Source organism: Streptomyces sp. NPDC020747, assembly GCF_044334695.1.
Lineage (GTDB): Bacteria > Actinomycetota > Actinomycetes > Streptomycetales > Streptomycetaceae > Streptomyces.
The window spans coordinates 1-56,745 of sequence record NZ_JBIRTJ010000011.1 but is presented as its reverse complement, the minus strand read 5'-3'; the positions used below and the strand labels follow the sequence as shown (position 1 = coordinate 56,745).

Below are 56,745 nucleotides of genomic sequence, written 5' to 3'. Positions count from 1 at the left end.
GGGCTCGGCCGGAACAAGTACATCTGGCTGGGCACCACGAAGGTCTTCGACGCGTTCACCTTCGCCTTCGTGGAGACACCGCACGGCTGGATCTGGTGCTACGCCTACGGGTTCAGCGCGGACCACAGCACCTGTGTCGTCGAGTGCTCCCCGGAAACCTGGACGGGCCTCGGCCTCGACCGGGCCGACGAGACGGAGGGCCTCGTCCGCCTGGCAGAGCTGTTCGTCAAGCTGCTGGACGGCCACCGGCTGATCGGCCGGGCGAACACCGGCGGCAGCGCGCAGTGGCTGAACTTCCGCACCCTCACCAACCGCGCCTGGTCCCACGGCAACGTCGTCCTGCTGGGCGACGCGGCCCACACCACGCACTACTCCATCGGCGCGGGCACCACCCTCGCCCTGGAGGACGCCATCGCACTCGCGCACTCCCTGAGCAGCGAGCCCGAACTCGCCCCCGCCCTCGTCGCGTACGAGAAGAAGCGCAAGGCGGAGCTGCTGTCCGTGCAGAGCGCGGCCCGGCACAGCGCCCAGTGGTACGAGAGCCTGCCGCGCTACATCGACCTGCCTCCGGCGCAGATGTTCGCGCTGCTGGGGCAGCGGCACTCTCCGCTGCTGCCGTACATTCCCCCGCAGCTCTACTACCGGATCGACCGGGCGGCGGGACAGCTCGAAGCGCTGCGCAGGCTCAAGCGGTGGCTGGGCCCGAAGGTCGCGCGGACCCTGCACGCCAAGCGAGGCTGACGCCTCGTCAACATCCCACCCCTTTGGCGAGAATGGCGGTGTTGCTCACGTGCCAGGAGATGCGCGAGCGTGCTGAGTCATGGACCGTGACCGGAGCAATGCCGCCTTCACCCCTGCCTTCGCTCTCTCCCTCTCCCGCCGTCAACTCCTCGCGGCCGCGGGCGCCGCCGGTGCCGTGACCGCCATAGGTGTCGCGCCGGCCGCCGCGCAGCCGTCCGGCGAGGTCTCGCTGTCCTTCACGGCGGCCACCAACGGCTCGGCGACCCTGGCGCCCGGCGGGGACCGGCTGATCGCCGAGGTCCAGAACATGCTGTGGTCCCTCCCGCGCACCGGTGGCAAGGCCGTCCCGCTCACCTCCGCGGACCTCGAACCGAACCGGCCCGTGCACGCCCCCGACGGCAAGCTCGTCGCGTTCTGCGCCTACCGGGGCGGCGGCTTCCACATCTGGACGATGCGGCCCGACGGCTCGGACGTGCAGCAACGCACCGACGGGCCCTGGGACGACCGGGGCCCGGCCTGGTCGCCCGACGGCACCCGGATCGCCTTCGCCTCCGAGCGCGGCGGCGACCAGGTGACCGGCAGCCCGTACCGCATCCACGTACTGGACCTGCGCACCGGTGACATCGCCCGCGTGACCGGTCTGCCGGGCCAGGAGGGGCCGTCGCAGGACGGGGCGTGGGAGGACTTCGACCCCACCTGGTCGCCGGACGGGAAGCGGATCCTCTTCGTCCGGGCGAAGGGCGTCACCACCGCCAACGGCCTCGGACTCGACGCCCGGACCGTCGCCGCCGTCCCCACCTCGGGCGTGGGCCCGGTCGTCGTGGAGCACACCGAGACCGCCGCCGCCCAGATCATGACCCCCGCCCTCGCGGCCGACGGACGCCGCCTGGCGTACCTGCGGACCACCGCGGCACCCAACGGCTCGTGCACGCTCGTCGTCGACGGCGAACCGGTCGCGGTCGCCGGGGACGTCGCTGCGGTGCCGCCCCGCTGGACACCGGAGGGCGAGTTGCTGCTCACCGTGGACGGCCGCTTCACCGTCGTGCGACCGGATAAGCCGGCGGAGGCGGACGCGATTCCCTTCGAGGGCGTACTGCCCGTGGACCGGCCGCGCTACAAGGTCAAGGAGTACGACCTGGGGCAGGTGGGACGGACGCGACCGGTGCGGGGGATTCACCTGCCCGCGCTCTCGCCCGACGGGCGACAGATCGCCTTCGCCGCGCTCAACTCGCTCTGGCTGGCGGACAGTTCGGACGGCCGACCGCCGAAGCGGCTGCGTCGTGCGGAGCCCACCACCTATCTGCTGAGTCCGTCGTGGGCGCGCGACGGACGTTCGCTGCTGTACGCGGACGACCGCGACGGGCTGCTCGGCGTGTACCGGCGAGATCTGGCCACCGGCGAGGAGACCGCGCTCGCCACCGGCGGCCGGGTGCATCCGGCGCTCTCGCCCGACGGGAAACGGCTCGCCTGCCTCGACATGAGCGGGCGGCTCGTCGTCCGGGACCTCGCGGCCGGCACGGAACAGGTGCTGGCGACGCCGCTCGGCGCGGGAGGTCTGCCCGGCCGGCCCAACTGGTCGCCCGACGGCCGCCACCTCGCCCTCTGCGACCGCAACCGCCTCAACCTCCGCTTCCGGGAGGGCTACAACCTCGTACGCGTCGTCGACACCACTACCGGCACGGACCGTCTGCACGTGGTCGCACCGCATGTCTCGATCTCCGACCGGTACGACTCGGGGCCCGTCTGGTCGCCCGACGGGCGCTGGATGGCGGTGATCGTCGAGTCCGCGCTGTGCCTGCTGCCCGTCGGACCCGACGGCACCCCGCGCGGCGCCCTGCGCACCCTCACGACCGAACCGGCCGACCACCCGTCCTGGTCCGGTGACTCGAAGACCCTGCTGTACCTGTCCGGTACCCGGCTGCGGCTCATCGGAGTGGACGGCGGCCCGGCCCGTACCGTCCGCGTGCCGCTCGACCAGCGCAGACCCGCACCCGCCGACACGGTGGTGCACGCCGGTCAACTGTGGGACGGCACCGGCGAGTCCGTACGGGACGACATCGACATCGTCGTACGCGGCGGACGCGTCACCGCCGTCGAACCGCACCGCCGACGCGCGGCACTCCGACTGATCGACGCCTCCGAGCGGACCGTCGTGCCCGGGCTGTGGGACACGCACACCCACCCCTGGCAGGTCACCTACGGCGGTCGGCAGACGGTCGGCCAGCTCACCTACGGCATCACGACCGCCGTGTCCCTCGGCGGATTCGCCTACGAACAGGCCCGTATCCGCGAGGCGGTGACGTCGGGTCAGCTCGCCGGACCCCGCCTCCTGACCACCGGCGAACTGCTCGACGGCTCCCGGGTCGCCTACAGCATGGGGCGTGCCCATCGCACGAGGGACGGGCTGCGGCGCTCACTGGAACGGGGCGCCGCGCTGGACTGGGACTTCGTCAAGACCTATGTACGGGCGCCGAGTTGGGTGATGGAGGAGGCGGCCCGGTTCGGACACGAGCGGCTCGGCGTGCGCTCGGGCAGTCATCTGCTCTCGCCCGGCGTGCAGTTGGGCCAGGATCTGACGACCCATCTGCAGGCCACCCAGCGCTACGAGTCCGGGCACGCGATCACCGCGTCCGGGCGTGCCTACCAGGACCTCCTGGAGATCTACACGGCACGCGGCGTCGACTTCGGCCTGATCGCCACGCCGTTCACCTCCGCACCGCTGCTCGGCGCGGACCCCGGGCTCGCCGACGACCCCCGGGTCACCGCCGTGATGCCGCCCTGGGACGCCGCTCTGGTCCGGCAGGGAGCGGGCGTGCCGCCGACCCCGGCCCAACTCGCCACGCTGCGTACGGAGACCGACATCTACCGGCGGATCCTGGCCGCCGGAGGCATCGTCGCCCTCGGCACCGACCAGCCGCTCGTCGCCGTCGGCCTCTCCCTCCACATCGGCCTGCGCGCGCTGCACCGGGGCGGCCTGTCCCCGGCGGCGGCCCTGCGTACCGTGACCGTGCTGCCCGCCCGGCTCTTCGGGGTGGACGACGACCTCGGCACGGTCGAGCCGGGCAAACTCGCCGACCTGACCGTCGTGGACGGCGACCCGTTCGAGGACTTCGACACGCTCGTACGAACCGTCTCCGTACTCCGGGGCGGGGTGCCGTACACGACCGACGACCTCGTCGCCGCGTACGAGCCGGTCCCCGAACGCGCGGCACGCCACGCGGCGGGCGAGGACGACTGGCTGGACGTCGGCCGCCTGATGCGCCGGGACGGGTGCTGCGACCCGGGCCTCTGAGCGACGCGGTGGGCCCGCCCATGCCGTGAGGCCTGGGGCGGGCCCGCGCTGGCGTCACGCTGCGGCGGTCAGGCCGTGTCGAAGGTGTAGTGCCTCGTGTGCTCCAGCAGATCGGCGGGCGTGGAGTCGTTCCACGGCTTCATGGTCTCGCCGCGGTCGACGACGTCCGGTGTGCCCGCGAGGGGCAGATAGCCGGAGTCCGGGTGTCTGCGCCGCCACTCGGCCCACAGCTTGTCCACGTACGCGTGGTGCAGCCAGAAGACCGGGTCGTTCGGGGAGACGCCGGTGGCCATCTGCCCGCCCACCCACACATGGACGCGGTTGTGGAGGTTGACGCCCCGCCACCCCTCCAGGTGGTTGCGGAAGCCGTCGGACGCGCTGTTCCACGGCGCCATGTCGTAGGTGGACATGGCGAGTACGGACTCGACCTCGGCGGGGGTGGGCAGTTGCCGGCCGCTGCCGCCGAGCGAGCGGCGCAGATACGTGCGCGTGTCGACGCGTACGGATATGGGCCAGTCGCCGGTGGACGCGGCGAACGGACCGTCCGTCACGCGCCCGTCGGCCGAGCGGCCCGTGCCGCCGAGGAAGTCCGGCCCCCACAGGGCGGCCCGGGCCGTGCGGTCGGCGCTCCAGTCCCAGTACGGCAGCGCCACCGAGGCGTCCACCGACTGCAGCGCCCGCTCGAACTCCAGGAGGAATCTGCGGTGCCAGGGCAGGAAGGACGGCGAACGGTGGCCGACCCGTTCGCCGTTGTCCGTGTCGCCGAGGATGAACGCGTTGTGGGTCGTGACGAAGCCGTCGTACCGGCCGGTGCGCTTCAGCTCGATCAGCGCGGCGACCAGCCTGCGCTTCTCGTCGGCCGTCAGGTTCGCCTGGTTCTTGCGTACGGTCATCGCGGGTGAACTCCGTGGCTGCGTAGGTCAGTTGAACGGGACGAGAGGAGCGCCCTGGAGCTCCTGCACGGCGGCGCGGGCCGCCGCGCGCGGGCTCGGCACCGGGTCGTAGTGGCTCACGACGCTGATCCAGGTCCCGTCGGCGTTGCGCATCACGTGCAGCTCGACGCCGTCCACGAACACCGCGTAACCGGCGCCGTGATGATGGCCTCCGCCGGACGGCCGGCCCTGTATTCGACGGCCCCGGTAGACCTCGTCGAAGTCGAAGGGCGCGGGGGCGGGCCCGCCGTGGTGGTCCGCGGCGGAGGCCGGAGAAGGGGAGACCGCGGTGAACGTGCCGACGGTGACGGCCAGTCCGGCCGCACCCCGCAGAGCGCGGCGGCGAGTGGGATCGGGCATGCGGGTACGTCCTTGTGCTCGGTCCGGCGGCATGCGATTTCGCATATGCCCCTGGAATTCGATGAGTTGACGATTCGTATGCCTATCGGGCCCTTGAGGGATCGGGGAAACCACGGAGACCTGGCTGGTCGCGATCCGGACAATTGGCCACATGTCGTACAAGGTTGAACAAGGGTGATCTTGCTGTGGAGAGGGCTCGTGAAGGCCCTCGCCGGGAACTTCGCGCCTCGGCGCGGCCCGTGATGGCGATCTTCCAGGTTCCCGCACATCCCGTGGTGTCGATCACGCCCGGAAACTGACGTGAATGCCCACCGTCGGTCCGCCTACGATCCGTGCCGTGACCGACCGCCGGCCCCAGCTCGACCGGATCCTCCACGTGGTGCTCGACGTGCTCGGTGCGGAGGTCGTCGGCGCCTGTCTGCACGGCTCGGCCGTCCTCGGCGGCCTGCGGCCCGACAGCGACCTCGACGTGTTCGTCGTCGCCCGGCGACGCATGACGGACCACGAGCGACGGAACCTGCTCCATGGGCTGCTCGGGATCTCCGGCCGCGGCGCCCCGGAGGGGGAGCCGAGGACGGCCGGTCGAGCTGATCGTCGTCGCCCAGGGTGACGTCCGGCCCTGGCGGTACCCGCCGCGCTGCGAGTTCCTCTACGGCGAGTGGCTGCGCGAGGAGTTCGAGCGGGGAGAGGTGCCCGCCCCGGCGGTCATGCCCGATCTGGCGCCGCTGATCACGATGGTGCTCCTCGGGGACACCCCGCTCTTCGGACCGCCGCCGGCGAGGCTCCTCGACCCCGTGCCGCACGAGGACCTCCGGCGCGCGATCGTCGCCGGGGTGCCGGAACTGCTGGCCGACCTCGCGTCGGACACCCGCAACGTCCTGCTGACGCTCGCCCGCGTCTGGGCGACCCTCGCGACCGGCACCGTCACGTCGAAGGACGCGGCGGCCTCCTGGGTGCTCGACCGCCTCCCGGACCGGCACCGGCCCGTACTGGCCCGTGCGCGGTCCCTCTACCTCGGGGGCCGGGACAGCCTCGCGGATCCGGCGGATCGCGTGGAAGCCGGAGGCGAGTCGTGGGACGGTGAGATGCTGGAGGTCCGTGCGCACATCGATCTTGTTGTCCGCGCGATCGAGCAACTAGTCGCGCGGGACGGGCACTAGGAACCGGATCGTCCGCATAAGGCCAGAAGTGGCGATCGCCCAGGCCAGGCCGATCGTGCGCCGTCGCAACTAATGTGAAGAAAGAGTGCCACAGGGGGCGTGCGCCGGGATACGCTCCCAGCGCACCCACGTTCGAGTCCGCGCCCGTGGGGGCCGGTCATCTCCGGCCTGTTCGTGTGCGGGTTCAACGGAGCCCAAACGCGAGAGACATACCGACCGGTCTGACGCTCCACCCCTCACCGTGACCCGGTGGGACCAGCCGATTCCGGAAGGCTTCACGCGCCCGGGCACCGGCCACCCCTGGCGTCCGCCACCGGTACGTACGCGCAGTACGAGCCTTTCCGGTGTGGCGCCCCGAACCCCTGTCAAGGCAGCCTCGGCGCGACCTCGGCACCGAAGAACGCACAGCGGCCTCCGCCCTGGAACCGTGCGCTGCGGACGTCTCCCTCACGATCTGCCGTTCCGGCCGGCGTGGGCGACGGTCGACGGCCGCCCGGCGTACACGCGGCCGCCGAGTCCCACCTACTGCCTGTCACCCAGTGAGGAACAATGAGCATGCGCGCCCGCACCACCGTAGCTGCGGCCATATCCACGGCCCTGACCCTCTCTCTCGCCTCATGCGGTGAGGGCTCCGACGCCGGCAGCGGTGGTGAGTCGGCGTCCGTCGGCATCGCCATGCCCACCAAGACGTCGCAGCGGTGGATCGACGACGGCCGGAACATGGTCACCGAGCTCAAGGGGTTCGGCTACAGCACCACCCTGAAGTACGCCGACAACGACCCGAAGAACCAGGTCGCGCAGGTGGCGGCGATGATCGACGACGGTGTGGACGCCCTGGTCATCGCCTCGGTCAACGGACGCGCCTTCACCAAGGTCCTGAGCAGGGCGAAGGACGCCGGCATCCCCGTGATCTCCTACGACCGGCTGATCCTCGGCAGTGACGCCGTCGACTACTACGCGTCCTTCGACAACGTGAAGGTCGGCTCGCAGCAGGCCGACTTCATCGTGGAGAAGCTGGGGCTCGTCAACGGCAGCGGCAAGGGCCCGTTCACCATCGAGTTGTTCGCCGGCTCGGCCGACGACAACAACACGCGTTACTTCTACGAGGCCTCGATGGAAGTTCTGGAGCCATACATCCAGAACGGCGACCTGATCGTCAGATCCGGCGAGACCAAGCTCGACCAGATAACCACCCTGCGCTGGGACGGCCCCACGGCCGAGAAGCGCATGAACAAGGTGCTCGACTCGAAGTACAACGGCGAGACCATCGACGCGGTCCTCTCGCCGTACGACGGAATGTCCCTCGGCATCCTCAACGCGCTGAAGGAGCACGGGTACGGAGGCGCGGGCAAGCCGCTGCCCATCGTCACCGGACAGGACGCCGAGGCACCCTCCATCAAGTCGATCGTGGAGGGCGAGCAGACCCAGACCGTCTACAAGGACACCCGCGAGCTGGCACTGGTCACCTCCTACATGGTCAACTCCGTCGTCCACGACAAGAAGCCGGCGGTCAACGACACCAGGACGTACGACAACGGCAAGAAGGTCGTGCCCGCGTACCTCCTGGAGCCCGTGAGCGTCGACAAGGGCAACTACGAGCAGGTGCTCATCGACTCGGGCTACATGAAGAAGAGCGACCTGAAGTGAACCGTGCATGCCTGTGGGGCGGGGAGATCGTTCCCCGCCCCACAGGCGTTCGTACGGAGGCTGCCGGCCGGCGTCAGTTGACGAAGACCACCGGGTTGTCGGCCTGCGTCGTGTCGGTGACCGGGGCGTACTTTGCGGTGAAGTAGCCGTTGCTGAAGCACAGCGACGAGCCGGAGAACTTCGTGAACTGCTGCTTGCTGAACGCGATGCTGTTGTCGGCGTTGTCGGCCGTGCCGGACAGGCTGGGCGCCCGGTAGACACAGGTGATGCTGCCGAGGAGCGTGCGCAGTACGACGGTTGTCTGGATGGTCGAGCCGGCGGGCGGGGTGATGGTGACCGAGCCGTCGGAGCCCACGGCCGAGGCGTAGGGCAGGTTGTCGACCTTGATGCTGGTGACGCCGAGCACGCCGATCACGTTGCTGGTGCAACTGGCGCTGTCGAAGGTGTGCTCGGTGACCGACTCGGTCGCCGTGCCGGGCGCCGTCGGGTTGTCGACGACCGAGGCGACGAACTTCGACGACGTGCAGGAGAGACCGCTCGTGCCGGTGCTGCTGGAGTAGAGCGTGGCGCTGGTGCCGGCGGCCAGCGAGGAGTTGAGTACGGCTCCGGCCGCGACGGCCGTGCCGCCGGCGCCGCCGGTGGTCAGGACCGAGCCGTCGGCCGCGGAGGCCGGGCCGGCCGCCGAGAGGGCGAGCGCCGTGACGGCCGCGGCCAGTGCGAGGGAAGTCCGAGTACGCATGCGGGTGCCTCATTCCGAGAGTGGGGTGGGGAGTTGGGCCGCCGCCGGCCCGTCGCGCCTTCTCCGTACGCGACGGGCCGGCGGTGGCTGCCGGGAGATTGGCCGGAGGCGTCGAAGGACGGCCTCCGGCGCGGGACCGGCGGTAGGGCGACCGGACGCGGCCCAGGAGGGGGGATGCGACCGCGCCGGTGCCGTGGAGGAGTGGATGCGGACCGCACGTGCGGTCGGCCGGCCGTGTGTCGGGTCTGCCGACCATGTGACCGGCCTGTCGACCGTGTGACGGGATGGAGCCCGGGAGTCGACGTGCGCCGCAGGACGGATCCGGCGCCACGGATCCGTGCTAACCAGGGAGAGTTGTAGACCTGAGTGATGTTCAACGTCAAGGTCCAGTAAGGAAGTTGACTAAGATTCAACGTCTGCGCGCAGTAGGGCAGTTGACGTCGAGTCGGGCGGCGAAGGGCGGCTCTCCACGCCTCCACCACATCTCCGACTTCCTTTTTCCACAAGGTGCTTGACCCTCGTCGCTTACCGGGGGTAACTTCCGTCGCGGTTACTGCTGCGTAACGAGAAAGCCCTTGCGCCCGCCGGGATGTGCGAGGAGGCGTACGCCGTAGGCGCTGTCCGCGCCAGGACAACGTGCCGCTGAAGCCCTACCCGCACTGAATACATGCCCCTGGGAGCAGAAAATGGCCTCGTCCTCGGACGCCACCTCGTCAGCCGGTTCCACCCCCGAGCCCTCCGAAGTGTCGGAAAGCGGTTTCAACCCGGAGAGCCCCGAAGGCTCCGAGAGACGCGGGCGGGTCCGTCTGCGCCGCGCCGCGGTGATGGCGGTGCCTGCCACCGCGGTCGCGGCCGGCCTGATGATCCTGACCGCCCAGGGGGCCCTGGGCGTGCAGTTCGCGATCTCCGGCATGCCGTTCACCGTCACCGCGACCAACCTCGACGGCGAGGGCTTCGCGCAGTTCGGCGGACTCGACCAGATGGCCCCGGGCAGCCCCAACGAGGGCGACACCGGTGGCCAGGTCCTGGTGGTGGTCTCCGCGATCAAGAAGGCGACCCTCACCAAGCTCTGCCAGAGCGTCGACCTCGGCGGCACGAACCTGCTCATCAGGGCCGGGGAGGGGAAGACACCGGTGTCCGCGGTCAACCTCACCACGGACTCCACCGAACTGTCGGGTGACGCGGCCTTCGAGAACATCGAGATCGGCAACGACGCCAGCACGCTCGACAAGTCCCATACCCGGGGCCCGAAGGGCGTCTTCAGCCAGCAGGCCGACACCGTCCACATCGGCAACCTGCGGCAGACCAACTATGCCACCACGGCGGCGGTGTTCAAGCTTCCCGGTCTGAAGCTGAGCTTCAGCGACAAGGGCTGCTGATGGTCGCCTTCCGGCGCTGGCGTGCGGCCCGCCCGTTCTGGGGCGGGCTGCTGCTCGCCCTGGGCGGGGCGGAGATCCTCCTCACGGAGAAGGCGTCGCTGAAGGTCGTCATGCACATCGGCATGCAGGGCCTGGCCGGCTACCTCCTGCCGACCCTGATGCTGATTCTCGGCCTGCTGGTCCTCTTCAACCCCACGCAACGCCTCTTCTACTCGATCCTGGGTGCTCTGCTCTCCCTGGGGACGTGGGTCACCTCGAACCTGGGCGGCTTCTTCATCGGGCTCGTCCTCGGCGTCGTCGGCAGTTGCCTGGCCTTCGGCTGGCTGCCGGACCAGGAACCGCGGCGTGCCCGCTCCTGGCGGCGTCGCCGTCAGGAGCCGGTCCCTCATCCGTAGTGCGTAGGGGCGCCGTGGCAGGCGGCGCCCCTACGGAGGGTCACTGCACGCCGTGCGGGCGGAACTGGACGCTGATCCGGGGGCCCGCCGCCCGCGTGCTCTTGGGGATCGCGTGTTCCCAGGTGCGCTGGCAGGAGCCGCCCATCACGATCAGGTCGCCGTGCCCGAGCGGGCGTCGCACCGGGGTGCCGCCCCGCCTGGGCCGTAGCAGCAGGTCGCGCGGAGCACCCACGGAGAGGATGGCGACCAACGTGTCCTCGCGGGCGCCCCGGCCGATCCGGTCCCCGTGCCAGGCCACGCTGTCCCGGCCGTCCCGGTAGAAGCAGAGCCCTGCGGTGGTGAACGGTTCCCCCAGCTCGTCCGCGTAGTGCGCGGACAGGGCGTCACGGGCCTCGTCCAGGACGGGCTCCGGCAGCGCGTCGCCGGCACGGTAGAACGCGAGCAGCCGCGGTACGTCCACCATGTGCTCGTACATCTGCCGCCGCTCGGCCCGCCAGGGAACCTCGTCGGCCAGCCGTGCGAACAGCGCGTCCGCCCCGCGCAGCCAGCCCGGCAGCAGATCGATCCACGCCCCGTCGCCGAGCACGGTCCGGCGCAGCCCGTCGAGCGGGCCGAGGCGGACCTCGTCGGTCTGGTCGAAGAGTGAACCCTGGAGGTGCGTGGACATGCTTCCAGCGTACCCACATATTCGAATGTGTGTGCCATTCAGGACGGTGGCCGGGACAAAGCTCGGAAGCCTGTCGAATGCGCCGGTCCCCGATCGACGCAAGGGTGGAAGCAGCACCTCCAGGACTCAGGAGCACCCATCGTGACCGTGACCGCGGATATGGCCATCTCCCTCGACGGCTGCATCGCCGGCGCCAACGTCGCCATCGACAACCCGGGAGGCGACGGCGCCGAGCCGCTCTTCGAGTGGATCCACAACCTGGCGAGCTGGCGACAGCGCCAGGGCATGACCGGCGGCGAGGAGAACCGCGACTCCGAGCTGATGCGCGAGTGGTTCGACGCCACCGGAGCGGTGGTCATGGGCCGGATGATGTACGACACCGGCGAGGAGTTCTGGGGCGACAACCCACCGTTCCGGGCCCCGGTCTTCGTACTCACCCACCGACCCCGGCCGACTCTCGTCAAAGAGGGCGGCACCACGTTCACCTTCGTCACCGACGGTGTCCACAGCGCGCTCGACCGGGCGAAGGCCGCCGCGGGCGACAGGAACGTCGACATCTCGGGCGGGGCGAGCACGGTGCAGCAGTACCTCAGGGAGGGGCTCATCGACGAGCTGCAGCTGCACGTGGTGCCCGCGCTCCTCGGCGACGGGCTGCGGCTCTTCGAGGGACTGGGAGCCGGGCGGCGCATCGAGCCGGTCAGCGTGATCGCCACGCCCCTGGCCACCCACCTGAAGTACCGCTTCGTGAAGTGACCGGGCTTCGTGGCGCCGCACAACGACCGAACCCAACACCCCTCCGGGGTGGGCCGGTTCGGTCCGGGCGGCGTCGGCCGTCGGGGCCCGAGGCCGGGTCACTTCACCATGGAAGGGGACGTGAGCGGCACCGGCATACTCTGCGAATGACATCGATGGATCCGTTCCGCGACGAAGCCCGCAGCCGAGGTCTACCCGAGGACGAGGTCGAGCGGTGGCTCGACACCGACCGTCGCTGCGCGATGCTGAACCTCGCCGGTGAGACGCCGCCCGACGGCCCGCCGGCCGGACGGCTCGGCGGGTTGCCGCCGATGCCCGACGACGAGCCCGTTCCGGACCTGCCGTTCCTCGCCTCGGTCGACCTCGCGGCCGTCCCGCCGGGTGCGACGGACCTCCCGCTGCCCGAGGACGGCACGTTGCTCTTCTTCGCGGACACGGAGGACCCGTGGAGCGACGACGACTGGCACCGGCTCGTCTACGTCCCGGTCGGCACGCCCGTCTCCGAACGCGCTTCGAGCAACGAGTGGCTGCCGGAGATCAGCCCGGCCCGAGATCTGCAGCTGACGATCACGCCCTCGCTGCCCAACCGTGGTTCGGACACCGAGGAGTTCCCGCACGGCAGCGAACTGGGCTCCGTGTGGTGGAAGACCTGCGGTGAGATGACGACGGACGGGCCGGTGCAGATAGGCGGCTGCCCCTGGGTCTGGAACGCGGACCCCCTCACGGATCACGACCACGGCCCGGGTGACTGGGTGCTGCTCGCGGAGGTCGGGGGCGATGGTGTGACCGAGGGCGAACTGGGCGTCGTCCACTGGGTGATTCGCCGGGACGACCTGGCCGGCCGCCACTTCGACCGGGCCCGGGCCCAGTTCGACATGGTCGGCTGACGCAGCCTCGGACGCGGCGCGTTCCCCCCGGCTTGCAGGGCTCCAAGCTGCTTTCCGAGTATTGGAATTAAAGGCCTCAGAGGCGCCGGGAACGGGGTCGTACGCGGCTTCAGTGGGCCCTCGGGCGCGCTCCGGACGTGGTGCGCGACCCCTGAGTCGACCGCTTCCGGACGTGCCCTCACCTGCCCGTCCGCGGCCTTGGTGAAAATGCTCTGACCTGGTGTTTTCGTGGATTTGTCCTAGGCTGAGGCTGTCTACCGGACGCCATGGGAGGGGTCTTTGTGAGTGGAGAGAACATGGGGTACGACGCTGCCCGGATCGAGGTGCTGGAGGGGCGGGAAGCCGTTCGGAAGCGGCCGGGGATGTACGTCGGGTCGACTGGCGAACGCGGTCTGTATCAGCTGGTGTTCGAGGTCGTCGGCCGGGCGGTGAACCAGGTTCCGGTCGGCGGCGGCTCCGTCGACGTCACGCTCACGTCCGACGGTGGCGTGCGGGTCGCTGACGACGGGCCGGGGGGTTCCTGCGAGGCCGCCGGGGACACCGGCGGCCCGGACCTCGAAGCGCTGCTAACCAGGTATTGGGCCGGGCGCGAACCCAGTGGCAGGCACATCACGGACGTGGGCCAATTCAGAGCGGGGCTCTTCGTCGCCAACGCCCTGTCGAGCCGGCTGACGGCCGAGGTGTGGTCCGAGGGAGTCCGTCGGGTCCATGAGTACGCTCGGGGTGTCGCCGTCGTCCCACCCGCCGCTGTGGAGCCCGCGACCGGAAGCGGGACGACCATCGCCTTCTGGCCCGACGCCGAGATCTTCGAGACGACGCGGTGCTCGTTCGCCGTGCTGGCGGAGCGTTTCCGGCAGTTGGCCTTCCTCAACCGGGGCCTGGGAGTCTCGCTGACCGACGAACGCCCGGCGGGTGGGGCCCGGGTGGTGTCGTTCCGGTTCCCGGACGGGGTGCGGGACTTCGTGGCCGCCCTCGACGCGGAGGCGGGGGCGGCTCTCCACCCGGACGTCATCGGTTTCGAGCAGGAGGACCCGCGGATAGCGGGGACGCTGCAGGTGGCCCTCCTGTGGAGCGGCTCGCGCGAGGAGCGGATACGCGGCTTCGCCAACAGCTTGGCCACTCCCGAGGGTGGCACACACATGGACGGCTTCCGCGACGGAGTGGCCGCCGCGGTCACCGCGTACGCGCGGGAGCGTGGGGTGCTGGCGGCGGTGGATCCCGATCCCTGCGCCGACCGGATCGGTGTGGGCCTCACGGCAGTCGTGTCGGTCAAGCTCGACCGTCCCGAATACCCCAGCGCCACGCGCGGGCTGCTGGGCAACCCCGACGTGCGGGACTGTGTCGGGGAGGCAGTCCGGGAGCACCTCGGCAACTGGTTCGAGGAACATCCGGAGCGGGCCGCGGAGATCGTCGACCGAATCGTCCGGGGCATCCCCAGGACGGAGCAGGTTGACGACCCTGACATCTGCTGACGCTCGTTGAGCAGCGCAGGCCGCAGCACTGTCGTATCGGCGGGTGCGGGTGCGGGTGGGGCCAGGACGACGGCGGCTCCGCGTCCCGCTGTACCACCGCCCATACCCCGCCTCGGGGCCGTCCGAGCCGCTCGCGCTCGCGCCTCGGACGGCTCTCGCTCTGTGGCGGGAGCGGTCGCGGATGTCAGCCCCGGCTGGTGTCGATGACGCAGAAGCGGTTTCCGTCGGGGTCGGCCAGCACTACGAAGTCCGGGTCCTCGGGATACAGGTCCCAGTCGACCCGCTGGGCGCCGAGGGACACCAACCGGTCGACCTCGGCGGCCTGATCCGCCGCGTCCCCGGCGTAGAGGTCCAGATGGACGCGTGGATGTTCCTGCACCGGTGTCTCGCTCTGGCCGAGCGCCAGTTGGGGGCCCGTGGCCCCTTCCACGGGCACCAACACCACCCAGTCGTCCTCCGGCTCGTCGCGCGGGACGTACCCGAGAGCCTCAGTCCAGAATGCGGTCGCACGCCGCACATCCCCTACACCCAACACCACGGATCCGATCTTCAACATGCGCCGAGTGAAGCAGATGCCCGCTGGTGAGAGGGCTCCCTTTTTGGCGTCCCGGTGCGGGGGCGGATGAGGATGAGCGTGGCGGTGGTGGTGGCGGTGCGAGTGTGCGTCTCGCCTCGTCCGCGTCAGATTCGGCCAGGGCCTCCGCTGTCGAAGCCTCCGCCGCCCTTCTCGTTCCAGGTCGGGGGCTTCTGGTTCGGCGCGCGGCGGGTCGCGCTGTTTCCGTGGCCGCGCAGCCGGTGCGGGGTCAGCCGATGGCTGCTGCGGGGCATCTCGGCGGGCTCGCGCCGTTCACGAATCTCGCCCACAGGGCCCGAGTCGGGCAGCCGGGGCTGTTCCTCGGGGCGGGGCGGGCCGGGCTCCTGGGAACGGATCCGACGGCCCCACCACACGGCCCAGATCAGGGCGCCGACGATGACGACGCCCACCAGGAACGGCACCACTCCGCCCACTACCGCGCCGGAGAGGGCCAGCTGTGTCGTGTCGTTGTCCATCCCCGACGAGTACCCGGCGCCGCCGACCGAAACAGAGCCCCGCGCTCCGTCGGACGTCTGGTCGCGGTCGTCACCGAGGGCCCGCTCCGATGTAGGCGCGGTCGGCGAGCATGTCGGTGACAGCTGCCGTGGGGCACGTCGAGTGTGGCACGGGTAGAGAACCAACGGTGTTGCTGCACCCGCGAGTTGAGACTTCGTCGGCATCTCTCGGCGGCGCCCGGTTCGTCGGCGGCCTCAACAGCCGTACACGCGAAGCGCTCGGCTGGACACCTCAGCCGAGCGCATGCGTTGAGTCCTCGCCGTCTGACGGAACCGACCGCGGGTAGCGGACGATCATCGTCACCCGGCTGTCAGGGACCAGGCTCCTCCGGGTCGGCTGTCAGCTTTCCACGGGGCGTTCGAGCGCGATCCTGGGCAGTCGTCGGGCGAGCGGGGCGGGCAGCCACCAGGCCCACTTGCCCATCATCTGCATGAGGGCCGGGACCATCAGGCAGCGGATGACCAGCGCGTCCATCAGGATCGCCACCGCGAGACCCAGGCCGAACTGCTGGAGCAGCCGATCGGCGCTCAGCATGAAGGCGCCGAACACCACGATCATGATGGCGCCTGCCGCCGTGATCACCTTGCCGGTGGAGGCCAGGCCTTCCCGTACTGCGAGGGAATGGTCCTTCGTGCGTTCCCACTCCTCGTGCATTCGTCCGACGAGGAACACCTCGTAGTCCATGGAGAGCCCGAACACGATCGCGAAGATCAGTACGGGGAGGAAGGCTTCGATCGGCCCCGGCTGCACCCCGAACAAACCGTGCTGGAACACCATGGTCATGGCGCCGAGCGCGGCGGCGATCGAGATCAGGTTCAGCAGCGCTGCCTTGAGGGGGATCAGGATCGACCGGAAGACCATCATCAGGAGCAGGGACGACAGCCCGACCACGACGGCGATGAAGATCGGCATCCGCTTGGCGACGGTCTCCGAGAAGTCCTGGGAGCCCGCGAGCGCGCCGCCCACGAGGACATCGGCACCGGTGTTCTGCTCGAGTTTCGGGGCCACGTCCTCGCGCAGGTGGTGCACCAGGTCGGCAGTGGCCTTGTCCTGCGGTGACGTCGTCGGGTACACGAACACGGTGGACAGGGCGCCGTCCTCGGAGGGCATCGCGGGGCTGGCCGCCGCCACACCCTTGGTCTTGGCCAGTGCGGCCGACACGGCCTGGCCGGCTGCCGCGTCTCCTTGCGCGAGGACGATCAGCGGACCGTTGAAACCGGGGCGGAAGCCCTCGGAGAGCAGGTCGTACGCCTGCCGGGACGTCGTGGATTTCGGGTCGTTGCCCGCGTCGGCGAAGCCGAGCCGCATGCCCAGAGCCGGTGCGGACAGCGCCAGCAGGGCGATGGTGGCGGCCACCAGAGCCGGCAACGGCCGCCGCTGTACCGCCGAGGCCAGGGCCCTCCAACGGACGCCTTCGGCCTTGCCCTTGGCCTCGGTCCTGGCCGCGTGCTTGAGCACATGGCGCTGGATGCGCTTGCCGAAGATCGCCAGCAGCGCGGGCAACAGGATCAGCGAGGCGGCCATGGTGGTCATGACGGTCAGCGCCAGGGAAAGGGCCACCCCCTGCAGCGAGCCGAGACCGAGCGCGACCAGCCCCACCAGGGCGATGATCACCGTGCAGCCGGCGAAGAAGACCGTACGTCCTGCGGCGTCCAGGGCCTTACGGCCGGCTTCGGCCGGCTCGGCGCCGTCGATGAGTTCCTGCCGGTAGCGGTAGAAGATCAGCAGGGCGTAGTCGATGCCGACGCCGAGCCCGACGAGCATCGTGATGGGCGGCGTGAAGTCGGCGATGGTGAAGATGTGCGAGGCGAAAATGATCAGGCCGAGGGCCGAGCCGACCGCGAAGAGAGCGGTGATCAGGGGCACGGCCGCCGCCACCAGGGAGCCGAAGAGCAGCCCGAGGATGATCACGGCGGCCACGATTCCGGCCATTTCCGCGATCGGGGCTTCCTTCTGCTCGGCGCCGCGCACGGCCTCGCCACCGAGCTCGACCTGGAGACTGCCCGACTCGGCGTCCTGGGCGGTTTCGATGATCTTGGCGACGTCCGCCTTCGGCACGGCCTCGGCCTTGCCGTCGAGCGTGACGGTGGCGTAGCCGATCGTGCCGTCCTTGGACACGGCGGAGGCGTCGGCATAGGGACCGCGCACCTCGGCGACGCCCGGCAGCCCCTTCACCTCGGCCAGCATCTTCTCCACGGCGGCCTTGGGCTCGTCGATCCCCCGGGTGTCCTTGAGGACGATCTCGACACTGTCCCCGGCCTGGTCCGAACCGTGCTTCGTGAACAGGTCGGTGGCGGTCTGCGAGTCGGTGCCCGGCAGCGCGAAGTTGTTCTTGTACGCGGCGCCGGCGGCCGTCGAGCCCAAGGTGACGGCGGCCAGGACGGCGACCCAGATCAGCAGGGCGGCCCAGCGGTGACGCTGCGTCCAGCCGGCCAGGGATCCGAAGAGGCCGTCGCGCGGCTTGTCCGGTCGGCCCGGTGCGGGCGGGGCGATGGGCGCGGCTGCGCCGCGGGTTGGAGACATGGGTGACTACCTCGGATTCGAGCGTGAGTGGCCTGGCGAGAGAAACGCGCCCACCACGGCGCCGCACAACGTCGGTACGCCGATCCCCAGGGCGATCAGCAAGCCGCCGATCTCCGGGGCCAGCGCCCCGGCGGCCGTGACCAGCAGCATTCCTGCGGCGGCCCCGACGAGCGCGCCGACGAACACGGTCGTGGCCCGTCCGGGGAAGGGAGGTGCGTTCATGCCTCTGATCGTGCATGCGCGAGGGGTGCCGAATCGTCAGCCTGCGGCTGACACCGGCAGTACCCCAGCGGGTGCAGGCCGCCGCCGCGTCGTACCCCGGCAGTGCCGGGTGGACCGTCCGGCCCGTCGCCCTATTCCGCCATCCAGCCGGGGCTGACCATCCCGGACTCGTATGCCAGCACCACGACCTGCGACCTGTCGCGCGCACCCAGCTTCGACATGATCCGGCTGACATGTGTCTTCGCGGTCGACGGTGACAGCACCAGCCGCGCCGCGATCTCGTCGTTCGTGAGCCCTGTGGCCACCAGCTGCATGACCTCGCGCTCGCGGGCGGTGAGAGCGTCGAGCCGGGGATCCGCCCGAGGGCTCTTCACCCGGCTCGCGAACTCGGCGATGAGCCGCCGGGTGACGGACGGGCTGATCAGGGCGTCGCCCCGGGCGGCGACCCGTACCGCCTGCAGCAGTTCCTCCGGCTCCGTGTCCTTCACCAGAAAGCCCGTCGCCCCGGCGCGCAGGGCCCCGTACACGTAGTCGTCCAGATCGAAGGTCGTCAGGATGACCACCTTGACCGCCGCCAACCGCTCGTCCCGGGCGATCTGCCGGGAGGCTTCCAGACCGTCCGTCCCCGGCATCCGGATGTCCATCAGGACCACGTCCGGCCGGAGCGCGCGGCAGGCGGAGACCGCGGCCTGCCCGTCCCCGACCTCTCCCACCACCTCGATGTCGTCCTGGTCCTCCAGGATCGACCGGAACCCGGCGCGGACGAGCCGCTGGTCATCCGCCAGCAGGACCCTGATCATCGGTCACTCCGCTCCATCGGCTTTCCTGTGGCCCCGTACGGTAGCCGGGCCCGCACCGCGAATCCGCCCTCGGGGCGCGGGCCCGCCGTCAGCTCGCCGCCCAGGGACCGCGCCCGCTCCGTCATGCCGGTGATCCCGCTGCCGCCACCGGACCCGGCCGGGCGGGCCGCCGAGCCCCGGCCGTCGTCCTCGATGTCCAGGGCCAACTCTCTGTCCCCGTAGGCGAGTCGGACGGTGACCTGTCCGGCGCCGCTGTGCTTGGCGGCGTTGGTGAGCGACTCCTGCACGATCCGGTACGCGGCCAGGTCGACCGGGGCGGACAGTGAGCGTTCGGCCCCGGTCCGCTGGATACGCGCCCTGAGCCCCGCCAGCCGCGCCGAGGCCACCAGCTCGGCCGCCCGGGCCAGCCCCGGCGCGGGTGCCGTGGGGGCATGCTCGTCGACGCGGCGGAGCACGCCGAGGGTGGCCCTGAGCTCCCGCAGGGTCTCCCTGCTGCTCGCCTTGATCGCGCCGAGTGCCTCCTCGGCCTGGGCCGGGTCCTTCTTCAGCCGGTACAGCGCCGCGCCGGCCTGCACGTTGATCATCGAAATGTTGTGTCCGATCACATCGTGCAGCTCGCGGGCGATGCGCAGCCGCTCCTCGGTGGCCCGCAGCCGCGCCTCCTCCTCGGCGTAGGCCAACCTGTTGTGCCGCGCGCTGCCGAGGGCCACGACGGCGACCAGCCAGCCGGTGAGCATGAACACCGCCGTGCCGGTGACGTCGCTGCTGGCCGCGAGAGTGCCCGCGGCCATACCGATCACCATGGCCGCGGCCATGGCGATGGCCGCCTGCATCCTGCCCTGGGCCGCGAGGGCGTACAACGCCACGATGGGAACAACGATCAGCGGGCCGTCGACGTCGCTCAGCAGGTAGTAGGCGCCCGTGCCCAGCACCGTGAACCAGCCCGCCGTCACCGGATACCGGCGCCGGAACAGCAGCGTCCCGCACACCGCCGCGATCAACAGCCAAGACGCGATCTGCGAGGGCACCGAGTCCTCGCCATGACTCAGCCGCTGCCCCTCGGCACCGAGCGCCACCACCACGAACACCCCGCCGGCCAGCATGGCGTCGGCGCGGGCGCCACGGGGCAGCCGGAAACGGGTCTGGTCGAATGGGGGCACGCGCCCATTCTGCCCGCGACGGCGATCGAAGGAGGACGGAGGCGTCGGCGGAGGACGGAGGCGTCGGCGATATCCGGCCCTCTGAAAGTCCTGCGGGAGACCGAGCCCGATCACATCCCGTCCGGGCACACGCGTCGCGAAAATGTGTCGGTATTTGACATATTCGTTTTGAAATGTCCGAGTGTGGGAAGGTGGTCCACTAGTGCTTCGGACAGGAGGCACGTCCGTGGGAGCTGGCTCCGCCAGATCGCGGGTGTGTCCAGAACGGTCCGTGTGCGCGCCAACTCCCAGGGTGACTGTCCCGTCGGCACCCTCTGAGGGAGATGCGACGCACCATGCGAATCACCGTCAGAACGAAGCAGCACCCGCACGACGACGCCCCCGACTCGGCCGCGGACTTCCAACGACTCGCCGCGCTGCCCGACGGGCCCGAGCGGCAAGCCCTGCGTGACGAGCTGGTCCAGGCCTGGCTGCCCATGGCGAACCGCATCGCCCTGCGATACCGAGGGCGTGGCGAGGCCGTCGAGGATCTCGGTCAGGTGGCGGCTCTCGGCCTGGTCAAGGCCGTCGACCGCTTCGACCCCGAGCGCGGCAACGCCTTCGAGAGCTATGCGATCCCCACCATCACCGGCGAGATCAAGCGCCACTTCCGCGACCACATGTGGGTCCTCCATGTGCCACGACGGGTCCAGGACCTGCGCAACCGGGTCCGCGCCGCGATGAAGGAGCTGTCACAGACGGCACCGGGCCGCAACCCCACCATCGCCGAGATCGCCGCGTACACGCACATGAGCGAGGACGACGTACGCGCCGGATTCGAGGCCCTCGACAGCTTCACCGCGCTCTCCCTGGACGCCGAACTGCCCGGCAGTGACGACGGCTACGCGCTCGGGGACGCCCTGGGGGAGCCCGACTCCGGGTTCGATCTGGTCATCGACCGCGAGGCCGTGAAGCCGTGTCTGGCGGCACTCCCCGAACGCGAGCGAACCATCCTTTATCTGCGCTTCTTTCGCGGCATGACCCAGAGTCGCATCGCGGAGCAACTCGGCATCTCGCAGATGCACGTGTCCCGGCTGCTCAACGGTTGCTGCGCCCGGGTGCGGGAGGAAGCCCTCTCGGGAGCCGAGCCGGCAGCCGAAGGCGTCGTGGCGGCGGAGGAGGACGGAGTGGATGACTCAACCGCCCGTCCCGGGACTTCCCGGGCCGGGCGGCTGAGTGGCGAGCTCACTGCCGAACCCTCCCGGGAGCGGTTTGCCAGCGAACTGCCACTGTTCGAACTAACCAGTGCGCGCTGAACAAAACACACTCATCGCGGCGGAGAATCCTCCGGAAGCGATGTGGGCCCATGGCGGTCGAGAGTCTCCTCCAGCGTGGCTCGGACATCCGGCGGGAGATCGCCCCTCTGTCCCCAGGCGAGGATCATCTCCGCGACGTTCCGCAGTTTGATGTTGGTGTGCTGGGACACCTCCCGAAGCACCGTCCAGCCGTCGTCGGGTGTCACTCGCCCGAGTGCCACCATCATGCCGATGGCCTGGTCCACGACGGCATGAGAGGTCACGGCCTCCTTCAACTGGCCGATCTCCTCCTGCAGTTCGGCGATCCGGGGTGCGTCTTCAGCGGGCGCGGCCTGGTCCGGAAAGCCGCTATCCGGCTCCTCCGCCGTCGAACCGGCGTCCGAGGTCATTCGTTCCCCTCCGAGGTCGGAATACGTACACGGGCTCTGGGTCGCCGCTCGGCTGTGTGGCTGTGCGGCTCCAGTCCATCGTCACCACTCGATCGGGCGCATGCCAGCGCGACGCCTACCCCACATCCACTCGAATACACATGGTGACGAACCGCTCACGGATTGCGAAGCGCGAGTACTGGGCGCAGGGTGGTTACGCCAGTCCAACCCTCATCGAAGGACGGAAAACCATGGCTAAGTCAAAGGGCAAGGCGAAGCAGATGAAGGGCAAGATGAAGGAGGCCGCCGGCAAGACCATGGGCGACATGTCCATGGAGAACGAGGGCCGGGGTGAGCAGATGACCGGCAAGGCCCAGGAACTCGCCGCGAAGGCCTCCGAGCGCGTCAAGAAGTCCGAGCGCTAGTCCGGCTCCCACGCGTTGGTACGCCCCCGGACGGCCGCACAGGGCTCCGGCTCTGCGCGCCCGGCGGGGGCGTCCCGCGTTCCGTCCGGCCGCTCAGGCGGAGGGCCGTTCGCGCACGATGTCCAGTGCCCTCTTGTCGTCGCGCAGCCCCAGGAACCGTGGATGCCGCAGCATGCCGTCCCGGGTCCACTCCGTGAACGCGATCTGCGCGACCAGCCTCGGCTCCACCCAGTGGGCGCCCGCCTCACGCACCCGGTCGCCGAACGGCGATGCGGGGACGCGGAGTTCGTCGAGGACCTGGCGCAGCCCGAGGAGCATACGGCGGTCGAAGCCCGTGCCCACCTTGCCCGCGTACCGCAGCCCGTCCGCGTCGTAGTGGCCGAGCAGCAGTGCGCCGAACCCGGCCCGGCCGCCGCCCCCTTCGGTGAAGCCGCCGACCACGAACTCCTGCGCCCGGGAACACTTCAGCTTGAGCCAGTCCGGCGAACGGCGGGGCTGGTAAAGGCTCTTCGCCCGTTTCGCGAGCAGCCCCTCCCAGCCCCGGGCACACGCGTCGGCCAGCAACTCGGCCCCACCCTCGTTGCGATGAGGCGTCATGCGCAGCGGCGCACGGTACGTCAGGGCCCGTCGGAGCAGGGACTTGCGCGTACGCAACGGCAGCCGTGTCAGGTCCGCGCCCTCCAGACGGAGCACATCGAACACGTAGTACGTCACGGCGACGCCGCTCGCCTCGATGTCCCGGCGCCGGGTGAGCCCCATACGCTGCTGGAGACGGGCGAAGTCGGTACGGCCGCGCGAGAACGCGACGATCTCGCCGTCGACGGTGAAGTCCGTGCACGACTGCGCGGCGAGCGCCTCGACGATCTCCGGGTAGGTGTCGTTCAGGCGATTGCCGCTGCGGGAGAGGAGCAGCGTCCGCCCGTTCTCCCGGACCGCCAGGACCCGGACCCCGTCCAGCTTCCGCTCGAAGAGCCACTCGCCGGGGAAGTCGCGCTGGTCGCTCAGCGTGGCGAGCATCGGCCGGGAAGCCAGTTCCACACCGGGAGGCGCGTCACGGAGCAGCCGTCTGTGGTGGTCGGGCAACGAGCCCAGGAGGTCGGTCATCGCCGCTCACCTCTCTCCCGCGACCTGCCGCAGGACGCGGCCGCCGCGCGCCGACCAACCCATTCTCCTTCCCCTGCTCGGAGGCGGCCATCGGGAGCTCCCGCCCTCCCACCTGCCCCGACCGGCCTGCCCCGGTCTGCCTGTACGGATTCGGCCGGCTCAGGAGCCCGTGAGCCCGTGAGGCTGACGCCGAAGACGTCCAAGTCATACGGGGAGCTCCCGGTCCAGCCAAGTGGGGCTCAGGCGCAGGTACTTGATCGTGCGCCGGTGTCGGGTGAACGCGATGTGCAGCGTGCCGTCCGGGGTCTGGACGACGGACGGGTAGGAGAGTTCGCGGTTGAGACCGTCACGGGAGTTGTTGGTCAGGCAGTGGCCGTCACCGGTCTCCAGGTCGCGGCGCACGGGCCAGGTCAGCCCGCCGTCCGAGGAGACGGAGAGGGTGAGCGGGGCACGGGGGGCGCCCCAGAACGCGGCGCCCGTCGCGGCGGCTGCGGCGGGTTCCTGATCCCCGGCCGCTTCGTCGCCGGTTGCCTCGTCCCCGGCTTCCCTCAGTCCCTCCTCGTCTATCTCGTCGTACAGGGAGACGCGGCGTGCGACGGCGTCCGCGGCGCTGCTGTGGTTGTGCACGAGGGCGAGCCGGCCGTCGGCCAACGGCACATACTGGATGGAGGAGTTGTTGTTCGGCACCTCCAGCGGGTGAGGCTCGGTCCAGCTCTCCCCGTCGTCGTACGACACGCTCCGGTGCACGGCATCCGCCCGGCGGCTGCGGAACAGGGCGAGGAGCGAACCGTCCGGCAGCGGGCGGATGTTCATGTGTACGAGTCCGGTCGAGCCCGGCACCGGAACCTCGCGCCAGTTCGCCCCGGCGTCGTCGCTGACCATGACCGAGCTGGTGTCCCGGTCGCCCGACCATGTCTCGCCCGGCGCGGCCGTGCAGCGGAAGACGGGGAGCAGCCGGCGGCCCGAGGGCAGTACGGTCACCGGCTGCCGGACGAAGACCCCGCCGTCGAAGAGCGTCCGGGGCGGGCCCCATGTCAGGCCCTCGTCGTGGCTGACGCGCAGCCGTACCTCGGCGGTGTCCTGGTGTCCGGCCCGCTGTGCCGTGTGGAGCAGCCACCAGTCGCCGGACGGGTCGATGGACAGCACCGGGTTCTGCTCGGACCGGGCGTCGTCGTGGGACAGCTGTACCGGTGCCGACCAGGTGTCACCATCGGGGGCGAGCCGCGAGAACCACACCGAGATGTCCGCGACACCCTCCTGGGTGCCCGCGAACCAGACACAGCCCAGCCCGCCGCCGGGCAGCACGGTGAGATTCGCGGCGTGGTTCTGCACGGCCGGCGCCGACAACTGCGCCTCGGCGCGGCCGGGTTCGGCGGTATGCGGGTGTACGACGCCGTCGGCGAGCGTCGGCTGTGACGTCATCGGACCAGCCCCGAGGTGCGCGCGGCGCTGAGGTGCTGACCCGCGACCTGCTCCAGATGGACGAGATCACAGGCGACGGTGACGTACGTGAAACCCTCGGCGAGCCGCTTGGCCGCGCTCGCGCCGTCCGGGTTGTGGATGCCGACGGCGATCCCGGTGGCCTCGGCGGCCTCCCGCACCCTGACCAGCGCCGCCTCGAACTCGTCGGCGACCGCCGGGTCGGTCGAGGTGGCCCCGCCGAGCGCGATGCGCAGGTCGGAGGGGCCGATGTAGACCCCGTCGAGTCCGTCGGTGGCGCAGATCTCGTCGACATTGGCGAGGCCCTCGGCGGTCTCGATCATCGCGAGGACCACGGTCTGCGCGTGGGCGTCGGCGGGGTTGGGGCCGATGCGCAGGCCCGAACGCATGGGTCCGTACGACCGGTTGCCGAGCGGCGGATAGCGTACGGCGGCCACCGCGTCGGCGGCGTCCCGCGCGTTGTCGACGAGCGGGACGATGACACCGGCCGCGCCCGCGTCCAGCGCCTTGCCGATCGGCATCGGGTCGTTGGCCTCGACCCGGACCAGACCGACGGCGGTCGACCCCTTGGTGTCGATCGCGGTCAGCGAGGCGAGAACGCCCGCGTACTCCAACAGCCCGTGCTGGGCGTCCAGCGCCACGTAGTCGTAGCCGAGACGGGCGATGCGCTCGGTCGAGACCGGCGAGTCGAGGACGGACCAGTAGCCGACCAGCGGTTCACGGCCGCGCAGCGCGGTCGCGAACGCGGCCGGGGTGCCGGGGGAGGCGGAGGGCATTGGGGGCTCCTTGGGGATTCGTTTGGTTCAAGCGACTTTGGGCGACTGACGGGTGGCTCCCCGGTCGCCCCGTGAGGGGCGCGGGGAACTGCGCGACCAGCCACGGACGACCCGCACCCGGAGTGCTGCCCGTCGGCGGGACCACTGGGCGACTGTCACCGGTTGTACGCGGGCATCGGCCCACGCAACCCCGCCCCGACCTCGTCGCAGGCCGCCATCACATCGGCCGGCAACGGACCGGCCTGCGCCGCAGCGATGTTGGCGAGCAGATGCGAGGTCTTCGACCCGCCGAGCAGCAGCGCGTCGGTGGAGTCGCGGCCCAGGAGCCAACGCAGGGCGAGGTCGGTGAGCGGCACGCCCGCGGCGTCCGCGACGGCGGAGAGCCTGTCGACCGCGGAGAAGAGGCGCTCGTCCCAGTAGCGCTCCCGGTACATCGCGGCGACCCTGGAATCCCCGAACCGGCCCGATTCCGGGGCCCGTTCGAAGCGGTGACGGCCGGTGAGCAGGCCCCCGCCGAGCGGGTTGTAGACCATCGTGCGCAGACCGCTCACGGTGGCGTACTCGACATACTCCTCCTCGATGCGGCGCGCGAGCAGGTTGTGCAGCTGCTGGGCGACGACGGGACGCGGTGCGCCCACCTCCTCGGCGACGCGCACGAGTTCGGCGATCTGCCAGGCGGCGTAGTTGGAGACGCCGAGGGCGCGGATCTTGCCCTCGGCGGCGAACTCGGCGACGGTGGCGAGGGTTTCGGCGAGCGGTGTCGCACGGTCGGGCTGGTGGAGGTAGAAGAGATCGACCGAGTCGGTGCCGAGCCGCTTGAGGCTGCCCTCCAGGGCGGCCCGCAGGCCGGCGGCGGAGAGCGGGGCGTGCCCGCCCTGGTCGGGGTGCGGGATCCCCGCCTTCGTCGCCAGGACGATCCGGTCGCGCCGGCCCGGCAGGAGCCCGGCGAGGATGCGCTCGCTCTCACCGCCCGCGTAGCCGTTTGCCGTGTCGACCCCGGTGATCCCGGCGTCGAGCGCGGCATCGAGCATCGCCGCTGCTCCGGGGGCGTCCACGGTGTCGCCGAACGTCATGGTGCCGAGGACGAGCCGGGAGAGCGGGACGGGGATGTTCGGCAGGTTGATGCCGGTGGTCACGAGCGGTTTCCTTCCGATGTGGGAGAGGTGGGAGAGGTGGGAGAAACGGGAGAGGCAGGAGAGGCGGGAGAAGCGGGAGCCACAGAAGCCACCGGAGACGGGGAAGACGGGGACGACGCGTCGGGTGCGGCAGCCAGAACGGCCCTGGGCTTCACACCCCGGATCGTGGTCGGGTCCAAGGAGGCGCGGCGCAGCGCGCGGGTGTACGGGTCGGCGGGCGAGGCGAGCACGGCGGCCGTCGGTCCTCGCTCGACGACCCGGCCCGCGCGCATGACCACCACATCGGTGCTGATCTCCCGGACGACCCCGAGGTTGTGGGCGATGACGAGATAGGCGATGCCGGTGTCCGCCTGCAACTCCCGCAGCAGATCCAGTACTTGGGCCTGTACGGAGACGTCGAGGGCGGACGTCGCCTCGTCGCAGACGAGGAGGTCGGGCCGGGACGCGAGGGCCCGCGCGATGCCGATGCGCTGCCGCTGGCCGCCGGAGAACTCCGGTGGTCGGCGCTCCAGGGCCGAGGACGGCAGGCCGACCCGGTCGATCAACTCGGCGGCACGCCTGGCCCGTTCGGCCCGGTCGGAGACCCCGGCCACCCGCAGCGGCTCGGCGACGATCTGCTGAGCCGTGAGATGGGGATCCAGCGAGCCGTACGGATCCTGGAAGACCATCTGCACCCGCCGCCGCAGCGGACGCAGCCGCCGCTCGGGCAGCGTCGCGATGTCGGTGCCGTCCAGGACGATCCGGCCGCTCACCGGCTTGAGCAGCCGGACCAGGGCCCGGGCGAGCGTCGACTTGCCGCAGCCGGACTCGCCCACCACGGCGAGCGAACCCCCGCGAGGCACCTGGAGGTCGACCCGGTCGACAGCCTTGAACGGCCCCTGCGCGGTGGCGTACTCGACGACGAGATCCTCGACGGAGAGCAACGGCCCGACTGCCGAGGAGCTGCCGACGGCGGTCCCGTCGCTCCCCTCGGTCCCGTCGGCCACGGCGGTGTTGTCGGTCATGACGCTGCTCCCTGCACCAGGCGTTCGGCCCGCCCGTCGCTGTCCTCGTCCTCGTCCCACGCGCCGAGGCGCGGCACGGCGGCGAGCAGCTCACGGGTGTACGGCTCGGCCGGTCGCTCGACGATCTCCTCGGCGGAGCCCGACTCGACGAACCGCCCGTCCTTCATCACATGGATACGGTCGGAGACGAGCCGGGCCACCCCGAGATCGTGCGTGATCATCAACATCCCGATGCCGGTGTGTTCCTGAAGCTCCATCAGCAGATCGAGGACGCTCGCCTGCACGGTGGCGTCCAGCGCGGAGGTGGGTTCGTCCGCCACCAGCAGCTCCGGTTCGGCGGCGAGCGCGGTCGCGATGAGGATGCGCTGCAGCATGCCCCCGGAGAACTGGTGGGGGTAGGCCTTCCAGCGGGTCTCAGGCTGGGAGATGCGCACCCGTCCGAGAAGCTCGACTCCCTTGTCCCGGGCCTCGGTTCGGGTCAGGTCCGGGTGGCGCAGCCGCAGCGCGTCGCCCAGCTGACGGCCGATGGTGTGCACCGGACTGAGGGCCGTCATCGGATCCTGCGGGATCAGCGACACGGTCCGCCCGCGCACCGCACGCGCGGCGTCCGGATCGGCCACGACGTCCCGCCCGGCGATCCGGGCGCTCCCCGACAGCACGGCGAGGCCCTCGGGCAGCAGCCGCAGTACGCCCATCGCCGTGGTCGACTTCCCCGACCCCGACTCGCCGATCAGGGTGACGGTCTCGCCCCTGCGGACGGTGAACGTCACCCCGTCGACAGCGCGTACCACGCCCTGTCCGGTGATGAGTTCGATCTGCAGGTCCGCCACGTCGAGCAGCGGTGTGTCCTCGGCCATGGCTCACGCTCCCTTCCGCAGGCGGGCACGCGACCCGGTGCGCGTACGGTCCCGCAGCCCGTCCCCGAGCAGGTTGACTCCGACCACCAGGACCACGATGACCAGCCCCGGCAGAGTCACCAGCCACCACGAGGTGGTGATGTAGTCCTGGCCGTCCGAGATGATCCGGCCCCAGGTCGCGAACGGCCGCTGCGGGCCCGCGCCGAGGAAACTGAGCGCGCTCTCCAGCAGCACCGCCTGCGCGAGCAGCAGCAGGACGACGAGGCTCGCCGGGCGCACGACGTTGGGGATCACATGCCGTACGAGGACCGACCAGGAACGCAGTCCGAGGACGCGCGCCGCGGCGACGTACGGTTTCTCGCGTTCGACGAGGACGAGTGAGCGGGTCAGCCGCGCTACTTCGGGCCATTGCGCGACCGCGATCACACAGGTGATGACGGTGACGGACGGCCCGAACAGGGCGACCACGAGAAGCAGCATCATCAGGAGCGGCAGGGCGAGTTGGGCCTCCAGGAACCGGGAGACGAGCGCGTCGACCCAGCCGCCGAAGAACCCGGCCGCCGAGCCGGCCGCGATGCCGATCAGACCGGAGACCAGCACGGCGAGCACACCGACGGTCAGGGAGACCTGGCCGCCGTGCAGGACCCGCGACAGCAGATCGCGGCCCAGCTGGTCGGTTCCGAACAGATGGCCCTCACTCAGTGGCGGCAGCCTCCGCCGCGACAGGTCCTGGGCGTTCGCCCCGGGCAGCGGCAGCAGCCCGGCGAGCGCGACCGGCAGGACGACGAGCGCGGTGCACAGGCCCCCGGCCCACAGCTTGAAACGGGCGCCGCGCCGCTGCCGGGTCGCGGTGGCCCGGGCGAGATCGCGGGCGGTGACGGCACTGGGCCGCCTCGCATCTACGGCGGTACTCATGGCTCAGGCCGCCTTTCCGAGGCGTACCCGCGGATCGAGCAGCGGATAGGCCAGGTCGACGAGGAGTTGGACGAGGATCGCGAGGGTCGCGGTGACCAGCACGGTGGCCTGGATCAGCGGGTAGTCGCGGGTCTCCAGCGCGCGTACGACGAGGGAGCCGACCCCCGGCCAGCCGAAGACGACCTCGACCACCACCACGCCGTTCAGGAGCGCCGCGAAGCGTGTACCGAGCGCGGTGACCAGTGGCACCGAGGAGTTCGCGAGCGCGTAGCGCCAGGTCAGCGCGGACTCCGAGACGCCCCGGGAGCGGGCGACGGTGACGTACGAGGAAGCCAGGGCGGTGGACATCTCGCGGCGCACCAGCCGTGAGATCAGGGCGAGTTGGAGAACGGCCACGGTCACCGTCGGCAGCACCAGACCGCTCCACGAGGTGAAGCCGGACGCGGGCAGCACCGGCACGAGCACCGCGAAGACGGTCAGCAGCATCACGCCGGTCCAGAAGTCCGGCATCGACTGACCGGCGATGGTCAGCACGTTCGCGCCCAACTCCCTGCGCGTGTCGGCGCGGCGGGCCATCCACACGCCGAGCGGCACGGCGACGAGCGTCGTGACCGCGATGGCGGAGACGGCGAGCGTGATCGTGTACGGCATCCGGTCCAGGACCACGTCGAGCGCGGGGGAGTGGAAGGAGTAACTCGTACCGAGGTCCCCGGTGAACAGGTCGCGGACGAAGTACCAGTACTGGACGAACAGCGGCTTGTCGAGGCCGAACTGCTCGCGGATGCGGGCGAGATCGGCGCTGGTCGCGCTGGGCGCGGCGTACGCGGAGGCGGGATCGCCGGGCGCGAGTCGCACCAGCAGGAAGACGGTGGTGAGCGTGAGGAACACGGTCAGCAGGCTCTGCCCGATACGGCGGGCCAGATACATCGGCACGGCTCAGCCCTCCAGCCGTACGGCGGTCAGGTCGTAGGAGTTGACCGGTTGGAGCGCCAGGCCCTGGACGCGGTCGCGGCGCGCGAGCAGCGTCTTGGGCGCGAACGCCCACAGGCTGGGCCAGGTGTCCCAGACCGCGTGCTGGAGCGTGGCCAGCTTCCTGTCGCGTTCGGCGGCGTCCGTCTCGGTCGCGGCGTCGGAGAGCCGCCGTTCGATGCGCGGGATGACGTAGCCCATGTAGGTGTCGCGGGTGCGTTCCTTCTCGGCCGTGCCCCCGTACATGCCCTGGAGGGAGGTGAGGGCCTGGCCGGTGGTGCCGGGGAAGCCGTTGCCGATGACGTCCCAGTCGCCGCCGCGCCCCTGCCGCCACTTCAGGATGTCGCCGCCGGGCTCGAACTGCCGCAGTGAGGCACGTACGCCGACGTCCTGGAGCATGTCGACGACGGCCTCCATCACGGAGGTGTCGCCGGCGAACTCGCCCGACTCCCACATGATGGAGATCCGCAGGTTCTCGGCGTCCAGTGACTTCAGGAGCGCCTTGGCCCTGCGTGGGTCGTAGGCGTACGCGCCTGTGCGCACCGCCCCTTGGAGCGCGAGCGGCACCACTCCCTCGGCCGCCTCGGCGGAGTCGATGAGGACGTCGCGTATCAGGGACTCGCCGTCGATCGCGTAGGTGAGCGCGTGGCGCACGCGCGCGTCGGAGAGCGGATGCCCTTCGGGTTTGCGGAAGTTGTAGAAGAGCTGGCAGATACGGACGCCGGGGGTCTCCTGGACGGCGACGCCCGGCAGGCCGGCGAGTTGCTCGGCCGAGTCGGGGGTGAGGGTGTCCACGACGTCCAGTTCGCCGCTGCGCAGGGCGATGACCCGGCTGGACTCCTCGGGCACGAACCGCACCCGGACCTTGTCCACGGGCGGCTGCTTGCCCCAGTACTCGGTGTTGCGGGCCAGCGTGTACTCGCCTGCACCGCCGTTCGCACTGACGACGCGGTACGGGCCCGAGCCGAGCCCCGACTGGAGTTCCTCGGGCCGGTTGGCCTTGGCCGGGGTGATGTGGATGTTGGCCATCAGCCGGTCGAGCACCGGCACGGGGCGCTGTGTGCGCAGGAGGAACGTCCGTTCGCCGGTGGCCTCGACGGTAGGCATCTCGGGGAAGAGGCCGAGCAGGAACGAGCCGTTGACCTCGCCGTACATGCGCAGGGCCGTGTCCACGTCCTCGACGGTGACCGGGCTGCCGTCCGAGTAGCGGACGCCTTCGCGCAGCCGCACGCTCCACGCGGTGGGAGCGGTCATCTCGAACCGGTCGGCGAGAACGAGCCGGGGCTGCAGGTCCGGGCCGATCCAGGTGAGCGCCTGTCGTACGGCGCGCTGCACGGTGACCGCGGCGTCGAACTGGTTCAGCTTGTTGTCGAGACTCACCAGGGAACGGTTCAGGCCGAGAGTGAGGGTGCCGGGGCCGGGCGCTCCGGTGGGGCCGGCACAGGCGGACAGCGGACCGAGCGCGATGCCCGTGCCGCCGAGGGCGCCCCAGCGCAGCAGGGTCCGGCGGCTGGGCGGTCCGGGCGGGGGAACGAGGTGAGGAGTTGGGGTCATCGTCGACCTTCTCGGATTCTGGAGGGCGACCGGCTCTCGCTGACGCCGCCCGGACACCGGGCGACGAACAGGTGTCGCGCCGGAAAAGGTGGCACGACTGCGCGATGTGCGCAAGAGGTCTCGCGCACTTCGCGCAAGCTGTGTCATCATCGGCGCCGAGGCCGTCCGCCCGTGCGGACCGCTTCAAGAGGTACCCGCCGAAGGAGGTCCGTGTGTCCCGCACCAGCCGCACAGGACGCCCGCCCCGTGTGCTCGCCCTCGCGGACGACCTGTCCGGCGCCGCCGAGGTCGCCGCCGCGCTCGGCCTGTGCGGGCGGATCGTGCTGGGCCCCGCCATGGCGCCGCCCCGCGACGGTGAGTCGGTCGTCCTGGACCTCGACACCCGGCAGCTGGCCCCGCAGGACGCGGCAGGCGCGGTACGGGCCGCGCTGGCGTACGCCGACGGAGGCGTGGTCCTGAAGAAGATCGACTCGCTGCTGCGGGGCAACCTCGCCGCCGAGACGGCCGCCTACGCGACCGGCGCCAGGGGTGTCGTGATCGCGCCCGCCCTGCCCATGGCAGGCCGTACCGTCCGCGAGGGTGTCGTCAACCTGCACGGCACCGCCCTGCACACGACCGACGCCTGGCGTGCGGAGTCCGGCGAGGTGCCCGTATCGGTGGGCGCCGCCCTGGGTGGCGTACCGACGCGGGTGGTGCCACTGGCCACGGTGCGCGCGCCCGAGCCGGCGCTGCACGACCGGCTGCGGACGCTCGTCGACGAGGGGTACCACCCGGTGTGCGACGCGGAGACGGACACGGACCTCGACGCGATCGCCGAGGCGGCGCTCCGGCTCGGCCCGGGCATACGGCTGATGGGCACGGGCGGGCTCGCGGCGGCCATCGGACGCAGGCTCGTCGAGGCGGACCTGTCGGCCCGGGCCGGGCTCCCGGGAAGGGACGGTGGCCCTCTCACGGAGGCCGACCCGGACCGTCCCCCGGGGACCGCGCGGGAGCGTTTCACGGAGGCCCACCGGGACCGTCCCACCGGCACGGACACGGCCGGTCCCGCACGAGCCGACGACCGGTCACCGGCCCCCGGTGGCACCCCGTCCAGACCCCTGCTCGTGGTGGTCGGCACCGCCGAACCCACCGCCGTTGCGCAGATCGCGCAACTCGTCGCGGCCGGTGCGAGCCACATACCGCTGCCCGCGCACACCCTCACCGACCACGCCACCCGGCGACCCCTGAACTTCCGTACAGAAGGCGGCCGTACTCCGCACGGCGTCACCGTCGTCAGCATCGACGGCACCCACGCCGTCGACCCGGGCGCCGCCCGCAGCCTCGCCGCGGGCCTCGCCCACGCGGTCGCCGAGGCGGCACACGAGAGCGACCTCGTCCTGACCGGTGGCGAGACAGCCCGCCGCGTCCTCGACGCACTCGGCGTCCGCGAACTCCTGCCGCTCGACCAGATCCACCACGGCGCCGTCCGCTCCCGCACCGCCGACGGCCGCCGCGTCGTCACCCGTCCCGGCAGCTACGGCGACACCGACTCCCTGCTGCGCATCGCCCGCGCACTGCGCCCCGGCCTCGCGCCGCCCTCCGACCAGCCGGTCGCCCCACTCGTCCCGCCCGCCCCGCTAGGAGAACCCACGTGAACGCAGTCCCCACCGCCGCGCCCGCCGAGCAGTCCGGCACCGCCGGACGTCCGCTCCCGATCATCGCGGTGACCATGGGCGACGGCGCCGGCATCGGACCGGAGGTCATCGTCCCGGCCCTGCTGAACGCCGACACCCTGCGTGGCTGCCGCCCCGTCGTCATCGGCGATGTCGAACGCCTCCGTGAGGCGGCCCGCATTCTCGGCGCCACCTGCGACATCGTGTCCGTCGACGGCCCCGCCCAGGCCGAGTTCACGCCCGGCCGCATCAACGTCGTCGACCTCGGTCTGCTCCCGGCCGACCTCCCCTGGGGCGCCCTCTCTGCGAAGGCCGGCGACGCCGCGTACCAGTACATCCGTGTCGCCGCCGAACTCGCCCTGAACGGCGACGTCCATGGCATCTGCACCGCGCCCCTCAACAAGGAGGCCCTGCACGCCGCCGGGCACCTCTACCCCGGACACACCGAACTCCTCGCCCATCTCACCGGTGTCGAGGAGGTGTCGATGATGCTGTCCACGCCCAGGGTGAAGGTCATCCACGTCACCACGCACATCGGTCTGATCGACGCCGTCAACCGGATCGAGCCCGGACTCGTCGAGCGCACCGTGCGCCGCGGCCACGACGCGATGGTCCGCGCGGGCGTCGAGGCACCCGTGATCGGGGTGTGCGGAATCAACCCGCACGCGGGCGAGAACGGCCTGTTCGGCAACGGCGAGGAGGAGACGAAGATCGTCCCCGCCCTGGAGGTCCTGCGCGCCGACGGCATCGACGCCCGCGGCCCGCTCCCCGCCGACACCGCCTTCTATCTGGCAGGCCGCGGCGACTACGACCTCATCGTCGCCATGTACCACGACCAGGGGCACGGCCCGGTGAAGGTCCTCGGCATCGAGGCGGGCGTCAACCTCACCGTGGGCCTGCCGGTCATCCGCACCTCCGTCGACCACGGCACCGCCTTCGACATCGCCGGAACCGGCCGCGCCGAGGCCGGTAGCATGGTCGAGGCGCTGCGCCAGGCCGCCGAGATGTCATCCGCTCCGGCCGCCGCCCGCTGACCCCGGCCCGTCGGCACCACAGGACACCCAGGACACCAGAGGACAGAGACTGATGTCTGCGATCGGCTCCAAGGCCCGGCGCGACCGGATCGTCCAACTCGCCACCACCACCGGCCTGACCAGCGTGGAGGAACTCTCCCAGCTGTTCGGTGTCACGGCCTCCACCATCCGCCGCGACCTCGCCAAGCTCACCACCGACGGACGGCTCGCCCGTACGTACGGCGGCGCGATGGCCCTGTCCGCGCACCCGGAGGCCTCGCTGCGCCAGCGCACCGGCGAGGCCTACGACGCCAAGCGTGCCATCGCCCGCTGGGCGGCGGCCCAGGTCCAGCCCGGCGAGACCCTGCTCCTCGACGCCGGCTCCACGGTCGGCGCGCTCGCACACGAACTGCGTACGGCCAAGGACGTGACCGTCGCGACCACCGGACTGACGGCGCTTCAGGAACTCGCCGACGTCGAGACCGTGCACGTCGAGTGCCTCGGCGGCACGCTGCGACCGCTCAGCCAGGGCTTCGTCGGCCCGTTGACAGAGGCCGCCCTCGAACGGCTCACTTTCGACCGGGTCTTCCTCGGCACCGACGGCGTCTCCCCGGAGCACGGGATCTGCGAGGCCGACCTGCGCCAGACCCGCCTCAAGGAACTCATGGCCCGCCGCGCCGACCACGTCTACGTACTCGCCCACGCCGCCAAGCTGGGCCGCCGCCCCTTCCACGCCTGGGCCACCCTCCCCGAGGGCTGGACCCTGGTCACGGACGACACGGCCGACCCCGGCATCCTCGCCGAACTGCGCACACGCGGAGTCATCACCGTGCTGGCCGAGCCTGCCGGCACCCTCTGACCGGGGCGCCCCGGCCCGAGCGGCACGATCACGCCGATTCCCTGCAGCCTCTTCCCACCGGGACGAATAGCAGCATGATGTTGGGAGACCGTGCCCGGCCCAGGACCCGGGGACGGGCCGGGCCTCTCACGCGGGAGGATCAGTGGACAAGGCGCAGACCACCGGCCACATACCCGAAGACGACGCGCACGCAGGGGACTTGGCGGACTTACGCAACGAGGACTTCGACTACCTCGACGCCGGCGGGCACACCTACCTCGACCACACCGGAGCGGGCCTTCCGCCGACCTCGCTCGTGCGGGGGAGCGCCGCCCGCATCACCGGCGGACTCTTCGGGAACCCGCACTCCGGGAGCCCGGCCTCCCGCGCCTCGGGAGCGCTGCTGTCCCAGGCCCGCCGCGCGGTGCTCCGCCACTTCAACGCGGACCCGGCCGAGTACGCCGTCATCTTCACCGCCAACGCGACCGGCGCGCTACGCCTGGTCGGCGAGGCGTACCCCTTCACCCGCCGCAGCAGGCTCGTCATGTCGCTGGACAACCACAACTCGGTGAACGGCCTGCGCGAGTACGCGCGTTCGCGCGGCGCGGCCACGGTGTACGTACCGGTGAGCGGCCCCGGGCTGCGGATGGACGAGCAGCGGCTGGGAGCCGCCCTGCCTGCGCGCGAACGCGGCCCCGGACCCCTACTCAGACGCGGCCCGGGCCCGCGGCGGGGCCGCGCCGGCGAGCGCCCGCACGGCCTGCTCGCCTACCCGGCGCAGAGCAACTTCACCGGCGTCCAGCACCCGCTCACCTGGATCGCGGCGGCCCAGGCGCGCGGCTACGACGTGCTGCTCGACGCTGCCGCGTACGTGCCCGCCAACACCCTCGACCTGAGCCGGTTCCACCCCGACTTCACGGTCGTCAGCTGGTACAAGGTCTTCGGCCACCCCACCGGCGTTGGCAGCCTGATCGCCCGCCGGGACGCGCTCGCGAGGCTGCGACGCCCCTGGTTCTCCGGCGGCACCGTCTACGCGGTCAGCGCGCAGGCGCAGTGGCACGTCCTCGCGGACGACGAGGCGGCCTTCGAGGACGGCACGGTCAACTTCCTGTCCGTACCCGACGTTTCGGCCGGGCTGGAGTGGATCGACGGCATCGGCATGGACCGCGTGCACGCCCACGTCACCGCACTGACCGGTCAACTCCTTGCGGGCCTGAGGGAGTTGTGGCACAGCGACGGCTCACCGCTGGTCAGGATGTACGGACCCGTCGACCTCGTGGCCCGGGGCGGAACGGTCGCGCTGAACCTGCTGGGCGCCGACGGCCGCGTCATCGACGAACGGGTCGTCATCCGCGACAGCGCCCGGCGCGGGATCTCGCTGCGCACCGGCTGCTTCTGCAACCCGGGCGCGGGCGAGGCGGCGTTCGCCCTGCCACCACGCCGACTTCGCTCGGCCGCACGCCGCCAAGTCGCTTCTCTGGAGGAGTACTTGGAGCTGCTGCGCATGCCGTCGGCGGGCGCCGTCCGGATCTCGCTCGGCCTGTCGTCACAGCCCAGGGACATCGAGACGTTCCTGACGTTCGTACGGGAGACCTACCGGGACCGGGTGCCAGAGGCCGCCGGACTGGAGGCGAGGGCCGGCTGCTGAGCGGCTAGCGGGCGCCGGCTCACCTTCCCGCCCGCCCGCGTACCACCCCGTTCCGGCACTTGCGCACCAGCACCGCCCACGTCGCCGCCAGGAACAGCAGGCCGAACCCGGCCAGGATCAGCCAGCCCCGGCTCGCCGGATGGGCGAACGAGTCACCGTACGAGTCCAGCAGCGGCGGCCCCAGCCGGGAGGCACCCCCGCGCCACAGCGACTCCAGTCCGATACCGCTGCCCAGCGCCTCGAACGCCCAGCGGTTGGTCATCGCCCAGCTGATCGCGTCTCCCGCCGCAGTCATCCGGGGCACCGGCACGAACGCCCCCGAGAACAGCACCTGCGGGAAGCAGAGCAGCGGCAGCATCAGCGTCGCCTGGCCCGCGTCCGTCACGGCGGCGGAGGCGAGCAGCCCCAGGGCCAGCGCGGCAGCCGAGGCCAGCACGCTCGACACGAACAGGGAGACGTACGCGTCCCAGCCCGCCGCGGGCAGCCGGTCCAGGGCGCGCAGCACGGCGAGAAGCAAGGCGTCCGCGGCGGCCAGCACCGGGAGCATGGTGGTCAGCTTGGACGCCACGTACGGGCCGATCCGCAGCCCGGCCAGCCATTCGCGGCGGAGCACGGGCAGTTCCATGCAGATCTGCAACAGCCCGTAGGTCAGCCCGAAGAAGAACGCGCCGAACGCGATCCAGAACATGATCATCGCGGTCGACCCCGGATCCGGGTCCGCCGGATCGAACGCGCCCGCGCGGAACAGCACCGCGAACATCGCCACGATCATCACGGGCGAACCCGCCAGCACGGCGACGGAGAGCCGGTTGTGCAGCAGCAGGGCCGTTCCGCGCCGGGTGAGCAGTGACCACTGGCGTACCGCGCCGACGCGAGGCCGTGACCCCGGCCGCTCAGGACGGACCGGACCGCTCTCGGACTCCGCGGGCTCGCCGGGGGACACGCTGGGTTCGACCCGAGCCCCGTCGGCCACCGCCTCGTACACCTCCTCGACCGTGCCGACCCCGAACTCCCCGCACAGGGTGGCCGGTTCACCCGAGAACGCGACCTGTCCGCCCGGGGCCAGGAACACGACGTGGTCGCCGCGGAGGAGGTCCGCGAGGACATGGGTGGTCAGCACGATGGTGGTGCCGTGCTCGGCGAGGGCGCGCAGGGTCCGCAACAGGGCCGCCCCGGTGACCGGATCGAGCCCGGAGGTGGGTTCGTCGAGGAAGAGCGCCCGCGGTCTGGTGAGCAACTCGGCGCCTATGCTCGCCCGTTTGCGTTCCCCGCCGCTCAGCGCGCGGACGGGCGTACCGGCCCGGTGCGCCAGCCCGAGCGTGTCCAGGACCCGGTCGACGGCCGCGGTGACCGACTCGGCCGACGTGCCCGGTGGCATGCGCAGGCCCGCCGAGTACACCAGTGTCCGGTGCAGGGGGAGGTCGCGGTGCAGGATGTCCTCCTGCGGCACGAACCCGAACTCCGGCCCTGGCGCATCCGGTTGGGCTCCGTCGTGCAGTACGGAGCCTTCGTCGGCCGACCGCAGTCCCGCGAGGGTTTCCAGCAGTACCGTCTTGCCCGCGCCGCTGCTGCCGGCGATCACGACGATCAGCCCGGGCTCGGCATCGAGGGACACGTCGTCCAGCACGCGCCCCGCTCCGCGCACCTCCTGGGTGAGCCGACGAGCCCGGATCCGCAGACCGTCGACCGGAGCGAGGGAAGTGGCGACGGGCGGGCGGGACCCTGTCGGTATCGGCATGGAGGCAGCATGCCAGGAGAGCATGGACTTGAAGCCCGAGCGGGGACGCTACCGGGCAAGTGCCGGTGCGATATCCGGTGGTGGGACGTATCCGTAGGGCCAAAGCGTCAAATCCCCCTTCTTCAAAGGATCCTTGCTTCTGACGAACCATCAAGCTCCTTGGCCTCCAAGGAAGTTCCCGCACCAACGCACCAACACATCACTGCCCCGCCGCACCAACGCATCACCGCACCCGCGCAGAGCCGAACCCATCACTGGAGGTCCGACCCATGAGGTCATCCTCGTACTCTCCCGGTACCCCCGCCCGTCGCTCGACAAGAGCCGTGCTCGTCCTGGCACTCACGGCGGCCATGGCGACGACCCTCCCGGCAGCCCGGGCCGCCACCCCCACGGCCACCACTCCCACGACCACCTCCGGCGCCGAGGCGGCGGTCGCGGCCAAGCCCTACATGGGCTGGTCGAGTTGGAGCATGCAGTCCTCGAAGTACCCCGGGCTCAACCCCGACGGCGACTACAGCTACCTCACCGAGAAGAACGTCCTCAAGCAGACGGACGCCCTGGCGGCCAAGCTCAAGCCGTACGGATACGAGTACGTCAACCTCGACGCCGGATGGTGGCGTGCCCAGGACTGGAAGCCAGGCTTCGACGAGTACGCCCGCCAGAAGGCGGACCCGGACCGCTTCCCGCGTGGCATGAAGGCCGTCGCCGACCACATCCACGGCAAGGGACTCAAGGCGGGCATCTACCTGCCCGTCGGCCTGGAGAAGGAGGCGTACGGGGAGGGCAAGGCCCCCATCTGGAACGCCGAGGGCTGCACGACCGCCGACATCGTCTACGGCGACCTGCGCACCACCAACGGCTGGGACAGCGCCTACAAGCTCGACTTCTCCAACCCCTGCGCCCAGAAGTACGTCGACTCGCAGGCCCGGCTCTTCGCCGACTGGGGCTACGACTTCCTCAAGCTCGACGGGGTCGGACCGGGTTCCGGCAAGAACGGCGACCAGTACGACAACGTTGCCGACGTCGCCGCCTGGCAGAAGGCCATCGCCGCCACCGGCCGCCCGATCCACCTGGAGATCTCCTGGTCGCTCGACATGGGCCGGGTCGCCGACTGGAAGAAGTACTCCAACGGCTGGCGCATCGACACTGACGTCGAGTGCTACTGCAACACCCTTGTCAGCTGGGATAACTCGGTCGACGACCGCTGGGACGACGCCCCCGGCTGGACCCGCCACGCGGGCCCCGGCGGCTGGAACGACCTGGACTCCCTGGACGTCGGCAACGGCAAGATGGACGGCCTCACCAAGGCCGAGCGGCAGAGCTACGCGACCCTGTGGGCCATCGCCAAGTCCCCGCTCTACACCGGTGACGACCTGACCAAGCTCGACTCCTACGGTGTGTCCCTGTTGACCAACCGCGAGGTCATCGCCCTCAACCAGGGCAGCACCCCTCCCGCCCGTCCGGTTACCCCGTCCGACCCCCAGCAGGTGTGGGCGGCCAAGAACGCCGACGGCAGCTACACCGTCGCCCTGTTCAACCTCGCCGACTCTCCCGCCGCCGTCACCGCCGACTGGGCGACCCTCGGCTTCACCGGCAAGGCCTCCGTACGGGACCTGTGGAACCGCGAGAACCTCGGCATCCACAAGAACAAGGTGACGCAGGCCGTGCCCGCCCATGGCTCCCGTCTGTTCACCGTCACCCCGCGCGGCGCCGCGCTCGCCTCGACCGGCTACGAGGCCGAGTCGGCCACCAACACCCTCAGCGGCAACGCCTCCCTCGCCGACTGCCCCGCCTGCTCAGGCGGCAAGAAGGTCGGCAACCTCTACGTCGGCGGCAAGCTCCGCTTCAACGACGTCGTCGTCGCCAAGGCCGGTACGTACATGGTGAAGGTCGCCTACGTCAGCGGTGACCCCCGCTCCATCGACGTCTCCGCGAACGGCAACGGCGCCAGGCACCACAAGTTCCCCTCCACCGGGGACTGGGGAACCGCCGAGACCGTCAGCGTGCCCGTCACCCTCAAGGCCGGCGCCAACACCATCACGTTCGACAGCGGCACCGGCTACGCCCCGGACATCGACCGCATCGACGTCCCGAAGTCGTCCTGACCGCCGTTCTCTTCCCCCTGGAGCCGCATCATGGACAGCAATCCGACCGAGCCCAGCAGACGAAGACTCCTCGGTGTCGGCGGCCGGACCACGACAGTGGCGTACGGTGACACGTCCCGGACGGTGACGCTGAAGCCCGGCGGGTCCGTCACGCTGCGGGACTTCGCCCGATGACGGCCCGGTTCGCCCGAGTGGGCCGCCTGGCCGCCCTGCTGCTGATCGCCGCGGCCGTCCAGGCGGCGCCCGCGGCGTCACAGCCGGCCGACACGCGTCCGTCCACGGCCGAGGCCGCCGCCGAGCGGCGGCACGACGTGGTCACCTGGGGCGCGAGCGCGGACCGTATCGGCGATGCCGTCAACGACCGCAGCTACCGCCTGATCGTGCGCACCAGCGTCGCCGGGGACGACCCGCGCATCAGGCTCTCCAACGCCTTCGGCGACCGGCCGCTGACCTTCGACAGCGTGTACGCCGGCATCAGGCAGGAGGGCGCCACCGTGGTCCGCGGCACCAACCGGCGGCTGACCTTCGGCGGCTCCCGCACCGTCACGGTCCCGGCCGGCGCCACCGCGTACAGCGACCCGCTTCCCGGCAGGCTGCCCGCCGCGACCGACCTGGCCGTCAGCCTCCACACCAGCGGGGCGGGCGGCACGGCCACCGGGCACTCCATGGCCATGCAGACCTCGTACGCGGCGGAGGGCGACCACACGGGCGAGGAGGCCGCCGGCTCCTGGACCCAGCCGATCGGCTCCTGGTTCTACCTCGACGCCGTGTCCGTACGGACGAGTTCGGTCACCGGGGCCGTGGTCGCGCTCGGCGACTCCATCACGGACGGCTGGCAGTCCACGAGCGATCTGAACCGCCGCTGGCCCGACTACCTCGCCCGCCGCCTGCGGGCAACGATCGGGCCGGTCAAGGGAGTTGCGAACGAGGGCATCTCCGGGAACAAGGTCCTCGCGGACGGCGCCGGGCAGAGCGCCCTCAACCGGCTGGACCGTGACGTCCTTTCCCTGCCGGGCGTCCGCACGGTGTTCCTCTTCGAGGGTGTCAACGACATCAAGGCCCACTCCGGCGTCACGGCCCAGGACATGATCAAGGGCTATCGCGAGATCATCGCCCGCGCCCACGAAGCCGGCAAGTGCGTCGTCGGAGCCACCGTCGCGCCCTTCAAGGGCTGGTACGAATGGGATGCCGCCGCCGAGTCCGTACGCCAGGAGATCAACCAATTCATCCGTGACAGCGGGGAGTTCGACACCGTCACCGATTTCGACCGCATCCTCCGCAGCCCCTACGACCACGAGCGCATCCTCCCCGTCTTCGACGGCGGAGACCATCTGCACCCCAACGACAAGGGCATGCAGGCGATGGCCGACGCCGTCGACCTCAAGAGCCTCGACTGCTCGGCGCGAACAGCGCGCTGAGGCGAGACACCGAGGCATCACGCTGACGCACCGCCCCGAACCCGGCCATCTGATGAGCGGACAGCACCGCCGTGCGGGCCGGCGTAATGGCTCTGTAGCGTGGGCACATCAACCAACGCGACGGAGGCTGTCACATGACCCGCCCGATCACCGTGGGAGCAGACGGTTCCGCCGAGTCCCTGGCCGCCGTGCACTGGGCGGCCAGGGAGGCGGTACGCCGTTCACTGGCGCTGCGTGTGGTGCACGCCTGGGAGAAGTCCGACGGCGAGGACAGGACGGCGGACGTGCGGGACGCGCTGGCGGAGACCGCCCGCGAGGTCACCGACCGGCACCCGGACCTGCCGGTGACCACCGACCTGCTCGAAGGCGACCGGGTCGACGCGCTGGTCGCCGCGGCGGCGGACGCCGAGACGCTGGTCCTCGGCACCCGCGGGCACGGAGCGATCGTCGGCTTCCTGCTCGGTTCCGTCGGACAGCAGGTGGTCGCCGAGTCCGCGCGGCCCGTCGTCCTCGTACGCGCCGGGGATCTCGCCGAGTCCGAGGCGGCCGGCCGCGAGATCGTCGTCGGCCAGCAGGGCGGCCCGGACGACAGCGCGGCCGCACTGCAGTTCGCGTTCGAGACGGCGGCGGCACGCGGCGCCGCCGTACGCGTCGTACGGGCCTGGAGCCTGCCCACCGTCTTCACCTTCAGCCCCGCCTCGCTGAAGCTCGCAGACGAGGCCGGGGGACTGGAGCAGTACGAGGAGAAGGCGCTCGCGGAGGCGCTGCGGCCCTGGGAGGAGCGGTTCCCGGAGGTCCGGGTGACACAGCAGGTCGAGATGGGCAGCGCGGGCGAGGTACTGCTCACGGCCGCCGCGCCGGCTCAGCTGCTCGTGGTCGGCAGGCGCGCGCACCGCTCGGCCGTCGGCGCACGGGTGGGTTCGGTGGCCCATGCGGCCATGCACCACGCGCCCTGCCCGGTGGCGGTCGTCCCGCCGGCCTGACGACCCGCGCCTCAGCGGGAGGGCGCGGGATCGTCCGTCGGCGGCGGCAGCGCGTCCCGCATCGCGGGCAGGATGTTCTGGACGTAGTCCTCGACCGCCTGGTCCAGGCCGATGTCGTGCTGGGCCCGCTCGGACAGGTACCAGCGGTGTTCGAGGAGCCCGTGGTACAGCTCGGCCGCATCCATCGAACCGCGCAGCTCGCGGGGGATGGCACGCACGGTCGGCCGGAAGACGTCCCGCACCCAGCGGTGGGCCAGCACTTCCGGGCGGGCGGCAAGGGGGTCGCCGGGTGCGTAGTCGTCCTGGGTGGCCATCCAGCTCTCCAGGTCGTTCAGCAGCCGCCGTGCCTGGTTCTCCTCGGCGTCGAGCCCGGTCAGCCGCAGCAACTGGCGCTGGTGGTGGCCCGCGTCGACGACCTTCGGCACGAACGTGACGGTGTCACCGTTCGAGGAGTGCGCGATCTGCATCTCGGCGACGTCGAAACCGAGGTCGTTGAGGCGGCGGATGCGGCGGTCGATGTAGTGGTGCTTGCCCGCCGGGTACACGGACGTGCGGGTGAGCTCCTCCCACAGCCGGTTGTAGCGCGCGCAGATCTCCATGCCGAACTCGATCGGGTCCACCGACGGGTGGAGGGCGCCGGACGCCTCCAGGTCCAGCAGCTCCCCGCTGATGTTCACGCGCGCGAGGTCGAGGTCGTACTCGCGCTGCCCGGGGCTCAGCTGCGGATGCAGCTCGCCGGTCTCGGCGTCGACGAGATATGCGGCGTACGCGCCCGCGTCCCGTCGGAACAGCGTGTTGGAGAGCGAGCAGTCGCCCCAGGCGAACCCGGCGAGGTGGAGCCGGACCAGCAGTACCGCCAGCGCGTCCATGAGCCGGTGCATGGTGGCCGGACGCATGGTCGTCTCGAACATCGACCGGTAGGGCATCGAGCCGCCCAGGTGGCGGGTGATCAGTACGGATTCCAGCGGCTCGCCGCCCTCGTCGGTGCGGCCGGTGACCACGGCGAGCGGGTCCACCGAGGGGATGTTCAGCCGGTCGAGACTGCGCAGCAGCTCGTACTCCCGCAGGGCGGGCCGCTCGGCGAGCTCCTTGACCGCGACGACCTCCGTGCCGGCGCGTGCGTAGCGCACCACGTGCCGCGAGATGCCCCGCGGCAGCGGCACCAGATAGTGCTCCGGCCATTCCTCCAGGGGCAGCTGCCACGGCAGGTCGAGCAGGAGCGCGGGATGCTCCGGGTTGGTGGCGCTGATCTGCAATGCCATCGCTCGCTTGCCCTGCCCTTACGGTCGGCCGTCATGTCGCAGGAGCATCTCCGCACCTGGACGTCCCCTTCGTCAACATGGACGTCCGTTTCGTCACCAGGTGGGAGATGTACCCGCTTCTCGGCTCAGACCGGCTGATCCGCCCCCAGCACCGCGCGGACCTCGAACCTCTCGTACGTCTCGGCCGGCTCGGTGTCCTTGGGCCGACGGGCCAGGACCGTGCCCAGCCAGCCCAGCAGGAACCCGGCCGGTACGGAGACGATGCCCGGGTTCTGCAGCGGGAAGAACGCGAAGTCCGCGTCCGGGTAGAACGAGGCGGGCTTGGAGGAGACGACGGGCGAGCAGACGACCAGCAGTACGGACGTGATGAGGCCGCCGTAGAGGCTGAGCAGGGCCCCGCGCGCGTTGAAGCGGCGCCAGAACAGGGTGTAGACCATCGTCGGCAGGATCGCGGACGCGGCGATGGCGAAGGCCAGGAACGCCAGGGTGGCGGTGTTCGTCCCCCAGGAGACGAGCGCGAGCAGCATTCCCAGGACGCCGATCACGACGGCGGACAGCCGGGCCACGGTCAGCTCTTCGCGCTGGCTCGCCCGGCCCTTGCGGACCACCTCTCCGTACAGGTCGTGCGCGAGGGAGGAGGCCGCCGCGAGGGTGAGGCCCGCGGCCACGGCCAGCAGTGTGACGAACGCCAGACAGGAGATGAGCGCGGTGAGCAGGGCACCGCCGAGGTCCTGGGCCAGCAGCAGCACCGCGGCGTCGCCCTTCGCGTCGATGCCCGCGATGGTGTCCCGGCCGACGATCGCGGTCGCGCCGAGACCGAGCACGCCGGCGGCGAGGCACACGAAACCGACCAGGCCCATGGCCCACAGGATGGAACGCCGCAGCACCCGGGTGGCGCTCGGGGCCAGCAGCCGCATCATCACGTGGGGGAGTGCGGCCAGTCCCAGCACGATGGCGACCTGCAGACTGAAGAAGTCGAGCTTGCTGGTCGTGCTGCCGCCGTAGCGCAGCCCGGGCTCCAGGAACCGCTGCCCGATCCCGCTGCCGGAGGCGGCTCCGCCGAGCAGGTCGTCGACGTTCCACCTGTAGCGGTGCAGCACCATGACGGCGGTCACCGCGACACCGACGACCAGCATGACGGCCTTCACGATCTGGATGAAGGTCGCGCCGGGCATACCGCCGAGCGCCACGTACAGCACGACCAGGGTGCCGATGGCGACGATGCACAGGGTGCGGGTGGCGCTGGACGGTTCGCCGAGGAACTGCGTCAGCAGGGCGACGCTGCCGACCAGTTGGGCGACGAGGTAGAGCACGGTGATGGTCAGCGTGCAGAAGGCGAGGGCGAGGCGGACGGAGCGTTGGCTGCGCGGCAGACGCAGCGCCAGGGTGTCGCCGAGCGTGAACTTGCCGGAGTTGCGAAGGGGTTCGGCGATCAGCAGCAGCACCATCACCCAGGCCACGCCGGTGCCCACGAGGTACAGCAGGCCGTCGTACCCGGTCAGTGCGACCAGGCCGGTGCTGCCGAGCAGGGTGGCGGCGGAAATGTAGTCCCCGCACATCGCCAGGCCGTTGCGCAGCGGTGTCATGGTGCGGTTGCCGAGATAGAACTCGCTGATCTCGTCACCCTGCGGCGCGGTGATGAGCGCGGTGAACATGCTGACCACGACGACCGACACGAACAGAATGAAGGTCAGCTTCAGGCTGAAGCCGCCGACGACACCCGCGGAGAGGGTGACGAGGTGGTCCTGGGGGAGAGTCACCATTCGCCGAACCGCCTCTGCCGCTGGGGGACCCGGGCCCGCGCGGCCGCGTCGCGCTGCAACTCGGCACGCAGACGGTCGGCGGCCGGGTCGATCCGCCGCTCCATGTGCACCATGTACCGCCACGCGGTCAGGGCCATCACGACGAACTGCCCCACCCCGCCCGCGAGTCCCAGCGTCACATGACCGAACAGCGGCCGATTGAGCACATCCGGCAGGAAACTCGACAGCAGCACGAACAGCAGGAACCCGCCCACCGAGATCGACAGCGCCACCGCCCCGAATCTGCGGTGAGCGCCGCGTATGGAACGGAAGTCGGGATGCGAAGCGATCATGTTCCGGGCCACGGGTCCGGACTGCGTGCTGTCCGGAGGGGAACCGTAGTACGGGCTTGGTTGTTGTGGCATACCGTGCCTTATCAAATAAGAGTGCAGCTCAAGAGGCATTGCTGAACGCGGCTCAAGTTTCTGGATCGAGGCGGTCGGGAATCCGCCCGAATTTCCGCTGAAATCCTCACCCGGTCAACCCGGGGCGGCCCCGCCGATGGGGTATGTCGGCGAGGCTGAACGGATTCTGGCATTCAATCGATTCAATAATCAACAGTGAAAATGTGAGGGAAATGCGAGCGGCCTTATTCGGCCTGCGAAGCCCGTGGGACTGGCTCAAATGCACCGCACGGCATCGGGTGCCGGAGCCGGTACCGGCGCCGCCGGGCGCCGCGTCGGCGGCGGGGTCCGGGGGACGTGATGTGCAGCACGCCGGGGCGGCGGGCGTGACGCCTGTGAGAAGGGTTCTGGCTGGGCAGGGCTTGATCAGCGATCAAGCCGGGTAAAATCCCTGGCCAACGCCCATTCTGCTCATTTGACACCTCGTCGCGCTCAGGGATAGACAGCAGCCCTCTGAGGTCGAGAGGTGAACCGTGTACGAGCCGAATGTGGTCGGGGACTGGCAGGAGTACGACGATGAGCATGCCGGCCTGCGCATTCGCGTCCATGGCTTGGAGAAGGCGGAGCCCCCGCGCGGTCGTGACGACGCGGCCGAGGGCCTCATCTACTTCCGATTCCGGGTGACCGTCGAAAACCGTACGACCGAGCATTTCGGCATTCATCTCGAAGACGGCCAGCTCGACATCCGTATCGGGACCGACGGCGAGAGCGCGTTTCTGGACTGGCGCAACTCGCAGTTCATCGAGGGCTTCGACGTCTATCCCCTGCGCCGGGCGACCGCGGTCCTGTTCGCCGCCGCGCCCGAAAGCGGCCTCTCCCACGTGGACATCCAGGTCCAGTTGAAGGTCGACGACGAGTGGACCGAGCGCTACCTCTGGTCCGGCGGCATTGGCCTGCACGAGCCGGCGGTCGGCGTCTGTGCCCGCCCCGAATCCGCCGCGGAGGGCCTCGCCGCCCAGGTGATCAGCTTCCTGGAGAGGGAAGCGGGGCAGGGCCCGGCTTCCTGACGGCCGCGGCGGCGGAGTCGTCCCGGTCGTCGAGGCTCAGTGGCCTCGCCCCGGGTCCAGGGCCTCGGCGGCCGCCGCCGCGACGGCCTCGGACACGGCGGCGAGCGCGGGGAAGTCGAGCTTCCACTGCTGCCAGTACAGGGGAACGTAGATCCTTGAGTCCGGCGCGAGATTGACGAGCCGTCCCGAGGCGAGCAGCGGCGCCGCCTGCACCTCTGGAGCCATGCCCCACCCCATTCCGGCCGCGACGGCGTCGACGAACCCCTCCGAGGTCGGCACGAGATGCCGCAGTGAACTCGCCGCGCCGCGACCGCGTTTGAGCCCCCGGACGAACGCGTCCTGGAGATCGTCACGTCGGTCGAAGGCCACCACGGGCGCGTCGGCGATCACCTCCCGCAACGGCGTCTCCGGCCACCCGCCGAGCCGTCGCGCGGCGAAATCGGGGCCCGCCACCGGGACGTACCGCATACGCCCGAGGCTCCGGACGGAACAACCCGTGACCGCCTCCGGCGACGAGGTCACCGCGGCCATCACCAGCCCCTCGCGCAGCAGCGCGGCCGTGTGGTCCTGGTCCTCGCGGCGCAACTCGTAGCAGAGGCGCAGCTCTTCCGGCACGCGGGCGAGCGCGGGCAGGAACCAGGTCGCCAGCGAGTCGGAGTTCACCGCGATCGACAGCCGCGTCGGCTCCTCGGAGTCCGACATGCCGAGCTCGGTCCTGGCCTCGTCCTCAAGGCGGGTCAGTTGGCGCGCGAACCGCACGACGACCTCGCCGGACTCGGTCGGCCGGACCGGTTTCGTACGCATCAACAGGACGCGCCCCGTGCGCTGTTCGAGCGCCTTGACCCGCTGGCTCACCGCCGACGGCGTCACATGCAGCACGACGGCCGCCGCGTCGAACGTGCCCTCGTCCACGACGGCCAGCAGGGTACGCACCTGGTCGAGCGGAAGCTCTGTCATCACGAACGCTAATGATACGTAAGAATCTTTAGCTGTACTCCTGACGGCGGCCTTCCTAGCGTGGATGCCGTGACCAGCGCTCTGACCGCCGCGGCCGCCGGGTTCGGCACCGGCCTCTCCCTCATCGTCGCCATCGGCGCACAGAACGCCTTCGTCCTGCGGCAGGGCATCCGCCGGGACGCCGTGCTCGCGGTGGTGGGCATCTGCGCCCTGTCCGACGCGGCACTCATCGCGCTCGGTGTCGGCGGTGTCGGCGCGGTGGTGGTGGCCTGGCCGGAGGCGCTGACCGCGGTCGCGCTGATCGGCGGTGTCTTCCTCATCGGCTACGGCTGTCTCGCCGTGCGCCGGGTGTTCAGGCCGTCGGCGCTGCTCGTCGAAACGGGGACGACGGGCTCACGACGGCGGGCCGTACTCACCTGTTTGGCGATGACCTGGCTCAACCCGCACGTCTACCTGGACACCGTGTTCCTGCTCGGCTCCATCGCGGCCGACCGCGGTCCGCTGCGCTGGACCTTCGGTCTCGGCGCCGTCCTCGCCAGCCTGGTCTGGTTCGCCGCGCTGGGCTTCGGCGCCCGGCTGCTCAGCCGCTTCCTGGCCCGCCCGTCGGCGTGGCGCGTACTGGACGCTCTGGTCGCCGCGATGATGATCGCGCTCGGTGCCACGCTGATCGCCGGGGCGTGAAAGCACCTGGGCCCGGAGGCTGTTGGCTGTCGTGGCTGTCGTGGCTGTCGTAGCTGTCGTGGCCGTCCTGGTCGTGGTGGCGGTCGCGGTCGCGGCGGTTGTGGCGCTCGCCCCGATGGACGACGGCGACGGCCAGGAGGCCGAGTGCCAGCCCCACCACCGTCTGTGTCCCGAAGTGTTCGTCGAACATCAGCGCACCCCATACGGCCGTCACGGGGGCCATCAGGAACATGAGGGTGTTGACCTCGGTCACCCCGGACCGCCGCAGGATCAGCCAGTACAGCCCGTACCCGCCGAAGGTGGAGAGCACCACGAGCCACACCACGGCGGTCCAGAAGGAGCCACTCGCGGGTGGTGCGACCGCTCCGGTGGCCGCGGCAAGTGCCGTGAACACGAAGGCACTTGTGACGGCGTGGACCGTCATCGACACCATCGGGCGGACGTCCGTACGGGACCGGCGGTCCAGGAAGGTCGCCGCCACCAGGGACAGCATGCCGAGGAACGGCACGAGATACGCCCACCATGCGACGCCCGTCCCGGCACCGGCGTCGGCCGCGGTGACGACGGCGACACCCGTCACGCCGAGCCCCAGTCCGAGCCACTGCGTACGCGACACCGGCAGGCCCAGCAGTGGCCCGGCCAGGGCTCCGGCCACCAGGGGCTGCGTGCCGTCGATGAGAGCCGTCGTGCCACTGGAGACGCCCAGCTCGATCGCGTAGTAGACCGTCAGGAGATAGCCGCTCTGGGACAGCGCCCCCACGGCGGCCTGCCTGACCAGAACGCGGGGCGTGAGCCCACGCCACGACGCCCGAGTCACGGTCAGCGCGACGACGCCCAGGACGAGGGCCAGCGGCAGGAAGCGCCACATGAGAAGCGTGACGGCCGGGGCGCTGCCCGACCCGAGCTTGGCCCCGATGAATCCGGAGCTCCAGGCCCCGACGAACGCGATCGACAACAGGATGTTCACGACACCGCACACCTCCAAGGCCGGACGGCCGACAGAAGTAGATTGAAGTAGACCGATCTGTATACCTGGCGTCGAGTATACAGATCGGTCTACTCTTGAGGAATGAGCACTCCGAAGCCGCAGGGCACATCGAAGACGCAGGGCACGTCGAGCACCTCGGTGACGCCGGGCGGGCCGGCCGCCTCGAACGGGCCGCGCCGAGTGCCGCTGACTCCCGGCGCCCGCCGGGCGCTGGAGGCGGCCGGGCGACTGTTCTACGACCGCGGTATCCACGCCGTCGGCGTCGACCTCATCGCCGCCGAGGCGGGTGTCACGAAGAAGACGCTCTACGACCGGTTCGGCTCGAAGGACCAGATCGTCGTCGAGTACCTCGCCGACCGCGACGAGCGCTGGCGGGCCTTCCTCGCACCCCGCCTCGACGCGGCCCACACCCCGCACGACGGCGTTCTCGCCGTCTTCGAGGCCTCACGCGACTGGATGGACACGGCCGGCCCGCGGGGTTGCAGCATGGTCAACGCCCACGCGGAGATCGACGACACGTCCCACCCGGCGTACGCGATCATCACCGGCCAGAAGCAGTGGATGCTCACCCTGTTCACCGACCTCGTACGCCCGCTCGCGCCCGCCACGGCCGACTCCCTGGGCCGCTCCCTGATGCTGCTCCACGAGGGTGCCCTGGTCGCCCACGGACTGCGCATCTTTCCGGGCGCCCTCGACCGGGCTCGCGAGCAGGCGGCGTCGCTGCTGACGACGGTTGAGGGCTCGCGCGCGACAGGCTGACGCGCCGGTCTGCCCGGCAGCCGTCCATTGTCGTCCCGTCCACGGATCGGTCCGCCCGGCGAAGGTGGCCTCGTATCGGCGATAGTGATCCTCGAATCGAAAGATGTATCGAGCAATCAGGTCGAGGAACCAGGTCGAGGAACCAGGACGGGCGTGGACACGAGCAAGAGCGGTGCGGAAAACGGCGCGGAATCGGATACCGGGGCCTCGGGGCCGGCAGACCCGGCGGACCCAGCAGACCCGGAACCGAAGAGAAGCGGTGGCTGGCGTCGCTGGGCCATGGACACCCGGCCGCTGCGCCGCCCCGCCTACCGCCGCCTCTGGTCCTCGACCATCGTCACGGCCGTGGGCAGCCAGCTCACCGCCGTCGCCGTACCCAAGCAGATCTACGACATCACGGGATCCTCGGCCTGGGTCGGCTACGCCAGTTTCGCGGGACTCCTGCCCCTCGTCGTCTTCGCGCTGTGGGGCGGCGCGATCGCCGACAGCGTGGACCGGCGCAAGCTTCTTCTCGTCACGAACATCGGGATTGCCGTCACGTCCCTGCTCTTCTGGATACAGGCCGTCACCGGACTCGAATCGGTCGGCGTCCTGATGGTGCTGCTCGCCGTCCAGCAGGCGTTCTTCGGCCTCAACTCCCCGGCCCGCCAGGCCTCCATCGCCCGGCTGGTCCCCAAGGACGAACTGGCCGCGGCGAACGCGCTCGGCTCGACCGTCATGCAGACCGGCCTCGTCGCCGGACCGTTGTTGGCCGGAGCCCTCATCCCCGTCGTGGGCCTCGCCGAGCTCTATCTGATCGACGCTCTGGCCTTGTGCGCCACGGTATGGGCGGTCTACCGGCTGCCCTCGCTACCGCCCCTGGGTACCACCGCGGCGGCCGCCGGGCGGGCAGGCCTGCGAGGGATCGCGGAGGGCTTCCGCTACATCTCCCTCAACCAGGTGCTCCTGCTGTCGTTCCTCGCCGACATCATCGCCATGGTCTTCGGCATGCCGCGGGCCTTGTTCCCGCAGCTCGCCGCCCAGACGTACGCCCCGTACGGCGAGGGGCTCGCCCTCGGGCTGCTCTTCGCGGCGATCCCGATCGGTGCTGTGCTCGGCGGGCTGATGTCCGGCACGTTCTCGCGTGCGCGGCGGCACGGGCTCATGGTCATCGCCGCGGTGGTCGCCTGGGGAGTGGCCATCACGGGGTTTGGTCTGAGCTCCAATCTGTGGGTGGGCGTGGCGTTCCTTGCCGCCGCCGGGGTCGCCGACATGGTCTCCATGGTCTTCCGCGGGGCCATCCTTCTGTCGGCCGTGACCGATGAGCTTCGTGGCCGTATGCAGGGCGTCTTCACGGTCGTGGTTGCGGGGGGTCCGCGGCTGGCCGACGTCCTCCACGGGACGGCGGGCTCCGCGTTGGGTGCGCGCACGGCTGTTGCCGGCGGCGGGCTGCTTGTGGTCGTCACGATGCTGGTCCTGGCGGTGACGATGCCGGCGTTGCGGCGGTACCGGGGGAGTGTGTAGATCTCTTTTCGCCCCCGCCGCCCCTACCCGTTCCCGTCACTTCCTCAGGGGCAGCGCCCCCGAAAAGGGACGGGAAGGGTAGGGGCGGGCGGGGGCGAGAAACGCTAAGCCGGCCGCAGCCACACCGTAGCCAGCGGCGGCAGTGTGAGTCGGATACTCGCCGTCCACCCCTGCTCCCCCTGAGCCTCAGCCTTGACGGGGCCGGGCCCAGTCACCCCGCTGCCCCCGAAGCCCACCGCGTCGGTGTTCAGAACCTCCCCCCAGGCGGGCACGTCGTCCGGAACACCGAGCCGGTACTCGTGCCGCACCACAGGCGAGAAGTTGGACACGGCGAGCAACGGCGAGCCATCCGCGTCGAACCGCAGGAACGCGAAGACGTTGTCCTCCGCCGCACCCCCCGCCACCCAGGCGAACCCGGAGGGATCGCAGTCCCGCTCCCACAGCGCACGCGTCACCCCGTACTGACGATTGAGTTCCCGGACGAGGTCCCGCACACCCTGGTGGTCGGCGGCGGCCCCGTACGACGGGTCGAGCAGCCACCAGTCGGGTCCGTGGGCCTCGGACCACTCGGCGCCCTGGGCGAACTCCTGTCCCATGAAGAGGAGTTGCTTGCCGGGGTGCGCCCACATGAAGCCCAGATATGCCCGGTGCGTGGCCCGCTGCTGCCACCAGTCGCCCGGCATCTTGGACACCAACGACCGCTTCCCGTGCACGACTTCGTCGTGGGAGATCGGCAGGACGTAGTTCTCGCTGTACGCGTACACCATCGAGAACGTCATCTCGTTGTGGTGGTACTTGCGATGGACGGGCTCGTGCGCGACGTATTCGAGCGAGTCGTGCATCCAGCCCATGTTCCACTTCAGGCCAAAACCCAGACCACCACTGTCGGTTGAGCGGGTCACCCCCTCCCAGGCGGTCGACTCCTCGGCGATGGTCATCACGCCCGGCACCCGCCGGTACACCGTCGCGTTCATCTCCTGGAGGAAGGCGACCGCGTCGAGGTTCTCCCGGCCGCCGTGGACGTTGGGTGTCCACTGCCCGGGCTCGCGCGAGTAGTCCAGGTAGAGCATGGACGCGACGGCGTCGACCCGCAGGCCGTCGATGTGGAACTCCTGGCACCAGTAGACCGCGTTGGCGACCAGGAAGTTGCGTACCTCGGTGCGCCCGTAGTCGAACTCGTAGGTCCCCCAGTCGGGATGCTCGGCGCGGCGCGAGTCGCCAGGCTCGTACAGCGGCTCCCCGTCGAAGCGGGCCAGGGCCCAGTCGTCCTTCGGGAAGTGCGCGGGCACCCAGTCCATGATCACGCCGATCCCGGCCCGGTGCAGCGCGTCGACGAGGTACTTGAAGTCGTCCGGCGTACCCAGCCTTGCTGTGGGCGCGTAGAAGCCGGTGACCTGATAGCCCCACGAACCACCGAAGGGATGCTCCGCCACCGGCATCAGCTGAACATGGGTGAAGCCCAGGTCCTCCACGTACGTCGGGAGCTCGTCAGCCAATTGACGGTACGTCAGCCCCTTGCGCCAGGAGGGAAGATGGACCTCGTACACGCTGAACGGCGCCTCGTGCACGGCGATGTCGCCGCGGTGCGCAAGCCACTCCTGGTCGCCCCACTCGTGGTGGGACGCCGTCACGATCGACGCCGTCGCGGGCGGCACCTCCGTCCGGCGTGCCATCGGGTCGGCCTTGAGGAACCGGTGGCCGTGCCGCGAGGTGATCTCGAACTTGTACCGCGCGCCCTCGCCGATGCCCGGCAGGAACAGTTCCCACACCCCGGACGAGCCCAGGGACCGCATCGGGAACGCGGTCCCGTCCCAGTGGCTGAAGTCCCCGGCCACCCGGACGCCCCGGGCGTTGGGCGCCCAGACGGTGAAGCGGGTGCCGGCCACGCCCTGGTGGGCCATCGGCTCGGCACCGAGCGCCTGCCAGAGCTGTTCGTGGCGCCCCTCGCCGAACAGATGCAGATCGAACTCACCGAGCGAGGGCAGGAACCGGTACGGATCCTGCACCGCCACCTCGCCGCCGCGCTCGTACCTCACCAGCAAGGTGTACTCGGGAACCGATTCGAGCGGCAGCACACCCGAGAAGAGGCCGTCACCCTCGCTGCCCAGCTCCATGCGCCGCCCGTCCGCCGACACCACGGCCACCGCCGTGGCGAACGGCCGCAACGCGCGGAGGACGACCCCCTCCGGCACGCGATGGGCCCCCAGCAGCGCATGCGGATCGTGGTGGGCGCCCGACAACAGGCGCTCCCGATCCGTCGCGTCCATGGGGAACGCCGGCGGCCGCACTGCGGGCCGGACGTCCTCGGGCACCGGAAGAGTCACGGCTGCGGTGATGTTGCGGGCCACGGGTTCAGCCTCCTTGAGCAATGTGGAAGGACGGGACCGGCTTCTGAGTACCGGAGCCGGATGGTGCGGGTGCGGAGGCGCGCTCGGCGAGGCGGGCGATCGCCGCCATCGGTACGGGCAGCCAGTCGGGCCGATGCCGGGCCTCGTACAGCACCTCGTACACAGCACGGTCCGTCTCGTACGCGCGCAGCAGTTCGGGCTCGCCGCGCGGGTCCCAGCGTGCCTGCGCGGCGTACCCCGCGCAGTACGCGTCCCGGCAGTGCCGCGCCCACTCAGGACGCCATGGGCGACGGCTGCGGGCGGCGTAGTCGAAGGAACGGAGCATGCCCGCGACATCGCGTACGGGCGGCTGCGGGTGCCGTCGCTCGGCGATCGGACGGGCCGGTTCGCCCTCGAAGTCGATGACGAACCACCGCTTCCCGGCCCGCAGCACCTGACCGAGGTGGAGATCGCCATGGATCCGCTGCACCGGACGGCCCGAGTCCAGGGCGGCCAGCGCGTCGAAGGCACCCCGCAGCCCGTCCACGTACGGCAGGAGGTCCGGCACCGACCGGCTCGTGGCGTCCAGCCGCTCGTTCATCGAGGCCGCGAGCCGTCTGCTCCGGCGTCCGACCGGGACGCCGAGGGCGAACGCACCGGCCAGTGCCAGGTGCACCTCGGCCGTCGCCTTCCCCAGTTCGTACGCCTCGTCGGTGAAGTCCCGTCCCGCGGCGAGCGATTCGAGTGCCAGGGTCCACCCGTCGTCGGCGTCGGGCAGGAAGGGTTGCAGCACACCGAGTGTCGCCGCCTGCGGCTGCGAGGTCCGGAACCATGCCACGGGTGCGGGTACACGGGTGCAGCCCTGCCTGGCCAGCGCCCAGGGCACTTCGAGATCCGGGTTGATGCCGGGCTGGACGCGCCGGAAGATCTTCAGGATGTACGAATCCCCGTACACCAGCGACGAGTTGGACTGCTCCGCGTCGAGGAGACGCGGGGTGAGACCGGCGGGGATCGCCACATGCGCCTCACGCTCGAACCGCAGCGGGCCCACCGTGCCCGGAGTCCGCAGCCGCTCCAGGAGCAGGTCCGCCGACCGGGGCTCCTGAAGGGCGTCGTACACCGTCATTCCGGCCAGTGGCCCCTCGCTCGCCCGGCCGATGCGGGTGTGGGCCAGCCGTGGCGGCAGGACCTCCCGGACACCGAGCAGCAACTGGTAGCAGTCCCCGGGCAGTTGAGCGGCGGTGTCGTGCCGCGTACTGACCAGGAGATGCAGGCATCCCGGATGCAGCTCCGTCGCCGACAACAGAGCCAGCTCCGTGACCCGCCGGCCCTTGCCCGCGAACCAGCGCTGCTCCGGCAACCACGTCCGCAGCAGTCCCGCGAGAGACGTCAGCAGGAGTGCCGGACTGTGGCTGCTGGGGCGGGGTGATACGACCTTGCGCATGGCGACCCGTCCTTTCAGGCGCACACCATCAATCGCTGTTTGGTGTGGGGAGCTTCCGCGCGGAGTCGGAACCAGTAGAAGCCGTGGCCGGCGAGGGTGAGGAGGTAGGGGAGTTCGCCGATGGCGGGGAAGCGGACGCCGCCGATGAGTTCGA

General features: G+C 70.7%; 50 protein-coding genes and 2 pseudogenes (1 of these 52 only partly in view). 23 read left to right on the top strand and 29 right to left on the bottom strand.

Annotation, left to right across the window (positions count from 1 at the left end; translation table 11 throughout):
* Together ACH4YP_RS27330 and ACH4YP_RS27325 are read left to right on the top strand one after the other, a co-directional pair.
* Positions 1–741, top strand: partial view of an FAD-dependent monooxygenase gene (locus ACH4YP_RS27330; protein ID WP_361061484.1) — the 3' portion only. 462 nt of this gene lie to the left of the window's left edge; the window shows 741 of its 1,203 coding nt (coding positions 463–1,203); its start codon lies off the left edge, out of view; it ends in the stop codon at positions 739–741.
* Between the two features lie 79 nt (positions 742–820).
* The gene (locus ACH4YP_RS27325; RefSeq protein WP_398493052.1) at positions 821–4,033 is read left to right on the top strand and encodes an amidohydrolase family protein; all 3,213 of its coding nucleotides are present in this window, start codon (positions 821–823) and stop codon (positions 4,031–4,033) included.
* Positions 4,034–4,101: 68 nt separating this feature from the next.
* Here ACH4YP_RS27325 and ACH4YP_RS27320 read toward each other — a convergent pair whose 3' ends face one another.
* Both ACH4YP_RS27320 and ACH4YP_RS27315 read right to left on the bottom strand, forming a co-directional pair.
* A complete protein-coding gene (locus tag ACH4YP_RS27320) occupies positions 4,102–4,926 on the bottom strand; it encodes a tyrosinase family protein (protein WP_398493050.1) in 825 nt (274 codons plus the stop codon).
* Between the two features lie 27 nt (positions 4,927–4,953).
* Positions 4,954–5,325 (bottom strand): tyrosinase cofactor, encoded by a 372-nt coding sequence (locus tag ACH4YP_RS27315; protein ID WP_398493048.1) that lies wholly within the window; start codon positions 5,323–5,325, stop codon positions 4,954–4,956.
* 304 nt (positions 5,326–5,629) lie between these two features.
* On the opposite strand from ACH4YP_RS27315, the pseudogene ACH4YP_RS27310 reads away from it, so the two are divergent.
* Positions 5,630–6,485: pseudogene (locus ACH4YP_RS27310) on the top strand (aminoglycoside adenylyltransferase family protein).
* A 549-nt stretch (positions 6,486–7,034) separates the two neighbouring features.
* Complete coding sequence (gene chvE / locus ACH4YP_RS27305) at positions 7,035–8,132, top strand: multiple monosaccharide ABC transporter substrate-binding protein (RefSeq protein ID WP_398493046.1); 1,098 nt, start codon at positions 7,035–7,037, stop codon at positions 8,130–8,132.
* 73 nt (positions 8,133–8,205) lie between these two features.
* Here chvE and ACH4YP_RS27300 read toward each other — a convergent pair whose 3' ends face one another.
* Positions 8,206–8,871, bottom strand: coding sequence for a Tat pathway signal sequence domain protein (locus ACH4YP_RS27300; protein ID WP_398493044.1), 666 nt, complete (start codon positions 8,869–8,871; stop codon positions 8,206–8,208).
* A gap of 686 nt (positions 8,872–9,557) precedes the next feature.
* On the opposite strand from ACH4YP_RS27300, the gene ACH4YP_RS27295 reads away from it, so the two are divergent.
* Complete coding sequence (locus ACH4YP_RS27295; RefSeq protein ID WP_361061472.1) at positions 9,558–10,250, top strand: DUF6230 family protein; 693 nt, start codon at positions 9,558–9,560, stop codon at positions 10,248–10,250.
* A complete protein-coding gene (locus ACH4YP_RS27290) occupies positions 10,250–10,645 on the top strand; it encodes a DUF6114 domain-containing protein (protein ID WP_361061470.1) in 396 nt (131 codons plus the stop codon). The genes ACH4YP_RS27295 and ACH4YP_RS27290 overlap by 1 nt, the downstream gene beginning before the upstream one ends.
* A gap of 40 nt (positions 10,646–10,685) precedes the next feature.
* On the opposite strand, the gene ACH4YP_RS27285 is transcribed toward ACH4YP_RS27290, so the two are convergent.
* Positions 10,686–11,312, bottom strand: coding sequence for an alpha-ketoglutarate-dependent dioxygenase AlkB (locus ACH4YP_RS27285; RefSeq protein ID WP_398493041.1), 627 nt, complete (start codon positions 11,310–11,312; stop codon positions 10,686–10,688).
* A gap of 141 nt (positions 11,313–11,453) precedes the next feature.
* On the opposite strand from ACH4YP_RS27285, the gene ACH4YP_RS27280 reads away from it, so the two are divergent.
* The 3 genes from ACH4YP_RS27280 to ACH4YP_RS27270 all read left to right on the top strand — a co-directional run bounded on the left by ACH4YP_RS27280 (position 11,454) and on the right by ACH4YP_RS27270 (position 14,424).
* Positions 11,454–12,065 carry a dihydrofolate reductase family protein gene (locus ACH4YP_RS27280; protein WP_361061466.1) on the top strand — a complete coding sequence of 204 codons (612 nt, stop codon included), beginning with the start codon at positions 11,454–11,456 and terminating at the stop codon, positions 12,063–12,065.
* Between the two features lie 146 nt (positions 12,066–12,211).
* On the top strand, positions 12,212–12,952 hold the full coding sequence (locus tag ACH4YP_RS27275; RefSeq protein ID WP_398493039.1) for a DUF1963 domain-containing protein: 741 nt from the start codon (positions 12,212–12,214) through the stop codon (positions 12,950–12,952).
* Between the two features lie 296 nt (positions 12,953–13,248).
* Entirely contained in the window at positions 13,249–14,424 is a 1,176-nt protein-coding gene (locus ACH4YP_RS27270; RefSeq protein WP_398493037.1) for a DNA gyrase subunit B, read from the top strand.
* Between the two features lie 184 nt (positions 14,425–14,608).
* Here ACH4YP_RS27270 and ACH4YP_RS27265 read toward each other — a convergent pair whose 3' ends face one another.
* The 6 genes from ACH4YP_RS27265 to ACH4YP_RS27240 all read right to left on the bottom strand — a co-directional run bounded on the left by ACH4YP_RS27265 (position 14,609) and on the right by ACH4YP_RS27240 (position 20,219).
* On the bottom strand, positions 14,609–14,980 hold the full coding sequence (locus ACH4YP_RS27265; protein ID WP_361061461.1) for a VOC family protein: 372 nt from the start codon (positions 14,978–14,980) through the stop codon (positions 14,609–14,611).
* A gap of 125 nt (positions 14,981–15,105) precedes the next feature.
* Positions 15,106–15,474 (bottom strand): DUF6479 family protein, encoded by a 369-nt coding sequence (locus ACH4YP_RS27260; protein WP_361061459.1) that lies wholly within the window; start codon positions 15,472–15,474, stop codon positions 15,106–15,108.
* A gap of 379 nt (positions 15,475–15,853) precedes the next feature.
* Positions 15,854–18,037 carry an MMPL family transporter gene (locus tag ACH4YP_RS27255; RefSeq protein WP_398493034.1) on the bottom strand — a complete coding sequence of 728 codons (2,184 nt, stop codon included), beginning with the start codon at positions 18,035–18,037 and terminating at the stop codon, positions 15,854–15,856.
* 6 nt (positions 18,038–18,043) lie between these two features.
* Positions 18,044–18,259, bottom strand: a complete 216-nt coding sequence (locus ACH4YP_RS27250; RefSeq protein ID WP_398493032.1) for a hypothetical protein — start codon at positions 18,257–18,259, stop codon at positions 18,044–18,046.
* A gap of 131 nt (positions 18,260–18,390) precedes the next feature.
* Complete coding sequence (locus ACH4YP_RS27245) at positions 18,391–19,059, bottom strand: response regulator transcription factor (protein ID WP_361061453.1); 669 nt, start codon at positions 19,057–19,059, stop codon at positions 18,391–18,393.
* On the bottom strand, positions 19,056–20,219 hold the full coding sequence (locus tag ACH4YP_RS27240) for a sensor histidine kinase (protein ID WP_398493030.1): 1,164 nt from the start codon (positions 20,217–20,219) through the stop codon (positions 19,056–19,058). The genes ACH4YP_RS27245 and ACH4YP_RS27240 overlap by 4 nt, the downstream gene beginning before the upstream one ends.
* Positions 20,220–20,554: 335 nt before the next feature.
* On the opposite strand from ACH4YP_RS27240, the pseudogene ACH4YP_RS27235 reads away from it, so the two are divergent.
* Positions 20,555–21,343 (top strand): annotated as a pseudogene (locus ACH4YP_RS27235) (RNA polymerase sigma factor SigF); the annotation flags it as partial.
* 182 nt (positions 21,344–21,525) lie between these two features.
* On the opposite strand, the gene ACH4YP_RS27230 reads toward ACH4YP_RS27235, so the two are convergent.
* Entirely contained in the window at positions 21,526–21,903 is a 378-nt protein-coding gene (locus ACH4YP_RS27230; protein WP_361061449.1) for an ANTAR domain-containing protein, read from the bottom strand.
* Positions 21,904–22,133: 230 nt separating this feature from the next.
* Here ACH4YP_RS27230 and ACH4YP_RS27225 point away from each other — a divergent pair, with 230 nt between their 5' ends.
* Complete coding sequence (locus ACH4YP_RS27225; protein WP_361061447.1) at positions 22,134–22,307, top strand: CsbD family protein; 174 nt, start codon at positions 22,134–22,136, stop codon at positions 22,305–22,307.
* Between the two features lie 93 nt (positions 22,308–22,400).
* On the opposite strand, the gene ligD is transcribed toward ACH4YP_RS27225, so the two are convergent.
* The 9 genes from ligD to ACH4YP_RS27180 form a co-directional block, all read right to left on the bottom strand.
* On the bottom strand, positions 22,401–23,411 hold the full coding sequence (ligD, locus tag ACH4YP_RS27220; RefSeq protein WP_398493028.1) for a non-homologous end-joining DNA ligase: 1,011 nt from the start codon (positions 23,409–23,411) through the stop codon (positions 22,401–22,403).
* 204 nt (positions 23,412–23,615) lie between these two features.
* A complete protein-coding gene (locus ACH4YP_RS27215) occupies positions 23,616–24,833 on the bottom strand; it encodes an exo-alpha-sialidase (RefSeq protein ID WP_398493026.1) in 1,218 nt (405 codons plus the stop codon).
* Positions 24,830–25,627, bottom strand: coding sequence for an aldolase/citrate lyase family protein (locus ACH4YP_RS27210; RefSeq protein WP_361061441.1), 798 nt, complete (start codon positions 25,625–25,627; stop codon positions 24,830–24,832). Before ACH4YP_RS27210 ends, ACH4YP_RS27215 begins: the two co-directional genes overlap by 4 nt.
* Before the next feature lie 155 nt (positions 25,628–25,782).
* The gene (locus ACH4YP_RS27205) at positions 25,783–26,763 is read right to left on the bottom strand and encodes an aldo/keto reductase (protein ID WP_398493024.1); all 981 of its coding nucleotides are present in this window, start codon (positions 26,761–26,763) and stop codon (positions 25,783–25,785) included.
* The gene (locus ACH4YP_RS27200) at positions 26,760–27,767 is read right to left on the bottom strand and encodes an ATP-binding cassette domain-containing protein (RefSeq protein ID WP_398493022.1); all 1,008 of its coding nucleotides are present in this window, start codon (positions 27,765–27,767) and stop codon (positions 26,760–26,762) included. Before ACH4YP_RS27200 ends, ACH4YP_RS27205 begins: the two co-directional genes overlap by 4 nt.
* Positions 27,764–28,624, bottom strand: coding sequence for an ABC transporter ATP-binding protein (locus ACH4YP_RS27195; RefSeq protein WP_361061435.1), 861 nt, complete (start codon positions 28,622–28,624; stop codon positions 27,764–27,766). The genes ACH4YP_RS27200 and ACH4YP_RS27195 overlap by 4 nt, the downstream gene beginning before the upstream one ends.
* A 3-nt stretch (positions 28,625–28,627) precedes the next feature.
* Complete coding sequence (locus ACH4YP_RS27190) at positions 28,628–29,539, bottom strand: ABC transporter permease (RefSeq protein WP_361061433.1); 912 nt, start codon at positions 29,537–29,539, stop codon at positions 28,628–28,630.
* A gap of 3 nt (positions 29,540–29,542) precedes the next feature.
* Positions 29,543–30,466, bottom strand: a complete 924-nt coding sequence (locus ACH4YP_RS27185; RefSeq protein WP_398493394.1) for an ABC transporter permease — start codon at positions 30,464–30,466, stop codon at positions 29,543–29,545.
* 9 nt (positions 30,467–30,475) lie between these two features.
* Positions 30,476–32,062, bottom strand: coding sequence for an ABC transporter substrate-binding protein (locus tag ACH4YP_RS27180; RefSeq protein ID WP_398493020.1), 1,587 nt, complete (start codon positions 32,060–32,062; stop codon positions 30,476–30,478).
* 212 nt (positions 32,063–32,274) lie between these two features.
* On the opposite strand from ACH4YP_RS27180, the gene ACH4YP_RS27175 reads away from it, so the two are divergent.
* The 4 genes from ACH4YP_RS27175 (at position 32,275) to ACH4YP_RS27160 (ending at position 37,213) form a co-directional block, all read left to right on the top strand.
* Positions 32,275–33,696, top strand: coding sequence for a four-carbon acid sugar kinase family protein (locus ACH4YP_RS27175; protein ID WP_361061429.1), 1,422 nt, complete (start codon positions 32,275–32,277; stop codon positions 33,694–33,696).
* Positions 33,693–34,748, top strand: coding sequence for a 4-hydroxythreonine-4-phosphate dehydrogenase PdxA (gene pdxA, locus ACH4YP_RS27170; protein WP_361061427.1), 1,056 nt, complete (start codon positions 33,693–33,695; stop codon positions 34,746–34,748). Before ACH4YP_RS27175 ends, pdxA begins: the two co-directional genes overlap by 4 nt.
* A gap of 52 nt (positions 34,749–34,800) precedes the next feature.
* Positions 34,801–35,586 carry a DeoR/GlpR family DNA-binding transcription regulator gene (locus ACH4YP_RS27165; protein WP_361061425.1) on the top strand — a complete coding sequence of 262 codons (786 nt, stop codon included), beginning with the start codon at positions 34,801–34,803 and terminating at the stop codon, positions 35,584–35,586.
* Between the two features lie 142 nt (positions 35,587–35,728).
* Positions 35,729–37,213, top strand: a complete 1,485-nt coding sequence (locus ACH4YP_RS27160; protein WP_398493017.1) for an aminotransferase class V-fold PLP-dependent enzyme — start codon at positions 35,729–35,731, stop codon at positions 37,211–37,213.
* 19 nt (positions 37,214–37,232) lie between these two features.
* Here ACH4YP_RS27160 and ACH4YP_RS27155 read toward each other — a convergent pair whose 3' ends face one another.
* Positions 37,233–38,951 carry an ATP-binding cassette domain-containing protein gene (locus ACH4YP_RS27155; protein WP_398493015.1) on the bottom strand — a complete coding sequence of 573 codons (1,719 nt, stop codon included), beginning with the start codon at positions 38,949–38,951 and terminating at the stop codon, positions 37,233–37,235.
* A 269-nt stretch (positions 38,952–39,220) separates the two neighbouring features.
* Between ACH4YP_RS27155 and ACH4YP_RS27150 the strand changes: the two genes are divergently transcribed.
* From ACH4YP_RS27150 to ACH4YP_RS27135, 4 genes are all read left to right on the top strand, one after another.
* On the top strand, positions 39,221–41,056 hold the full coding sequence (locus ACH4YP_RS27150; protein WP_398493013.1) for an alpha-galactosidase D: 1,836 nt from the start codon (positions 39,221–39,223) through the stop codon (positions 41,054–41,056).
* Between the two features lie 30 nt (positions 41,057–41,086).
* Positions 41,087–41,230 carry a hypothetical protein gene (locus ACH4YP_RS27145; protein ID WP_361061417.1) on the top strand — a complete coding sequence of 48 codons (144 nt, stop codon included), beginning with the start codon at positions 41,087–41,089 and terminating at the stop codon, positions 41,228–41,230.
* Positions 41,227–42,474, top strand: coding sequence for an SGNH/GDSL hydrolase family protein (locus ACH4YP_RS27140; protein ID WP_398493011.1), 1,248 nt, complete (start codon positions 41,227–41,229; stop codon positions 42,472–42,474). The genes ACH4YP_RS27145 and ACH4YP_RS27140 overlap by 4 nt, the downstream gene beginning before the upstream one ends.
* Positions 42,475–42,608: 134 nt before the next feature.
* A complete protein-coding gene (locus tag ACH4YP_RS27135; protein ID WP_398493009.1) occupies positions 42,609–43,457 on the top strand; it encodes a universal stress protein in 849 nt (282 codons plus the stop codon).
* An 11-nt stretch (positions 43,458–43,468) separates the two neighbouring features.
* On the opposite strand, the gene ACH4YP_RS27130 is transcribed toward ACH4YP_RS27135, so the two are convergent.
* The 3 genes from ACH4YP_RS27130 to ACH4YP_RS27120 form a co-directional block, all read right to left on the bottom strand.
* Entirely contained in the window at positions 43,469–44,719 is a 1,251-nt protein-coding gene (locus ACH4YP_RS27130) for a DUF4032 domain-containing protein (RefSeq protein ID WP_361061413.1), read from the bottom strand.
* A gap of 125 nt (positions 44,720–44,844) precedes the next feature.
* Positions 44,845–46,482 (bottom strand): cation acetate symporter, encoded by a 1,638-nt coding sequence (locus ACH4YP_RS27125; RefSeq protein ID WP_398493008.1) that lies wholly within the window; start codon positions 46,480–46,482, stop codon positions 44,845–44,847.
* Positions 46,476–46,814 (bottom strand): DUF485 domain-containing protein, encoded by a 339-nt coding sequence (locus ACH4YP_RS27120; protein ID WP_361061409.1) that lies wholly within the window; start codon positions 46,812–46,814, stop codon positions 46,476–46,478. The genes ACH4YP_RS27125 and ACH4YP_RS27120 overlap by 7 nt, the downstream gene beginning before the upstream one ends.
* 584 nt (positions 46,815–47,398) lie before the next feature.
* Between ACH4YP_RS27120 and ACH4YP_RS27115 the strand changes: the two genes are divergently transcribed.
* Positions 47,399–47,932: a hypothetical protein gene (locus tag ACH4YP_RS27115; protein WP_361061408.1), complete on the top strand. Its 534-nt coding sequence runs from the start codon at positions 47,399–47,401 to the stop codon at positions 47,930–47,932.
* A 36-nt stretch (positions 47,933–47,968) separates the two neighbouring features.
* Here the strand turns inward: ACH4YP_RS27115 and ACH4YP_RS27110 are convergent, their stop codons facing one another.
* On the bottom strand, positions 47,969–48,889 hold the full coding sequence (locus ACH4YP_RS27110; RefSeq protein ID WP_398493392.1) for a LysR family transcriptional regulator ArgP: 921 nt from the start codon (positions 48,887–48,889) through the stop codon (positions 47,969–47,971).
* Between the two features lie 69 nt (positions 48,890–48,958).
* Here ACH4YP_RS27110 and ACH4YP_RS27105 point away from each other — a divergent pair, with 69 nt between their 5' ends.
* On the top strand, positions 48,959–49,570 hold the full coding sequence (locus ACH4YP_RS27105; RefSeq protein WP_361061405.1) for a LysE family transporter: 612 nt from the start codon (positions 48,959–48,961) through the stop codon (positions 49,568–49,570).
* Here the strand turns inward: ACH4YP_RS27105 and ACH4YP_RS27100 are convergent.
* Positions 49,470–50,537, bottom strand: coding sequence for a DMT family transporter (locus ACH4YP_RS27100; RefSeq protein WP_398493006.1), 1,068 nt, complete (start codon positions 50,535–50,537; stop codon positions 49,470–49,472). The two genes, ACH4YP_RS27105 and ACH4YP_RS27100, sit on opposite strands and share 101 nt — an antisense overlap.
* Positions 50,538–50,744: 207 nt before the next feature.
* Here ACH4YP_RS27100 and ACH4YP_RS27095 point away from each other — a divergent pair, with 207 nt between their 5' ends.
* Complete coding sequence (locus ACH4YP_RS27095) at positions 50,745–51,317, top strand: TetR/AcrR family transcriptional regulator (protein WP_398493390.1); 573 nt, start codon at positions 50,745–50,747, stop codon at positions 51,315–51,317.
* A 153-nt stretch (positions 51,318–51,470) separates the two neighbouring features.
* Positions 51,471–52,820, top strand: a complete 1,350-nt coding sequence (locus ACH4YP_RS27090) for an MFS transporter (protein WP_398493004.1) — start codon at positions 51,471–51,473, stop codon at positions 52,818–52,820.
* Between the two features lie 104 nt (positions 52,821–52,924).
* On the opposite strand, the gene glgB is transcribed toward ACH4YP_RS27090, so the two are convergent.
* The 3 genes from glgB to ACH4YP_RS27075 form a co-directional block, all read right to left on the bottom strand.
* Positions 52,925–55,087, bottom strand: a complete 2,163-nt coding sequence (gene glgB / locus ACH4YP_RS27085) for a 1,4-alpha-glucan branching enzyme (RefSeq protein ID WP_398493388.1) — start codon at positions 55,085–55,087, stop codon at positions 52,925–52,927.
* A gap of 85 nt (positions 55,088–55,172) precedes the next feature.
* Complete coding sequence (locus ACH4YP_RS27080; RefSeq protein ID WP_398493002.1) at positions 55,173–56,591, bottom strand: maltokinase; 1,419 nt, start codon at positions 56,589–56,591, stop codon at positions 55,173–55,175.
* A 14-nt stretch (positions 56,592–56,605) separates the two neighbouring features.
* The coding region (locus ACH4YP_RS27075; protein WP_361073235.1) for an alpha-glucosidase C-terminal domain-containing protein at positions 56,606–56,745 on the bottom strand (140 nt) is incomplete at its 5' end.

Excerpts from the sequence above, each read along its gene's own strand:
- ACH4YP_RS27325 (WP_398493052.1), top strand. The coding sequence starts at position 821 with ATGGACCGTGACCGGAGCAATGCCGCCTTCACCCCTGCCTTCGCTCTC.
- ACH4YP_RS27320 (WP_398493050.1), bottom strand. The coding sequence starts at position 4,926 with ATGACCGTACGCAAGAACCAGGCGAACCTGACGGCCGACGAGAAGCGC.
- ACH4YP_RS27315 (WP_398493048.1), bottom strand. The coding sequence starts at position 5,325 with ATGCCCGATCCCACTCGCCGCCGCGCTCTGCGGGGTGCGGCCGGACTG.
- chvE (WP_398493046.1), top strand. The coding sequence starts at position 7,035 with ATGAGCATGCGCGCCCGCACCACCGTAGCTGCGGCCATATCCACGGCC.
- ACH4YP_RS27300 (WP_398493044.1), bottom strand. The coding sequence starts at position 8,871 with ATGCGTACTCGGACTTCCCTCGCACTGGCCGCGGCCGTCACGGCGCTC.
- ACH4YP_RS27295 (WP_361061472.1), top strand. The coding sequence starts at position 9,558 with ATGGCCTCGTCCTCGGACGCCACCTCGTCAGCCGGTTCCACCCCCGAG.
- ACH4YP_RS27290 (WP_361061470.1), top strand. The coding sequence starts at position 10,250 with ATGGTCGCCTTCCGGCGCTGGCGTGCGGCCCGCCCGTTCTGGGGCGGG.
- ACH4YP_RS27285 (WP_398493041.1), bottom strand. The coding sequence starts at position 11,312 with ATGTCCACGCACCTCCAGGGTTCACTCTTCGACCAGACCGACGAGGTC.
- ACH4YP_RS27275 (WP_398493039.1), top strand. The coding sequence starts at position 12,212 with ATGACATCGATGGATCCGTTCCGCGACGAAGCCCGCAGCCGAGGTCTA.
- ACH4YP_RS27270 (WP_398493037.1), top strand. The coding sequence starts at position 13,249 with ATGGGGTACGACGCTGCCCGGATCGAGGTGCTGGAGGGGCGGGAAGCC.
- ACH4YP_RS27265 (WP_361061461.1), bottom strand. The coding sequence starts at position 14,980 with ATGTTGAAGATCGGATCCGTGGTGTTGGGTGTAGGGGATGTGCGGCGT.
- ACH4YP_RS27260 (WP_361061459.1), bottom strand. The coding sequence starts at position 15,474 with ATGGACAACGACACGACACAGCTGGCCCTCTCCGGCGCGGTAGTGGGC.
- ACH4YP_RS27255 (WP_398493034.1), bottom strand. The coding sequence starts at position 18,037 with ATGTCTCCAACCCGCGGCGCAGCCGCGCCCATCGCCCCGCCCGCACCG.
- ACH4YP_RS27250 (WP_398493032.1), bottom strand. The coding sequence starts at position 18,259 with ATGAACGCACCTCCCTTCCCCGGACGGGCCACGACCGTGTTCGTCGGC.
- ACH4YP_RS27245 (WP_361061453.1), bottom strand. The coding sequence starts at position 19,059 with ATGATCAGGGTCCTGCTGGCGGATGACCAGCGGCTCGTCCGCGCCGGG.
- ACH4YP_RS27230 (WP_361061449.1), bottom strand. The coding sequence starts at position 21,903 with ATGACCTCGGACGCCGGTTCGACGGCGGAGGAGCCGGATAGCGGCTTT.
- ACH4YP_RS27225 (WP_361061447.1), top strand. The coding sequence starts at position 22,134 with ATGGCTAAGTCAAAGGGCAAGGCGAAGCAGATGAAGGGCAAGATGAAG.
- ligD (WP_398493028.1), bottom strand. The coding sequence starts at position 23,411 with ATGACCGACCTCCTGGGCTCGTTGCCCGACCACCACAGACGGCTGCTC.
- ACH4YP_RS27215 (WP_398493026.1), bottom strand. The coding sequence starts at position 24,833 with ATGACGTCACAGCCGACGCTCGCCGACGGCGTCGTACACCCGCATACC.
- ACH4YP_RS27210 (WP_361061441.1), bottom strand. The coding sequence starts at position 25,627 with ATGCCCTCCGCCTCCCCCGGCACCCCGGCCGCGTTCGCGACCGCGCTG.
- ACH4YP_RS27200 (WP_398493022.1), bottom strand. The coding sequence starts at position 27,767 with ATGACCGACAACACCGCCGTGGCCGACGGGACCGAGGGGAGCGACGGG.
- ACH4YP_RS27195 (WP_361061435.1), bottom strand. The coding sequence starts at position 28,624 with ATGGCCGAGGACACACCGCTGCTCGACGTGGCGGACCTGCAGATCGAA.
- ACH4YP_RS27190 (WP_361061433.1), bottom strand. The coding sequence starts at position 29,539 with ATGAGTACCGCCGTAGATGCGAGGCGGCCCAGTGCCGTCACCGCCCGC.
- ACH4YP_RS27185 (WP_398493394.1), bottom strand. The coding sequence starts at position 30,466 with ATGTATCTGGCCCGCCGTATCGGGCAGAGCCTGCTGACCGTGTTCCTC.
- ACH4YP_RS27180 (WP_398493020.1), bottom strand. The coding sequence starts at position 32,062 with ATGACCCCAACTCCTCACCTCGTTCCCCCGCCCGGACCGCCCAGCCGC.
- ACH4YP_RS27165 (WP_361061425.1), top strand. The coding sequence starts at position 34,801 with ATGTCTGCGATCGGCTCCAAGGCCCGGCGCGACCGGATCGTCCAACTC.
- ACH4YP_RS27155 (WP_398493015.1), bottom strand. The coding sequence starts at position 38,951 with ATGCCGATACCGACAGGGTCCCGCCCGCCCGTCGCCACTTCCCTCGCT.
- ACH4YP_RS27150 (WP_398493013.1), top strand. The coding sequence starts at position 39,221 with ATGAGGTCATCCTCGTACTCTCCCGGTACCCCCGCCCGTCGCTCGACA.
- ACH4YP_RS27145 (WP_361061417.1), top strand. The coding sequence starts at position 41,087 with ATGGACAGCAATCCGACCGAGCCCAGCAGACGAAGACTCCTCGGTGTC.
- ACH4YP_RS27140 (WP_398493011.1), top strand. The coding sequence starts at position 41,227 with ATGACGGCCCGGTTCGCCCGAGTGGGCCGCCTGGCCGCCCTGCTGCTG.
- ACH4YP_RS27135 (WP_398493009.1), top strand. The coding sequence starts at position 42,609 with ATGACCCGCCCGATCACCGTGGGAGCAGACGGTTCCGCCGAGTCCCTG.
- ACH4YP_RS27130 (WP_361061413.1), bottom strand. The coding sequence starts at position 44,719 with ATGGCATTGCAGATCAGCGCCACCAACCCGGAGCATCCCGCGCTCCTG.
- ACH4YP_RS27125 (WP_398493008.1), bottom strand. The coding sequence starts at position 46,482 with ATGGTGACTCTCCCCCAGGACCACCTCGTCACCCTCTCCGCGGGTGTC.
- ACH4YP_RS27120 (WP_361061409.1), bottom strand. The coding sequence starts at position 46,814 with ATGATCGCTTCGCATCCCGACTTCCGTTCCATACGCGGCGCTCACCGC.
- ACH4YP_RS27110 (WP_398493392.1), bottom strand. The coding sequence starts at position 48,889 with ATGACAGAGCTTCCGCTCGACCAGGTGCGTACCCTGCTGGCCGTCGTG.
- glgB (WP_398493388.1), bottom strand. The coding sequence starts at position 55,087 with ATGGACGCGACGGATCGGGAGCGCCTGTTGTCGGGCGCCCACCACGAT.
- ACH4YP_RS27080 (WP_398493002.1), bottom strand. The coding sequence starts at position 56,591 with ATGCGCAAGGTCGTATCACCCCGCCCCAGCAGCCACAGTCCGGCACTC.